Origin of the sequence: Sporosarcina sp. FSL K6-1508 (assembly GCF_038007465.1) — a bacterium.
Lineage (GTDB): Bacteria > Bacillota > Bacilli > Bacillales_A > Planococcaceae > Sporosarcina > Sporosarcina psychrophila_B.
The window spans coordinates 1497501-1555171 of sequence record NZ_JBBOXF010000001.1 but is presented as its reverse complement, the minus strand read 5'-3'; the positions used below and the strand labels follow the sequence as shown (position 1 = coordinate 1555171).

Sequence of the window (57671 nt, the reverse complement as noted above, 5' to 3'; positions counted from 1 at the left end):
AGTATTATTTAGAAGAAATCAACATGCTGTGTCTAAAGAGATTCAACTGGACCATTTAACGGTCAATACGAGAGAAAACCGTATTTTAAAGAAAACCGGTGAGGAGATCTTTTTGACAGCCAAACAGCATCAGATCTTTATGCATTTGTTGCGACATCCAAATCAAATTTTAACAAAAGAACAACTCTACGAGGCTGTATGGGGGGAATCTTATATTGAGGGAGATAAAACCTTAATGGTCCATATTCGCTACTTAAGAGAAAAGATTGAAGAAAATCCGAGTGTACCAAGAATCGTTGAAACAATACGCGGTATCGGCTACCGAGTGAAGCAATGAAAAAGTTACGCAATTCTTTACTGACTCAGTACTTGGTGATTATTATCGTGGCGACAATGATTCTGCCAATCGGCATACCTCTATTGTCAATCGTTTTTTATAATATTACTCACCAAGAAGACTTATCCAATCGTTATTATAATGGGACGGATTTAGAAGAAATGTGGCATGAAACAGCCAAAGAATTAACCGGTGCTTCTGAAGCACAGATTCATAGTAAGCTTACGGAACTAAAAAGTATTTATCACGAAGCCTCCATATACTGGGTAGATGAAACGGGACATACACGAGACAAGTTTCCGAAATCCCTATCCGTACCTGACATATGGTCAAGTTCTTTTACAATTGATTTTATGAAAAAAAATCGCGGGTATACGATTGATCCGTTTACCGTAGTTGCATTCATAGGTAACGGACAAAATAATGGATTTATGGTATTACAAATTCCCCGTTCAGATATGGTAAACCCAAGAAATCAACTACAAGAACGATATGATTATATTTTTCCAATCGCACTTTTAGCGATATTTATTCTTTTTATATTGATTTCCATGCTCTTTTTTTATCGGATTCGAAACAGGCTCCTTCATTTACAAAAGGCGATGGCAGTACCTGAAGCAAATGGTATTCCATCGACTATCGAAGTGACAAAGCAAGATGAAATCGGTCGATTAGGTCACTCCTTCAATCGAATGATCCAAGAATTAGAATCAAGTAGGAATCGTCAACTGGAAGAAGAAGAACTTCGAAAAGAGCTCATCGCGAATTTATCCCATGATTTGCGAACTCCTCTTACCACAATTCGCGGTCATGCCTATCGCCTAAAGAAAGAGCCGATAAGCGAACAAGGACAAGAATCATTGGATTTTATAGATGCAAAAGTGAATTATATGGGCGAACTCATCGAAAATTTACTTGCATATACGCTGTTAACAACCGGGAAATATCCGTTTCATCCGGAGAATGTGGATATCATTCGTCTCATTCGAACCTCATTTTCAGCATGGTATCCTTTGTTTGAGAATTTTCAGTTTGATATTCAATTAGAAATTCCTGAGAAACAGTTGAAGTGGGAAATTGACCCTCAAATGTTTTGTCGGGTATTGGACAACCTATTTCAAAATATTTATCGGCATGCGAAAAGCGGCCGATTTGTAGCAGTACGCATCGAAAATGAAACGATTGTGATTGAAGATCATGGACCTGGAATGAAAACGAAGTCCAGTCAGAAGGGTGTCGGTGTGGGGCTCTCTGTTATTTCTCTTATGTTAAAAGAAATGCAACTCGATTGGACTATTGAAACGAGTGAAAAAGGTACATTAATGCGAATCAAGAAATTATAGATAGGAGATAGGCATGAAATTGGCCTATCTTTTTTCAATGGAAAGTATAAGTTTTCCACCCGAAGCAGTGTCTAGCTCCAGGCGCCAGCCGCTTTTCTTTTTTTAAACAAAACTTAACCTTCTGCCCCCTGTCGTTTTAACCTTCGAGCGATAGGATAGAAAGTGAGGTGAGGATAATGAGCAATTTTATTATTGAAACGAATAAGTTAACGAAAAATTTCGGTTCAAGAAAAGTGGTTGACCATGTAGATTTACAAGTAAAAAAAGGTGAGATTTATGGCTTTCTCGGGCCAAATGGAGCAGGGAAAACAACGACCATCCGGATGCTCTTAGGGCTTGCACGACCAACGAAAGGTTCGATTCATATCTTTGGTAAAGATGTAAGAACAGAAAAGCTTGCTATCTTAAAAAAAGTTGGCTCACTTGTCGAATATCCTTCTTACTATGGGCATTTAACAGCTTATGAGAATTTGGAAGCGATGCGAATTTTATTGGATGTACCTAAGTCCAGAATTGATGAAGTACTTTCAATCGTCCACCTAACGAATGATGCGACACGTCCCGTAAAGGGATTTTCTTTAGGTATGAAACAGCGACTCGGAATTGCAACTGCCTTACTCGGCAATCCAGAATTACTCATTTTAGATGAGCCAACAAATGGACTTGATCCATCCGGGATTATCGAAATTCGGGAACTTATAAAAAGCATGCCAAAGGAACATGGAATCACGATTGTTGTATCGAGCCACTTACTATCTGAAATCGACCAAATGGCAACACAGGTGGGCATTATCTCAAAAGGTCAAATGATTTTTCAAGACTCCATTTTGAAATTGAGAGCACAGTCTACTAGTAAGATTAAGTTAACAGTTAATGATGCAGAGGCTGCTTGGAAGACGTTGTTAACACAAGGGTATACATCAGCTCCCGATCACAATAACCTTTTCATTGAAAATGCTGTAGATAACAACGTCGCTGAAATTGTGAAAATCCTCGTTCAAAACGATTACTCCGTTTTCAGAGTGGAAGAAGAGAGAAAATCGTTAGAAGAAATCTTTTTAGAGCTGACTGGCCAGGATGGCGGATTATGATGGGCCGAGTTATAGCCTCGGAATTCCTTAAAATCAGGCGGAAAATGATTCTATTTCTCGTCTTCCTTGGTCCGATCGGGGTTATTGGCTTAGAGGCCGTCAATTTTGGAATCCGCTATGATTGGTTAACAGGCGTCTACGAGGATGATTTATGGAGAGGTTTGATCGGCGAGGTTTCCATGTTGTCTATTATTACAATTCTCATTGGCTTGACGATACTTACTTCAATGATTGCCAGTATTGAGCATCAGACTAATGCCTGGAAGCAGCTACTTGCATTGCCAATTTCAAAAACGCAGGTATTTACGAGTAAAGTGCTAGTAGCTATTCTTTTGCTTTTCGTATCATGCCTGTTACTAGCAAGCGGCACCATTGTACTTGGTCTGCTATTAAAATTCGGAACCGACATTCCCTATCTTTTTTTATTCAAAATGTGTTTCTTTCCATGTCTCGCTTCCCTGCCTTTTATCACAGTACAAACCTGGTTGGCGATCACAATGAAAAATCAAGCGATTCCCTTAATGATTGGAATTATTGGCGCCATCGTATCGATGTACTCCATTAACTTCCCCGATTGGGTTCCCTGGAAATGGCCGCTGTTACTAAATGAATGGGATAAGCCAATCTATTCAGTTCTGGCCGGCCTCGCAATCGGAATTCTCTTGTATTTCATTAGCCTTATAGATTTTAATCGAAGGGATGTGAAATAAATGGGAAGATTATTTCGATCCGAATTTCTAAAGTTACGTAAATCCTCGATTTGGTTGCTCATTTTTGTGAGTCCAATTTTATCATTGTTACTTACTTTAAGTGATATCAGTGAAATAGAAACGATAGGACAACACCAATGGACCGCCACGCTTGGTATTATGACGATTAGTCATGCTATTCTTTTTCTACCGTTATTAACGGGTATCTTTTCGAGCTTTATTTGTCGATATGAGCATGTCGGTGGTGGCTGGAAACAACTGCTATCCTTACCCGTTTCCAGAAGAAATTTGTATTTCGTGAAGATCCTCATTGTAAGCCTGCTTATCGCTGTAACCCAAACCTTGTTCATTAGTGGACTTTTCATAATTGGATGGATGAAAGGCTACCCGGCTGACATTCCTTGGGATACTATTTTAGCAAGTGGAATCGGTGGGTGGTTAGCGTGTTTACCGTTAATCGCTTTGCAAATGTTTGTATCCGTTGCATGGTCAAGCTTCGCCGCTCCCCTTGCAGTTAATGTCATTTTCACAATCCCAAATATGTTGATTGTTAACTCAGAAAGTTTTGGACCATACTATCCGTGGGCACAACCATTTTTAATGATGATGCCAAGTTCAGCCGATAACTTTGGTGCGTTAAATGTTTCGATTGAAACGCTGTTCATCGTAATCTTAGGCAGTCTTACGTTATTCCTATGTTCTGGGCTTATTTATTTTATGAGGAAAGAAATATAATCGATCCTTTTTCTTATCACCTTTAAAAGACCTGACAATAAGAGAATAATCATAAAATAGATTGACAATTCGGTAATCAAGATGAATAATATAGTAAAAAGGAGGTTTCGTGGGATGAAATCTAAACAAGAAATGCTAAATGCTATTAAATATGTTGGTTACACTATACTTGCGATCGGAATCTCCATTTTCTTGTACGGTTTTTTCATTAGCGATTACAGCACACTAACAGGCATCGGTATCGGAACAGTTATGGGGGCTGTTTTCATCTTTTTAATGGGTATTTTCTTTGTAGCAACAGAAGAGATGCAGGAAAAAACGGATAAAGGGATTAGAATCGTCCGATAAAGTATAGCAACTAACAATGAAGAACTTACGGTGAGGATTGCAAAAGTAGCATGCTATCCTGTTACTCTTCAATAAAAACGAAAAAGGGAGTGCCATTATGGGCACTCCCTTTTGTTTCATCCTTTTACATATCCCAAACTAAAATTAACAATGTACCAAAGACGGTGACAAGTGCTATGGCAACTGCATAATAGATATTCACATAAATCGCCTTTTTATCTTCAGTTTCACCAGCGTGCATAAAGACTACGAGTTGAACTGCCGCCTGCACGAATGCAGTGACTAACAAGACTGTCATCCCTACAGCAAATGACAGATCGAAGAAATAAACAGTCAGTGCAGCCGCAGTAAGCACCAAAGAAGAAACAAAGCCCATTACTTGTTTACGCGGGAATAATTCGCTCATGTTTACATCATTCCTTTCAAGTAGATGAAGCTGAAAATAAAGATCCAGACGACATCCAGGAAATGCCAGTAAAGTGAGAAAATAAATGATTTATTGGCCGTTTCAGGTGTCAAGCCACGTTTTTTCACTTGCAAGATGATGAATAGTCCCCAGAAGAGACCAATTGTAACGTGAGCTCCATGTGTCCCAAGTGTAGTCAACAGGATTGCTGTAAAGGCACTTGTTTGAAGACCTGCTCCGACATGCACATAGTGTGTAAACTCGTAAATTTCAACGCCTAGGAACGCCAGACCAAGTACTAATGTGATCGCAAAGAATGACATCATAGCGGTCTTTCTCCCGATGCGCATTGCATGAATACCAAGTCCAATTGTGAAACTGCTTGTTAGCAGCAATATCGTTTCAAACAATACCGGAGTGAGTTCAAAAATCTCTGCTCCGGACGGTCCGTTCCCCGTGCGATTCGCTAAAGTGAAATAGGTTGCAAAAAGAGTCGCAAACAACATTACTTCGGCTCCAATGAAAATCCAGAAACCTAAAATATTCAATTTATTTTGTTCTGTACCATATTCAAGCGGAAGCGAGTTATCTGTTTTCATCAGTAAGCACCTCGCAATCTTTTTCTGTATCTTCAACTTCTTTAACGGAAATGTAATGACCATGGTCTTTTTCAAATGACCGGTATGCCAAGCACACAAAGATTCCAAGTGTCGCAAGGATTGCAGGAATCCACATATTGAACACGAGCGAGAAGCCCCATACGAAGAAAATACAACTCATAATAAACGGGGCACCGCTATTATTTGGCATATGAATCTTCTCAATTTCATCTTTGAATAAGGGTGTACCTTTTTTCTTATGATCCCAGAATGCTTCAATGGAATCCACTTGCGGTGTTCTTGCAAAGTTATAAGATGGTACCGGGCTGTGAGTAGCCCATTCAAGCGTACGTGCATCCCATGGATCCGAACTAATATTTCTTGAAGCATAACGAATACTGTAATAGACGTTATAGACAAGTAAAGCAAAGCCGATGGCAAGTACTAGTGCTCCGGCAAAGGAAAGCAGATTCAGCGGACCAAACCCGGTCGCTTCAGAGTATGTGTACATCCGGCGTGCTTGCCCATCTAAACCAGTGAAGAACATCGGGAAGAAAGTTACGTTAAAGCCGATTGCGATAAACCAAAATGCCCATTTCCCGATTTTCTCACTTAACATGAAGCCAAACATTTTCGGCCACCAGTACGTGAGACCTGCTAGCATCGCAAAGACAACACCGGGAATGATTGTATAGTGGAAATGCGCGACCAAGAACATCGTATTATGATATTGATAATCGGCACTGGCCATGCCAAGCATAACCCCCGTCACCCCACCGATTGTGAAAATCGGAATGAACCCGACTGTATAAAGCATCGGAACTGTAAATTCAATTTTTCCTTTCCTCATCGTCAACAGCCAGTTAAAGATTTTAATCCCGGTTGGAATCGCAATCGCCATCGTCGTGATCGAGAAAATACTATTCGTTAGTGGTCCTTGCCCCATTGTAAAGAAATGGTGGGTCCAAACCAAGAATGATAAAAATGAAATGATCACAATCGAAGCGACCATCGATTTATAGCCATAAAGGTTCCGACGTGAAAAGGTGGAAACAATTTCACTATAAATACCGAATGCCGGTAAAACCAAGATATATACTTCTGGATGTCCCCAAACCCAGAAAAGGTTCGCCCAGAGCATATCCATCCCGCCATTCGTCATCGTAAAGATGTTTGTGCCGAATAGCCGATCCATCGTTCCCAATAGAAGTGCAATTGTCAGTACAGGAAATGCGAAAACGACAATTGCATTCGTGATTAAAGCAGTCCATGTGAACATTGGCATTTTCATCAATTTCATTCCAGGTACTCTCATTTTGAGTATTGTAGTGGTGAAATTAATACCTGATATTAATGTACCAATACCCGCAATCTGAATCGCTAGCATATAATAATTGGTCCCTACGGATTGACTGAAGTCATTCCCGGCAAGCGGGAAATAAGAAGTCCAGCCTGCATCAGGAGAACCGCCTACTACGAAGGAGATATTGAATAACATCGCCCCCATAAAGAACAACCAGAAACTTAGTGCATTCAATCGAGGGAATGCTACATCGCGCGCCCCGATTTGTAAGGGAACAACGAAGTTCATTAAGGCATAAATAAATGGCATCGCCATAAATATAATCATAACAACCCCGTGGGTCGTAAAAACTTCATTGTAATGCTGAGCATCAAGCAGTTTGTTGTCAGGAACAGCAGTTTGCGCCCGCATCATAATTGCGTCTACCCCGCCGCGGAATAGCATTAGTAGGGCGGAGATAAGATACATAATACCGATTTTTTTATGGTCAACAGTTGTTAACCATTCGCGCCACAGATATCCCCATTTTTTTAAATATGTTAAGCCGAAGACGATAGCAACTATGGTAAGGCCAATAGCAACCATTGCTGCGTAAATCGCAGGACTTGGATGTGGTATAGCAAATCGATCAAAGTAATCCATACTTTTATAACTCCTTTCGCAAAATAGACGCTACATGTAAAGTGAGTTGTTATGAAACTTGGAAATTTTAATGTTGATGTTCTGAACGTTCCATTTCTGATCCGTCATGAACATCGCCAGATTCATGTTTTTTGGTTTTATCATCAGTTTTATCATCGGAATGATTTGACCCATGCTGATGCCCACCATGTTCTCCTTCTGGAGCTGGCGAAAATTCCAAATGGGTTTCACTAAACGTTAATTGCCCAAGATGTCCCGGTTCTAATAACTCCTCAAATTTCTTTTCAGTAAGTGGTTCTGCAGTCGCTTTCACGTCCTCGACCCATTTATCAAACTCAGCTTCAGGCATCGCTGTCACTTGAAATATGTTTTCAGCGAATCCTTTCCCGCTGAAGTTTGCATTTCTTCCCATATATTCACCAGGAACGCTAGCTGCCAGATGTAATGTGGTCACCATGTCTGACATCGCATATTTTTGTCCGCCTAGTTGTGGAATCCAAAAACTCGTGATAGGCCCATATGAGTAAAGCTTAAATTCCAACGGTCGATCAGTTGGGATATACAAGTAGTTAACCGTTTCGATATTTTCTTCCGGATAACTAAAATGCCATTTCCAGTCAGATGAAGACGCATAGACAACTAGTGGTTTTTGACCTTCATATCCTTTAGGTGTCGCCTCAACTTCATATGTCGATTTGACTGTGACAATTGAAAGGAAAATGATGATAAGAACCGGTATGCCCACAATAATCGATTCGACAATCGGGTTACCTTCAATATGCGGGGGTTCATAATCCGCGCTTTGTTTCGAAGCGCGATATTTTAATAGAATGACTGCCAACATAACGAAAACCACGATTACAACAACTGCCATGGTCGCAATCGATATCCAAATGACATTAGCAGTTGTTTCAGCTTGCGGCCCTTTCGGATTCAAAACCATTACTGGTTCACAACCAGCCAGTATTGCAATAATACCGGTAACTAAACTTAAAAAAGCCCATTTCTTTCTCATGGAGATACCCCTTTCTTTTGTGCTATAAGCTTTAGAAGCATAATGAAAAAGTATATTAATTGGTAACTCTCGCTTTCAGTATTCATCTTATTATAATGGAATCCTAAAAACAATTATCTAATATGAACTTCACAAAAACTTCACCGAAAAAGGCTCTAATAAGACACAAATCGTCCATTAAGTAGAATTTGCTTTATATAATAGTAATGAATAAATTAATTTTTTAAAACAGTTATGTAGGTTGATTCGCAAAAATATATATTATTTATCCCTTGTTAATTCAGGATTTTAAACTAACAATACTTTAAAATAAATAATATTATTTAAACCTATCCAGGTAACGATGCAAAAAAAAAAAAAAATGTCTCACACCAAAAAAATTATAAGTAGTTTTGGTGTCTGGTATATTTTCTATTTCATCTGACAAATCAACTGTGATACTCAATGATATCCGTTTATACCTTATCCCCTATTTTTGAATAGAATAGAGCAATAGCTAAGCGAAATTTAAGGGAGGTTTTTATTTTGTCGCGGAGAGGAAATGGAAAGTTTCGTTTGTGCATTTTACCAGGGTATAACTGGTGCGGACCTGGTTGCAACGGTCCCGGCGCTCCTATCAACGATGTAGATGCAGCCTGTAAAGCACATGACATCTGTTATCGCGAGGGCAGAAGTGCTTGTGAATGCGATCAGGAATTCCTCCGTCGTCTACACTCAAAAATAGATCTACGCACGCAAAAAGGGAGGCATGCTCGTATGCTCTATAATTACATGAGATTGCAAACGCGCTTCTCTTGCGGTTCTCATAGAAAGTAGGCAGGCCAGGATTCTATGGCTTACTTTTACGTGCTAGGGAACTGACTACCTAAAAAAAGGTACTAGGCTAAAACAATTTAGATTTGTTTTAGCCTAGTACCTTTTCTATTCTTCTCATCTCGAATTCCTGCCTTTTAGATAGTAAACTCAAATTCTTTTAAGAATGAATTACTAATTATTAATCCTTTTACCTTTTCTATTGTGTTAAGACCTTTTGGCACACCATTGCTTCTATTAAGCACGATCCATCTAAGGCAAGCCAACGCCTCAAAAATTTCAAGTTCTTCCTGCTGAATATCATTTCCCAATAGATAAGCGGAACGAAACACATAGGCATACCGCTCTGAGACATATATTTTCAGTAGAGTAAGTGACCATGCAAAGTCATATCTAGGGTCCCCTAATTGTCCATTCGTCCAATCAATTACGGTAAATCGGTCATTTCCCTCTAAAATGTTACTTACATGAAAATCACCATGAATAATATGTTCTTGCTTTATTTGGATTGTTTGTACGAGAGAAATCAATGCGCTATATACGTCAGAGTGTTCCCTGACACCAGGGAAAAAGTAGTCGGTGAAATCGTACTTTGGAAGTCGGATATTCCCAATCTCTTCAACTTGAATTTGATGGATTTTTGATAAGACGTTCGCCATCTCGGTTATTTTCTTTTCGTTCACTTCAAGAACTGGCATTCCGTCAAACGTTGTTAATAACACCTGATCTCCGTTTGGGTTTACCCCCCAACCCAATGGTTTAGAGACTGATAATCCACGTTCAAATAGGACATTTAATAAACGGTATTGAAAGCTTATATCGGGTCTGGAACTTTTATTCCATACTTTCAATACAAAGCTACCTTTATTTGAACATATCTTCATCACTTCAGCTTCGAATCCATTATCCATTGGGTGGGTCGTTAAGATATCTTCTTGAATTAATAAACTATTCAACACTTCACTTTTCTCTACCCAATCCATAATAGCTATAGAGTTTTCCAATAAACCCCTTCCCCCTTCTCCTAAGTGAAAGAAACCTGATACCGTTTACTCGTTTGCGAATAGAACAGTTGACATACCATCATCCAATTGTTTTACAGCTCTGCTAATCGTATCTATTATTAATTCTGGGTTCTCTAAATGTATTGAGTGATTAGTGGTAGTTTTGATTTGAAATGTATTATTTGTCAGATTACTAAGTAGTTTTTGTTGTTCAACCCACGTTGGGTCTGTATTATTCGAACTTATAATAGTTACTGCTAATTCAGAATTCAGTGGTGTGGCATTAATTAGTTGCTTAGCAGATTGTTCGCTGTATAGAAATTCCTTATAAACAGCTTCATAGGAGTTTGGATGGTATCCTATATACTTAATATACTTCTGATACGGTTCAGGAAGCTGCCTTCTTCCAACAGGTTGTTTTAATAACTTTGGAAGCCCCAAACCACTAGTCAAATAACCAAACTTGAATAACCTCAGACTTTTCCGTTGTATTTTTCTTCGAACGGTGCCCCATTCACCACTCAAATATCTATTTTCATGAACAGAATCAATTAAGATTAACGATGTTACTTCATCTGGATATTTACTAGCAAATAATCGCATATTTAGCCCTCCAAAGGAATGTCCTACTAAGATATAGGGTGGCTTTATTTGAAGTTTTTTCAGGATTTCCGATAAATCATTAACAACGTCTTCGCTTGTGTATGGTTTATCTGTTGCAGAACTCCAACCATAGCCTGCTCTATCAAATGAGATTACCTTACAGAGTTTTGATAATTGGGGTTGAATATAGTACCAATCAATTGAGCAGCAACCTAACCCTGCATCTAATATTACTGTACAGGTAGCTTCTTCACATTCGGAAACAATCGTATGCACTACCCTATCTTTTACTTTTACTAGATCACCTATTTCACTCAACTTATTTTTTTCATTAAAATATATGTTTGCAATAGTAAATGGAAAACCAACTACCTCTAATGTAGTCTTAATGAACTTTTCGGTTTTCATCTATTTTCCCCTTTCTACACAAAGGAATAATACCATAATTACCACATTACTTACAGAAAGTAAAGAATATTCATTGAAGGTAATTTCACCAATACTACGTTGAACAAATGAAGACGGCATATACACTTTACAAGGGCTTTTGGAAAGCCACTAAAAAAGCCTCAATACTCGGAATGAATTGGAATTCTCGCCAATACCGCTTCGACGCTTTGTGGAAGGATTATGTGAGAAAGCGCATTTCATTAGCGGGGATGAGACCTACAACCAGGCGTGCCATAAATCGATCGATCTTGATCAACGAATGTTCCAATACATGAGGAATGAATTAGAAATCCTGCTAATATCGCTCCGGCTACCACGAAGACGCGTCTGCGCTGGATGGTGGTTAATGTGAGAAAGCGCATTTCGGTATCGGGGATGAAACCTACAACCTGGCGTGCCATAAATCGAGCGGATGTGACAACGAATGTCCCAATACACGAGGATAGAATTAGAAATCCTGCTAATAACGCTTCGGCGCTTTGTGGATGCCTCCCGCGATAAGCCGGAAAGGAGAGCACTTTCAGTCTTATCGCTCCGGCTACCACGAAGTCGCGCCTTCGCTGGATAGTCTATTTGAGAAAGCTCGTTTCGTTATCGGGGAGGGGACCTACAACCTGGAGTGCCATAAATAGATTGAACGTGATCAATGCATGTCTCAATACATGATGAATGAATTAGAATTCCTGCTAATCCCGCTTCGACGCTTTGTGGATGCCTCCCGCGATAAGCCAGAAAGTCGAGCCTTCGCTGGATGGTCTATGTGAAAGCGCATTTCGTTTTCGGGGGTGGACCTACAATCTGGAGTAACATAAATCGATTGAATGTGATCAACGAATTTCCCAATACAGGAGTAATGAATTAAATATCCCGCTAATATCGCTTCGGTGCTTTGTGGATGCCTCCCGCGATAAGCCGGAAAGGAGAACACTTTCAGTCTTATCGCTCCGGCTACCACGAAGTCGCGCCTTTGCTGGATAGTCTATTTGAGAAAGCTCATTTCACTAGCTGTGATGAAATTTGCAACCTAGAGTACGTCTTTCTTGAATATAATTATATATGTTGAAACACTGAATCCGGTTTATAAACTGAGTGAAGGCGCCTTAACAGGGGTAGCCGAAGCCATAAGACTGGCGGCGAAGCTGCTTGGCTTATGGCGGGAGGCATCCCCTAGCGCCGTAGCGGTTCAGTGGAATTCTTTATTTCAATTTATATAGTATCAACCAGTAATCACCTTATAATCTCGGCATATACATCTCAAAATTAAATTTCCCTCACTAATGAACGCCCTAGCGCAGGCGCGGCAAAGGGGTCGCCGAAGCCGTAAGACTGGATGCGAAGCGCTAATCCAGGCTTATGGCGGGAGGCATCCCCAAAGCGCCAAGCGACCTTCAATCCACACCCCGAATTACAATTCTGTCATTATTGAGCGCCACAATCTATAACCAAGCCACAGACTCCGCCTGTGATAAGTAGATAGTGTGAACAGATTTATGTTATGTCCTAAACCATAATGTACAAAGCAAAAAAACACTGATTAGTATCTCAGTGTTTTCTAGTTTTCTAGTTTTTTTGTTTATTTGTTGGTATTTCCCTCTCCCTTTTTGAACTAAAGTAGCTTTTAGTTTAAGAATAGATAAAGAATTTACAGAATCACACCTGAAAAATCCCCTTTTAATACTTCTTTTTCATTCTGATTTCTACATAAGAATGTTGCAATAATAGCTGTTCTATTATTTTCTTGTCTTTCATATTTTTCGATTTCAACTTCACAAATTATTGTATCTCCCGTAAACACAGGTCTTAAAAACTCGAAATTCATATTACGAGCTAGTACGTTATAATCTCCACCAACTTTTGTTGGTAGAGTTGCCGTTAATAACCCTTGAACTACAAGTCTTCCCTGTTCGTCTGGGGTCATATGATGAATCCCTTCATCACCCGAAATCTCTATAAATAATTCAACATCCCTTACTGTAAAAGTCCGTTCAAACGTAATTATATCTCCCACTTTTAACGGCATATAAATCTTCCTCCTGATGATTTTATACTATACAGGTAACCATGGTTAGAATATTGAAACAATTTATAACAATATTCAACTATCCTTCTTCGTAAGAAAGTATTGAGATTTCCAATCTTTCGGCTTTATGTTTTTATTCATCCATTTCTCTTGAGGTACTTTGTATGAGGCACTAGCCATTAAATAATTATTGTGCCAGCTTGCTGCACCGGAACGAATCATTTCATCGAGTAGGATTTGAATAAATTCTTCTGGCCTAAGCTGAAAAGAGTAGCGGGCAAAATCTTGAAACCAACCGCACTTTAGTAGATAGTTATCGATTTCTTCTTTTGCCAATCCATTTTTAATAATTAATGTGAATGAAAAAATCCTCTTGCAGGCATGCCAAGAAACTTTTTCCGGCATACTGAGCCACTTTTCAAATCGCGCTCTCGCTGCATCAATGGCAGCCGAAGGATCCTCGATTTGAGGTCCATGTCCTGAATAGGCCTGTTGAATCCTAAGCTTGGACAACTGATCCAGACTTTCTAAAGATCGTTGGATGGATCCAACACCCTCTCGAAAGATATTTAACCATCCGACATCAGTTCTATGGAAGAGATCCCCGCAAATTAATATCTCTTCTTCAGGTTCATATAAAGAAATATGCCCTAACGTGTGCCCCGGTGTGTGTAAAACTTTCAAAGTTCTACTTCCTGTACTAATCTCATCATTATCTGAGAGCTTTATATCGACCCGATAAGGTCCTACAGGCTGATCAAGCCATTCTGCGCTACATACTTCAGGATCACATGAGTTTATTAAATCAGCTTCCCATTTATGAGCAGCAATCTTAACACCATAATTTTTTTGAAGATGAAAATTGCCTCCTACATGGTCACTATGATAGTGCGTGTTCACAATAAGGTGTAATTCTTCTGGTGAAACGCCAACCTCTTTAATTAATTGCTCTGTATCCTTCGCTTCACTCCCAAAACCAGTATCAATCAGGATTGGGAGCTGATCTTTAATAAGGATCATATTTGCACTAGGAAATTTTCTTTCAAAGAAAATAATATTGGATTTTTTCAGAAGCTATTCCTCCTAATACTCAATGTCTAAACAATTCATGCAAAAATCTTTTCTTCAATTCATATGTGACATATATTCAAATGCTGTTGTTCCATATACGCCTTTAAAGTGTCTATTTAAATGGGTTAAATCAAAAAAACCACATTCAGCTACTGCCGAATAAATATCTCCACTTTTTACTATTAGTTGCTTTGCACGTTCTACTTTGCAGTTAAGAAAGTACTGATATGGTGTAATTCCGGTATGAGCCTTAAACAATCTAATAAACTGGAATTTCGATAAATTAAGCTCTTTACATATCTCGTCCAGTTTCAGCACATTTTCTAAGTTGGTGTGGAGCATATCCTTTGCCTTTCGAATCAGAGCATTATCTTTTCTATAGTCTGTAGATAGAGTAGTTTGAATCAGGCTATCTGTGAGAGATAAAAGTAATTCACTGCACAAAGCCTCATCTTTTTCGCATAATATCGCATGAGAAAGACTTAATACTCTTTGTTCAATTTTATTATCATACACAATGGGTGTTGAAAAACGGACTATATCCTTTTTTTCGATAACTTCTAGAAGCAATTGGGGCTCAATATACAGCATTACATAATCAAGGCCTTCTTCATCATGTGCCATTCCGTCATGCGCCTGTTCTGGATTAAAAAGCATAACACCATTTTGATAGGATAATTGTAAACTGCCTTCCAAGTTATACTCTTGAATACCACGTAATGTTACACCTATTGCATACTCCTGATGGGAGTGCTTTTTATACATAAAGTCAGTAAGACTTGCTGACAACGCAGTAATACCCGCCGATTTTTTATAGAGAAATTTATCCATTAAATTCACCTCTAAATTAGCTTACCTATATCCATATCATGATTGCAGCATAAACTAAAAATAATGCCATTATTACATTAACAACTTTTTTATGATTTTGTAAAAAATTCTTGAAGATTGTCCCGAAAAGAACCCATATATTAAATGATATAAATCCAATAAGTGTTATAACTATAACACTTATTGTCACCACAAACGTTTCCGTATAGTAGGGCAAAATAAAGCTAGGGAATACAGTCATTGTAAATGTTACTACCTTTGGATTTAAAAACTGCATGAGGAAGCCTGACATAAAGGTACCAGTCTGGTTTACGGTTTGTTTTGATGTATTCATTTTGTAAATTTGGTAGGCCAGATAGAGCATATAAACGCTCCCGATTATTTGCATAACGATCAAAATTTTGGGGATTACCGTTATAAGCATTGTATTCAACATAGCTGATATAGCAAGTAATAAACCAAAAGCGATTGTTGCTCCATACGTATACTGCATTGCCCTTTTTGTCCCCTGATTATTAACTGTGGATAATATGTCAATATTAGTAGGCCCTGGTGTAACAGTAACAATAAAACAGTATATTAAAAAGGATGTAATGTTCATGAGGAAACTCCTTTCCTGGTCTTCTCATGCAACTATACATCTTAGATTTACCCGGCATATAGTATATTATTGCAGACTTATATAAGGCTTCTTCGGAGTTAACTCTACAAATTTAGATAGCTGATACGGTTTTCCATTATAACGTTCCTCTTTTAGGTAATTAAAAACGCCCGGTAATAAACCCGAATGGGATTATTACCAGGCATCTGGGTTATACAAATAAACTCCAACTGCGCCATACACTTAAACTTGTGAGTGTGTGGCGTGAACAATAAAAATGAAAGGTAGTGATGCACCTTTTAACAAATTGTGATTGGATTAATTTCCAAGCGTTTTTGGCTTATATATTTTTTAAACTTCCAGATTGCATTCTATAGTTCCTTAAAGTCATACCATTTGCCTTCGTCATTCCAAACACTTCATAATAAGGAACTAAGTCATCGTCACAACATAAATCAATCATATAGATGTCAGCAAGTTCTTTCAGCATCCGATTTACTAATTCTTTGCCTATACCTTTATTTTTGTATTCTGGTAAAACCTCAAGAAATGGAATGTAGGCAGATAGCACTCCATCACTTATCGCAGTAATAAATCCAACTACTTGATTAGTTAGATCATCCATCGCAATAATCGATTTACTACTTTTCTTTAACAGTAGTAAGTGAGTTTGTAGATTTGGCGGATTAGGCCAATCTACAAAAAAGCCCTTTAACATATCAGAAGAAATACCATCGAGTGAGTTTTTGTATATCATAATATATCAGCTCCTAATTTATAGTAACTTATTAGATAGATGATACATATCAAAAGTAAAGTAACAAAAATATGACCTCCAAGCATTCTAGTATTACTATACAGTAATTATTAAAAAAACTCAATATTTAGTACATTCCTCAATAAAGCTAATCCACCCATCTATATAAAGATCTCCGGTACTTACGTAATGCAGAACCAGCTACCTATATTAGAGAAATTAAGTTTTCGAACACACAAAAAACGGTTACATTTTGAGAAAAATGTAACCGTTTTTTTAAAGTGACATTGACTGACCATGCCTTGCCAAATACTCTTCCTTCTCTTTATAATCCGGCATAATACTTCCAACACGTCTCCAAAATGATCGATCATGATTCATATGATGTATATGACAAAGTTCATGAATTATCACATAATCGATAACCTCAATTGGGGCCATGGCTAGCCGATAATTAAAAGTTAACTTTTTATCTGAACTACAACTTCCCCACTTAGCTTTAGACTCTACTATTTCAATGATTTTAGGCTTTACTTTCAGTTGTTTTTGATATATTTTTATCCGTTCTCCCACAATCGTCCTACAGCTATTGATATAGAATTTTTTAAGATTTCTTTTAAGTATCTCTTCATTTAACTCACTGCTATCTATTAATTCATGAAGAAAACATTCTTTCCCAAGGTACAAGAACTTCCCTTGGGCGTGATACTCTCTTGCCTTAGGGATTTCTCGAGCTACTTCGATTTCATGTATTTTCTCTAGTATCCTTTTACTTTTACTCTCTATCGCACTGACAATCATTTCTTTACTTGTGTCTTTGGGAGCTTTGACAGTTATGAAACCAAACGAATCTATATGAATGGATAGCTTCTTCCTATTTCCATATTGAACATCAAACTTTATTATTTTATCTTCAATTTCAACTTTCATAACTAGCATCGTTTTTACACATTTATTTCCAACCTTTGTTTTTTAATAGAATCATTTCTTCTTTTTCAACTTACCTCTGTTTTCTTCCCATTCTTAGAAACTTTAACAGGGTGATACGGACAGCGTCGAACAGATTTATTTATTCTTTTATTCTAATTCTAACCAGGCTACGCATTCCACGTGCGAGGAGTGTGGGAACATATCAACAGGCTGTATTTCCTGCGTGCGATATCCGCCATCTTCAAGTATGCGTAAATCTCGTGCAAGCGTACCAGGATTACATGATACGTAAACAACACGTTTTGGCTTGTACTCCAAAATCGTTTTCAACAATTCTTCATCGCAGCCTTTACGCGGTGGATCAACTACCAATACGTCGAATCGTTTGCCATCTGCATACCATTTTGGAATAACAACTTCAGCAGGACCTGCTTCGAAGTAAGCGTTATCGATGTCATTTAATTCAGCATTGCGCTTTGCATCTTCGATTGCCTGTGGCACAATTTCAACGCCAAATACTTCTTTCGCTTTTTGAGCAATGAACAATGAGATTGTACCGATACCGCAATACGCATCAATGACGGATTCGTTTCCTGTCAACTGTGCGTATTCTAATGCCTGTCCGTAAAGAACTTCGGTTTGTTCCGGATTCACTTGATAGAAAGAACGTGCAGATATTTCAAAGTCGATATTGCCAATTGAATCGACAATGACCGGTTTACCGTAGAGTAAAACTGTTTCTTCGCCGAAGATAACGTTCGTTCTCTCGGTATTAAAGTTTTGCATAATGGAGGTTACATTTGGAATGACACGTTTGATAAGCTCTATGGCTGCATCTTTCTGCGTAAATTTCTTTTTACGCGTGACTAAAACAACCATAATTTCACCTGAGGTACGCCCTTTACGGACAATTAAGTGCCGAAGCAAGCCTAAGTGAGTTTTTTCATCATAGGCATCTATGCCAAGTGCATGCAATTCATATTTCAACATGGCCATCAGATCATCTGCCTCATGACTTTGGATGATACAGACGTCTGTGTCTACAATGTGATGTGTACGGGATTTGTAAAAGCCGGAAACGACTTTGCCGTCCCGCTCACTGAAAGGTATTTGCGATTTATTGCGGTAGCGCCAAGGGTCGTCCATTCCTTTTACTGGATGGACAGGCACGTGCGGTAATTTTCCAATGCGGTCTATAACGTCACGAACTGTTTTACGTTTTTGTACGAGTTGTCCTTCATATGACAAGTGTTGCATTTGGCATCCACCGCATTCTGAGAACACATGACAAGGCGGTTTTACACGGTCAGGTGATGCTTTTGTTATATTTAACAGCCGCGCGAAACCATAATTTTTCAGCGTTTTACCTACTTGGATGTCAACTTCTTCGCCTGGCAACGCACCTGGAATGAAGAGCGGATAGCCCTCCACTTTCGCTACACCTGAACCATCATGCGTTAAATCCTCTATAAAAACATTCAATTTATCATTTCTATTTACACTAAAAGACATTATTTTTTTCCTCCAAATTTCTGATGTCTCTAGTTTACCACGCTGAGGGTGAAATAACAGATGCTGAGATGGCATCTGTTAGTGAATAAGTGAACTTTTTGGTATGAGAGCGTATTTGGTTTAGTCACTTGTGGGAGTTATATGAGCGGTCGACGCGTGGATACGGGCGCTCCTCTAACTTATATGAGCGGTCGATTCGTGGATACGGGCGCTCTTCTAACCTATATGAGCGGTCGACTCGTGGATAGGGGCGCTCTTCTAACTTATATGAGCGGTCGGTGTAGATACGGGCGCTTTCCTAACTTATATAAGCGGTCGGCTCGTGGATACGAGCGCTCTTCTAACTTATATGAGCAGTCGGCACATGGATACGGGCGCTCCTCTAACTTATATGAGCGGTCGGCGCATGGATACGGGCGCGCTTCTAACTTATATGAGTGGTCGGCGTGGATAGGATCGCTTGGCTAACTTATATGAGCGGGCGACATGTAGATACGGGCGCTTTCCTAACTTATATGAGCGGTCAACTCGTGGATACGGGCGCTCTTCTAACTTATATGAGCGGTCGGTGTAGATACGGGCGCTTTCCTAACTTATATAAGCGGTCGGCTCGTGGATACGAGCGCTCCACTAGCTTATATGAGCGGGCGGCGCATGGATACGGGCGCGCTTCTAGCTTATATGAGCGGTCGACGCTTGGTACGAGCGCTCTTCCAACTTATACGAGCGGTCACAACAGGGTTACGATCACTCTCCTAACTCTTATGATCAGTCACCACATGGATATGGTCACTCCGCCAACTTACACAATCGGTCATCATTGTATTTCAAACAATATACCCTACAAAAAAACAGACGCCACAATCGACGTCTGCTCTTTTTTACTTTTCGTTTTCAATCTGCTTCTTGACTGCCCCGTCCATCGGTGCGATGACGAACGCAGCGACGAGTCCCCCGATGAGGACGATGAAGGGTGCGTAAAACATTAGAAAGTGAGTCATGTGCTGTTCCTCCCTTAAGCGTGGTAGTCGCCTTTTCCGCGGACATAATCTTTATCGAACAGGAATAGACGCATGAGTAAATACAATGACGGAATCAGCAGTCCAAGTCCCATGATGAACACAACAATGAGTGAGATGGCCATGGCCGGGTTCGTGAAGCTGTCGTAAATCGTCAAGTACGGGTAAAGCAAATACGGATAATGGGACGCGCCATAACCAAAGAAAGCGAAGGCGAATTGCCCTACTAACAGTAAGAATGCCAATCCATAATTACGACGTTTCCAAATTAGCCAAACCGTTCCGATGAACATGATGAATGAAATAAGGAACATCGGCCAGAAATTCTGGATGCTGCTGTAATGTTCTGGATTGTGATTCCTGAGTTCGAATATGATGCCCCCTGCCGTGATAATCGTCGGCAGCGCCCAGATAAGCGCATACTTCCGAAGTAGGTTCGTCGCCTCCATATCCCGGGCTTTATTCGCATACCAGGTCAGGAATACAGCTGATATATAAAGCGTTGCGGCGATACTCAGAACAACAATGGACCATGTCAACGGACTGGTGAACAGCTCCCAGTAATCGAGGACAGGATTACCGCCCACCATGTCGATAAAGCCGCCTTCTGAAATTGTGAGAACAATGGATAGCGAAGCGGGAATGAGTATTCCAGCAAGACCATACATGAAAGAATAACCTTTATGTCCACGCGCTCCATACGTCTCAAACGCATAATAGGAACCGCGGATTGCCAGCAAGATAATCCCTATGCTGACGGGCACTAATAGCGTTGTTCCATAATAAAATGCAGTTTTTGGAAAGAACCCAATGACTCCGACAAAGAAGAACACTAGGAAAACGTTCGTCACTTCCCAAACAGGTGATAAATAACGTTGGATAATGTTAGTCAAAATACGCTGACTACCAGTGAGTGTGCTGTATGCATTGAAGAAACCTGCACCGAAGTCAATGGCCCCGATAAGTATATAACCGAACAGGAAAGTCCATAAAACGGTTATGCCGATTATTTCGAGTGTCATAGGACGTCCCCGCCTTTCTCCGAATCACGGTCTTCAATTTCACGTTCAACTGGATTGTTGCGGAACATTTTTCTTAGTACAACGACACTGCCGACTCCAAGCACAAGGTACAGCAGGCAGAATAGGACAAGCATCGTGTCAACATGTCCGCTCGTTGTTGCTGCGTCCTGCGTTCTCATGAGACCTCTCAGTATCCACGGCTGCCTTCCGACTTCAGCAAGCCACCAGCCTGCCTCAATCGCTATTATCGAAAGGGGTCCGCCAAGTACGATTAGCCAGCGGAACCATTTGGTAGAAACCATCTTCCAGCCCCGCTTCATGCCGAACCAGAACACTGCAGCAAGAAGGGTCATCCACATTCCTATCGTTACCATGATGTCGAATAGGTAATGGATATACAAAGGTGGTACCTCATCCTCCGGAAATTGATCCAGACCGGTCACTTCCTGAGTAAAACTGCTGTGTGCAAGAAATGACAATGCATATGGTATTTTTATGGCGTACTTCACTTCTCCATCTGCAAGTATGCCGTACATAATCAAAGGTGCATTTTCACTTGTCTCTAGATGCCATTCTGCGGCAGCCAGTTTTTCAGGTTGGTACTCGGCCAAGTATTTTCCCGAGAAGTCCCCGATAATCGCCGCAGCAATTGCAAACACAAGACCGACTTTCATCGTAAGATAGAGTGCTTTTTTATGGTATTCGTGATTCGATCCTTTCAGTAGACGGAATGCTGCAATTGCTGCAAGTACAAACGCGGCCGTCATATATGCCGTGACGACAACGTGCGCCACTTTCGTCGGCATTGCAGGATTGAACATCGCAAGGAGCGGATTGACGTTAATAAGTTCACCGTTAGCGATATCGAAACCACGTGGGGCGTTCATGAACGCGTTAACCATTGTAATGAATACCGCCGAAAAGGATGCTCCGATTGCAACCGGAATGAGTAATAGGAAATGTTTCTTCTGATTTTCAAAACGATCCCATGTATATAAGTAAATACCTAGGAATATTGCTTCGAAAAAGAATGCGAACGTTTCCATGAATAACGGAAGTGCAATAACATTTCCGGCGAGCTCCATGAAATTAGGCCATAATAATGATAATTGCAAACCGATTGCTGTTCCTGTTACAACACCAACAGCAACTGTAATGATAAAACCTCTCGCCCAGCGTCGTGCAAGTAAAATATAGTGTTCGTCATTTTTCTTTATGCCTACCCATTGAGCGATCATAATCATAAGTGGAACGCCTACACCGATTGTTGCGTAAATAATGTGGAAAGATAAGGTTGTTTCTGTCAAAACTCGTGAAAAAAAGACTGCTTCTTCATTTCCCATCTGTATATCCCCCTTCAGCTTCCGAAAATTCTACCGATGATCGATAACAGCATAATTCCTGCAATAATGAATGCAAGCCATATTAGACGTTTTTCATGTACTTTATACACTGGTGCCACGCCCTTTCAAATACATCATGATTCTATTGTATACCCGATATACCACTCATTAGTTATGATTTTAAATGATTTACATGAACTATGTGTGAATATTAACGCGAGGTTCACTTGCGATCGTTCTGAATATTGTGTATCATAAGTGAACTAATGTGAGGTGAACACAATGGAACTGAAAAGAAAAGTATTGGCTTATATTACAAAAGGGGAAGATGCCGAACGTGAAATCCTTGTGTTCGAGCAAAAAGACTTTCCTGAAGCCGGTTTGCAAGTGCCCGGGGGATCAATTGAAGAGGACGAGCTTCTGATAGATGCATTATATCGGGAAATCGAAGAAGAAACAGGCATTAACAGAGATGAGTTGGTGTTAAAAGGGAAAGTCAATAAAACAAATTATTTTCCTGAACATAAGAATGTCATATACGAAAGAAATATTTTCCACCTTACGTTCATCGGCGAAGTACATGCAGGATGGGATTACCGCGTAAAGGGAGGTGGCAAGGACGACGGTATGACTTTCTGCCATCGTTGGATCCCTATCGACAAGCTGCCGGAACTTGCTGCCGATCAAGATCAGGCAATTGAATTCATTTAAGAAAAGCGCAAGCGCCTTGATAGACCCGAAAAGCGCTGAAAGGCCTTAAGTAAAAGGCGGTCTTTGCCTTTAACTTAAGGACTGAAGCGACTCGAGGTGCTAGGCGCTGGAGCTAGACATTTAAGAAAAGCGCAAGCGCCTTGGTAGACCCGAGGGGCTGGGCGCTGGAGCTAGACACTGCTCCAGGTTCAAAAACTTATAGTTTCCTTATAAAAAATAAGGTGCAGGGATGTCCACTTTTGACAACCCTGCACCTCATTTTATCCAATCTGTTAAATACTTAACCCTAACTACTGATTACTGTTCTTGCGGAGAATCCAGCAGATCTATCCGATCCTCTTTCCGCAACTCATCCGTAGGAACAAACATTTCAATATGCCTGTAAAGGTTTTCAAACACTGCCGGCAATACGCCGCCGTATTCCCCGTCTAGATTCAGAAGGACCTTTTCAGTTGATGTCACTGTAATTTTTTCTGCTTTAGTGGAAATGACAAGCGGATCATCAAGATGCTCTCCTCTAAGAGCAAGCGAAACAACACGTATGAATTCTGCGATATTACATTTTTTCAGGATAAGCAATGTGAATTTTCCATCGTTAATACTCGAATCAGGCGCCAGCTTTTCAAAACCACCGACTGAATTTGTCAAGCCGACAAGGAACATCATCGCTTCATCTTCAAATACTTCTCCGTCGTATTCAATCTTGACATGAGTGGAATGAATAGACGGCAACATCTCGATGCCTTTTAAATAATATGCAAGCTGGCCAAGCACTGTCTTCAACCTGCTTGGCACATCATATGTCAACTCGGTTAATCTGCCGCCGCCTGCAATATTTATGAAATGGCGGCCGTTCATTATGCCGACATCGACTGGTATTGTTTCTCCACGGATAATAATATCCACTGCCTCATTAATATCCCGGGGAATGCGCAGCGCACGTGCAAAGTCGTTCGTTGTTCCCGTGGGAATGAGCCCGACTTTAGGACGCTTCTCAAAGGGACTAACGCCCGCAATGACTTCATTCAATGTGCCATCCCCGCCTGCTGCAATTATTAAGTCAAAATCCGATTCTACAGCATATTTAGCCGCTTTTGTTGCATCTCCCTCACACGTTGTCGCATGACAAGATGTTTCGTAACCCGCTTGTTCAAGTTTTTCAAGAACTTCACCCAGGTGTTTGCGGAATGCTTCGCGTCCCGACGTCGGATTGTAAATAATTCGTGCACGTTTCATCCGGAATTCCCTCTCTATTCGTACATATGTTTTTTGTGTTGGTCATCCAAATTGTTCCAATGATAGGACGTACCCGTAGCTTCGTTGGTTGCATGTACTTCATAGAACAGCTCTAATTAATAATTACGCTTGTTTTTGCAATACCGGAAGGAAGGTTTTACGGATATCATCGTACACTGTCAGCCAATGTTCAGGCTTAGATGTATACTCTGCGGTAATCCGTTCAATGAATTCCTTTTGTTTTTCTTTGTAGTCTGGTGAATCTGCCGCCGGCAAGTCTTTGCGCAGCTCCAAAACGTATTCTTGGATAACGGCTGCACGCGGCCCCCATTTCGCTTCAACTTCCCCTTTTTCGTTAAGCAATAAATAAACTGGAATTGATCGGCCGCCGTTAGTCAGATGTTTATCGATCAAATCCGTATCCGCATCACGGTATGCAGTACGCACGTCAAGATTCGCAGCTTCGGCAATCCGTCGGAGAATCGGATTGTTCATCATTGCATCTCCGCACCAATCTTCCGTAATGACCAGGATATCCGGTTTCTTTTCTTTTAACAGTTCGATGAATTCATCGTCTGCCGGCACTTCAAATTGCTCATAAATACGGAAGCTTTCTTCCTTATGCTTTTCCATCTTGTCCATATACTGTTCGAGTGAAATGGCTTCATCAAAATAGTCTTTTTCTGTTTTCAAAATCATCCACACTCCTTTTATTTAATTGTACGTCGTCCTTACCCGCGAATCAAATTACGAGATTAGAAAAGCGCAAGCGCCTTGGTAGACCCGACAGGCATAAGTCGATAAAGGAAGGCAGTCTAAGTTCGCGACGTCCTGTCGCAACAAGGAGGGATGAAGTTCAATCCCTCCCCACTGCATAACTGCATCCTTGCAGGCACGACGTGGGCTCTTTGCCAGGGAAGGATGCAGTTCAATCCTTCCTAGTTGGATTGCTTATGACCTGAGGGGCTTGGCGCTGGAGCTAGACACTGCTCCAGGTTGAAAAAAACATATTTTCTTATCTTTATTAGAAAAAGACGCCCTGTCATGAGACTTGGTGCAGTCTTTGACAGAGCGTCTCCTTTTTTATCTCTTCGCGATTTCCTCGAGAAGGATTTTATTGACGAGTGGCGGATTTGCTTGCCCTTTCGTCGCTTTCATAATTTGACCGACGAGGAAGCCGACTGCACGTTCTTTCCCGTTTTTATAGTCTTCGATCGATTGTTCGTTTGCATCTAATGTTTCAGTGACGATTGTACGGAGCGTGCCTTCATCAGAAATTTGGACAAGTCCTTTTTCTTTGACGATATCTACAGCATTTCCTCCGTTTTCAATCAATTCTTTGAACACTTTTTTTGCGATTTTTGATGAAATCGTACCATCAGTAATGAGCTTGATCATACTTGCAAGTCCTTCAGGCGTTAGTGCTGTCGCATCAAGTTCTTTCGACTCTGCATTTAGATAAGCCGAAACTTCACCCATCAGCCAGTTCGATGCAAGCTTTGCATCCGCTTCAGCCGCAACAGTTGCTTCAAAGAAATCGGACATATCTTTTGTCAATGTCAAAACCATTGCATCATAAGCAGGAAGGTCAAGGTCATTTATATAACGTTCCTTACGAGCATCGGGAAGTTCAGGGATTTCAGCGCGAACCCGTTCCATCCATGCTTCGTCGATATGAATGTCTGTCAAGTCAGGTTCAGGAATAAAACGATAATCGTTCGCTGGACCTTTCACACGCATTAGAAGTGTTTTACCTGTTGCTTCATCATAACGACGTGTTTCCTGATCAATTTTTCCACCCGCTAACAACACTTCTTCTTGACGTCCCACTTCATACGCGATTCCTCTGCGGACAAAGTTGAATGAGTTCAAGTTTTTCAATTCCGTTTTCGTGCCGAACTCTTCCTGCCCGAATGGACGGATAGAAATATTCGCATCACATCGGAGTGACCCCTCTTCCATGCGGACATCGGAAACACCTGTGTATTGAATAATTGCTTTCAACTTTTCAAGAAACGCATACGCTTCTTCTGGAGAACGTACATCTGCTTCTGTCACAATTTCAATAAGTGGCGTCCCTTGTCTGTTCAAGTCGACAAGTGAGTGACCTTCATCGGAATGTGTCAATTTCCCGGCATCTTCCTCAAGGTGGACGCGTTCAATGCGAATTTTTTTCTTCTTGCCGTCAACTTCTATTTCGACCCAACCGTTTGCTCCGATTGGACGGTCATCTTGGGAAATTTGATACGCTTTCGGATTATCCGGATAGAAATAATGCTTGCGATCGAAGTTAGTGATCGGCGCGATTTCACAGTTAAGTGCCATTGCCGCTTTCATACCAAAATCAACCGCACGTTCGTTCATCACCGGTAACACACCTGGGTAAGCCAAGTCGATTACGTGGATATTCATATTCGGTTCCGCGCCGAAGTGAGCATGGGCCGGTGACATGATTTTTGAATCGGTTTTAAGTTCTACGTGGACTTCAAGTCCGACTACTGTTTCAAAGTTCATTATTATTTCCCCTCCCATGTGACCGGAGTTTGTGTATGGAAATCGGTCGCTTGTTCATAAGCATGCGCCACTTTATACAATGTCGCCTCATCATAATGTTTCCCAATGATTTGGAGTCCCAGCGGAAGTCCATCCGAATAACCGCATGGAACTGAAATTGCCGGTACACCTGCTAGGTTAATGGGAACTGTTAACACATCATTTGCATATAACGTCAACGGATCGTGAATTTTCTCGCCAATTTTATAAGCTGTCGTCGCGGAAGAAGGGCCGATGATTACATCATATTTTTCAAAAAGGGTTGCAAAGTCTTGTGCAATTAGCGTACGTACCTTTTGTGATTTTACATATAAATCCTCATGATGGGCTGCACCTAGTGCATACATACCGAACAAAATACGTTTTTTCACTTCGTCGCCAAAAGCTTCAGAACGTGATCTTGCGTAAAGTTCTTCAAGATTTTTGACACCCTCGGCACGGTAGCCATAACGAATACCGTCAAAGCGAGCCAGGTTCGATGATGCTTCAGATGACGAAATAACATAGTACACGGGAGATGCATATTTCGAATGTGGAAGTGAAACTTCTTCCCACTCAGCGCCAAGTGATTCAAGTACTTTTAGCGCTTCCATCACTGCGGTTTTCGCTTCTGCAGATACTCCTTCGCCTAGATACTCTGTCGGAACACCGATTTTCAAGCCTTTGATATCACCAGTTAGCGCAGCTCTGAAATCAGGAACTGCCTGCGGTGACGTGGATGAATCCTTTGCATCTAGGCCAGTAATTGCACTAAGCAATAATGCATTGTCTTCAACATTGCGCGTGATCGGGCCAATTTGGTCTAATGATGATGCGAATGCTACAAGTCCAGAGCGTGATACACGGCCGTATGTCGGCTTCATACCCACGACGCCACAAAATGCTGCAGGTTGACGAACGGAGCCGCCTGTGTCAGAACCAAGAGAGAATGCCACCTCTCCAGCTGCCACTGCTGCCGCAGAACCGCCTGATGAGCCACCTGGGACGTATTCAAGATTCCAAGGATTATGTGTTGTTTTGAATGCAGATCTCTCTGTCGTAGATCCCATGGCAAATTCGTCCATGTTCAATTTTCCGATTGTTACGAGCCCAGCTTCGTTGATTTTATCAACGACAGTTGCATCATAGACTGGAACGAAATCTTCGAGCATCTTACTTCCGGCTGTTGTAACAATCCCTTTTGTGACGATGTTATCTTTTAAGCCGATTGGTAAACCGAAAAGCGGACCGCGTCCGTCCATTGGCAGTTTGTCCAATTCTTCTGCTTTAGCAAGTGCCCAATCTTCATTCGTCGACAGAAAAGCTTGTACCTGTCCATCTATTTTTGCAATACGGGTTAGTGATTCTTCCGTCAATTCTTTGACAGATACTTCCCGATTATGTAATAGCGACTGAAGTTCTGTTGCCGTCTTTTTAAATAGTGTCATTGTTTTTCCTCCTTAAATCCATTCATCAAAGGATAGTCGGCACTTTGATTTGTCCCGCTTCATGTTCTTTCACACTATTCAACATCTCTTCCCTGTCAAGTGCGTCTGTTGGGATATCCTTGCGCAATACATTATAAAGCGGCAGTGGATGTGTCATGGGAGCAACCTGCTCAGTGTCCACTTCTTGCAGTTTATTGGCAAATTCGATCATGTCTCCGAGCTGCCCGGCATACATTTCCGCTTCAGCGTCAGACAGCGCAATCCTTGCAAGGCCCGCGTGACGTTTCACTTCATCTATCGTCAATTGTGTCATCGTTTCTCCTCCTCTTTGAATTGTACGGTTAATCATATCATCTTCCCATAATGTTGAAAAGTTATGATGATCAATAGCCATAAATATGAACGTATGGCTTGGCGTCCCCAGCTTCATTCACAATTAAGGCTTCTGGGCCGTTGACAGACGTTATACTCACTTCAGTATGGACATTTGGGAAATAGGTGATAACGAGGTCTGTCAAATATTGCGTAAAGCCAATCGTTTCACTTGTACCAAAAAATTGGATTGGAACTTCTATTTTTAGCGATTTTAAGTTGCCGTCTTTATAAAATCCTGTACCAATTACGTTAACAAAACTAGGGAAATATGCATCAATGTCCTGTTTGAAGCTAGCAAACTTATCATTCATATCCCTATATTCCCCATTACTTGAAGACGCCGGGAATACTACGTATTTCTCATTAACTTTTTTCCAACCTGTCGGTGCCGATTGGCCTTTTCCAGCAACAGCTGTCGCAAAGTATGTCCCTGGAACGATCGAGTTGCGGCTTTCTTGTTTAAACAGTCCGACAACAATCGGGATATCTGATAGCCCTTCCTGTGTACGCAAACGTCGAACGACTTCTTCTGCCATTTTCATGCCTTGCTGTTCGATTACCTTATCCGTTATCTCTGTCTCTTTTCCACTTCTTGAATAGCTGATTGAATTGAGTGCTAGACCGACCGAAATACCGGCAAGACGGAGTTTTTTTTCATCCGTCATAACAAGGAAGTTCTGTTCGACAATATGTGCCAGATAATTCGGCGCTTCTTCCGAGGCAGTTTCTTCACTCATACCTTCCTTGATAGGCGGATTCAAACCTGCTTCATCAGCCGAACTTCTTGACAACCATGAACTGGCAGTCTCTTTGTCAATATGTTGCCCTTCTTGGAAGAAATGATTTTTAGTATCAAAGTGCTGATTTGAGAGGCGCAATAGACCTTCTTCTGCTTCCTGTATATCGTATTTGGTATTCATCTTGCTGACGATAAGACCACGGCTGGCACTTTTCTTGAAGGGTATAAGCGTCTTGTAAAATTCATCTTTCAATTGAATATTCGGTATCATGACAGTTTCTTCAATGCTTTCTTCATTCTCTTGAATAACTTCCTCTTTTTCTGTTCCGAATGAAGGAAGACACCCTCCGAGTAGCAGAATGACTGCAAGTCCGGGTAGTATACCTAGTCTTTTCATAATAATTACTCCTTTTCGCTAAGTGCTTCAATTAACTCTGCTTCATTCCACACAGTAATTTCAAGCTCCTCAGCTTTTGCCAATTTCGAGCCAGCATCTTCACCCGCTATTACAAGATCAGTCTTTTTACTTACGCTGCCGCTCACTTTCCCGCCGAATGCTTCGATTTTTTCTTTTGCTTCCCCGCGGGTCAAAATAGACAGTTTTCCTGTCAGAACAACAGTCTTGCCTGAAAAAAGCCCATCTGCAGGGATATCTTGCCTCCTGCGTCCTTTATAGGTTGTATTCACTCCATAAGACTCCAACTTCTGGAGCACTTCAAGAACCTTTTCATTGCTGAAATAGGTCGTGATTGAATCGGCTACCTTGTCACCGATTTCATGGATGGTTATAAGACGCTCAGCATTAGCAGCCATTAAATCGGAGAGTGTTCCGAATTCCTCCGCAAGAATTGCCGCTGCTTTTTCACCAACATGACGGATGCCTAGTCCAAATAGCATTTTTTCCAGGGAATTTTCTTTTGACGTTTCAATCGCAGAAAGCAGATTTGAGACTGACTTCTCACCCATACGCTCGAGTTCCAGTAATTGCTCCTTTGTCAGGGTATACAAATCTGAAACATCATGGACAAGATCAGCCCTGTATAATTGGTCAACTACCCGTTCGCCGATTCCTTCGATATTCATCGCGCCCCGTGAAACAAAGTGAATGATCGCTTCTTTCATTTGTGCAGGACATTGCGGATTGACACACCGAATTGCCACTTCTTCTTCAATTCGGATCAGTTCTGAATCACATACCGGACAGTTTTCCGGCATTTCAAAAGGCATTTCATCCCCTGTACGTTTTTCCACAATCGGAGCGACTACTTCAGGAATAATGTCTCCTGCTTTTCGAATGATAACTGTGTCACCGATTCGGACATCCTTCTCTTTAATAAGGTCTTCATTATGCAAAGAAGCTCGTCCTACTGTTGATCCCGCAACAAGTACTGGTTCAAGTATGGCTGTCGGGGTGACTACGCCTGTTCTGCCAACACTTAGTTCGATATCCAGCAACGTTGTTATGACTTCCTCTGCCGGAAACTTATAGGCAGTCGCCCATTTCGGACTTTTCGCTGTGTAACCAAGCTGTTCCTGGTCCTCAAAGTTATCGACCTTCACAACAATCCCATCGATTTCATAGTCAAGATCAGAGCGGCTTTCCCCCCATTTCCCAACATAATCAATCACTTCATCGATTGTTTCACATTTCTTACGTTCCTTGTTCGTTTCAAATCCCAGCGCAGCGAGATGATTTAGGGAATCCGAATGACTGTCTTGTCCATAGGCGCTTCCATCGCCGCCGATTCCATAAACAAATATTGCCAAGTTCCGGCTTGCTGCTATTTTCGGGTCAAGCTGGCGAAGTGAACCCGCTGCCGCATTTCGCGGATTGGCGAATGGTTCTTCGCCTGCTTCGTCGCGCGCGGCATTCAATTGCACAAATGATTTCTTAGGCATATAGGCTTCGCCACGCACTTCAATCGATACAGGTTCTTTCAATCGAAGCGGAATCGACCGGATTGTTTTCAAACCTGCCGTGATATCTTCCCCGACCGTTCCATCTCCGCGCGTCGACCCTTGTACAAACTTTCCATCGATATATCTGAGCGAGATTGCAAGCCCATCAATTTTCAGTTCACAAATATATGAAACACCGTGTCCAGCCGCTGCCTTCACACGCTTGTCAAATTCTCTCAAATCCTCTTCGTTGAATGCATTTGAAAGGCTAAGCATCGGAAACTCATGGATGACTTTCCCGAATCCTTTCAAGATTTCGCCGCCGACTCGCTGCGAAGGAGAATCGGGATATATGAGATCAGGATTTTCCGCTTCAATCGCCAACAATTCCTGCATATATTTGTCATAGACAGCATCAGAAGTGAGCGGTTTATCGAGCACATAATAAGCATGTCCATACTCATGAAGCAGGCTATTCAATTCTTCTACTCGTTTTTCGAGTCCTACTCGATCCATCGATTTTTCTCTCCTTCAGCTATTACGCTTTTTCAATTGGTGCAAATTTCGCAAGTAATCGCTTGATGCCGACCGGTTCCGGGAAAGCGATATCCAGTTCAACTTCTTCGCCTGTCCCTTTCACGCTGACAACCATACCTGTTCCCCATTTTTTGTGGACCGCTTTGTCACCTGGGTTCCATCCCATCTTGTCTCCACCGCTTGCATTGTATACAGGCTTTTTAACAGCCGGCCGTACAGGGGCCTCATTTCGTGCTTTCGATCCTCCTCCGATGGAGAATCCAGAATTTCCTGAGATGATTTCCGTAATATCATCCGAAATCTCTGCAATGAACCTGGATGGACTATTATAGCTCGCACGTCCATAAAGAGTTCGGTATGATGCGGAAGTCAGATAGAGTTTTTGCTCGGCACGCGTGATTCCCACGTATGCAAGACGCCGCTCTTCCTCCATCTCCTCATCATCGCCCATTGAACGGGAGTGAGGAAAGACGTTTTCTTCCATACCAATAATGAAGACAACAGGAAATTCAAGGCCTTTTGCAGCGTGCATCGTCATCAAGACAATTTTCTCCGAAGATTTATTCTCTTCTTTATCAAGCGAATCGATATCTGCGATGAGCGCAAGATCGGTCAGGAAAGCAACTAATGATTTGTCTCCAGTATCTTCTTCTGCCCGTTTTTCAAAAGCTTCCGTTACAGATAGGAACTCTTCGATATTTTCCAGACGACTTTCAGATTCAATCGTTTTTTCACGATGAAGCATTTCACGGTAGCCTGATTTATCAAGTACTTGCTCAACAAGTTCAGTTACTGAAAGGTATTCCTGCATTCGTGTGAATCCTGTAATGAGATCACGGAACTTGGCAACTTCATTTGCAGCCCTTGATGTGATTCCCATAAAGTCCACTTCTTGTAACGCGTCAAATATGGAACGGTCATGCTCAATTGCAAAGCGTGCCATTTTATCGAATGATGTAGCTCCGATACTTCGCTTCGGTTCATTAATAATCCGGGCAAGTGCTAAATCGTCATCGTTATTGGAGATAAGCTTCAAGTAAGCAAGCAAGTCCTTAATCTCTTTTCGCTCATAGAACTTCGTGCCTCCGACAATTGTATAATCAAGATTCGATTTCACAAGGTACTCCTCGATAACACGTGACTGAGCGTTTGTACGATACAAAACTGCAAACTGATCAAGCTTTAATTTCTCTTGCTCTTGCAATTCAATGACTTTACCAACAACAAACTGCGATTCATCTTTTTCGTCGCTCGCTTTGTATACATAAATCGATTCGCCTTCGTCATTATCTGTTCTCAGCTTTTTATCATAGCGACTTTTGTTATTAGTTATGACGTCGTTTGCTGCTTGAAGGATTCGTTGCGTCGAGCGATAGTTTTGCTCAAGCATAATCATTTCAGCATTTTTATAGTCCTTTTCAAAGGATAGAATATTGCCAATGTCCGCACCGCGCCATCTGTAAATAGACTGGTCGGAATCTCCCACTACACATAAATTCTTGAACTTTTCCGCCAGCATATTAACAAGTCTATACTGTGCGTTGTTCGTATCTTGGTATTCATCGACATGAATATATTGGAATTTGTTTTGATAAAATTCTAGGACATCCGGTACGCGTTCAAACAAGACGAGCGTCATCATGATGAGATCGTCAAAATCGAGCGACTGGTTTTGACGCAACCGCTTTGCATAGCCATCGTAGACGTCTGCAATCGTTTTTTCATATGGATTGTGGGCGTTAATTTGTGCGCGATACATTTCCGCATCAATACATTCGTTTTTCGCTGAGCTGATCGCATTTAGCATTGTGCGTGGTTCATATTGCTTCGCATCCAGGTTCAACGTTTTTAACACGCTTTTAATAACCGATAATTGGTCGGCTGAATCGAGAATTGAAAACGATGTTGATATACCGATTCGGTCAATATTTCGCCGTAAAATCCGGACACACATTGAGTGGAATGTAGAAACCCACATACGTTCACCTGTACCAGCACCAAGCAATCCATCGATACGTTCACGCATTTCACGGGCCGCTTTGTTTGTGAATGTAATCGCCAGGATATTGGAGGGATAAATATTTTTCTCGACGACTAGATAGGCAATCCGGTGTGTCAGGACACGTGTTTTCCCGGAGCCTGCACCTGCCATTATAAGAAGTGCCCCTTCTGTCTTCTTCACTGCGCGAGCTTGTTCTGGATTCATCCCTGTAAGTAAGTCTTCTGCTATTTTATTCATTTATTATCGCCCTTCCGGAACATTTGTTCTTTATTATACACTGATTTGTCTTAACTGGAAACCGATTTCACTGCGTCGACGGTTGCTAATGCTGCTGTGAAATTTTCATAGATGACATTACCCACGATAATCGTATCCGCGACTTCGGCCATCTTTTTAGCATCGTTAACATTCTTGATGCCACCGCCGTAAAATAGACGCGTTTTTTCAAGTACGCGCGATGCTGCTTCTACTATTTTAGTATCTCCATACATACCGCTGTATTCCATATAAAAAACCGGCAATTTGAAAAGATGTTCGGCCATGCGGGCATAAGCGATGACATCCTCTTCGTCCGGAACTTCTGTCACTCCCGTTAATTTCGCTGCTTTGCAGTCGGGATTCATAATGCAATATCCTTCTGTAAGAATTTCATCCCAGTCCATCATATGTCCATATTCACGAAGTGCGGAATGATGGAGACCGTTAATCCATTCAACTTTTGTTGAGTTAAGTACTGTTGGGATGAAATAATAATCGAAACCCGGTGTCACTGAGTCCACAGTTGAAATCTCAAGTGCAACCGGAACGGAATACCTTCTGATGCGGACCAGCAAATCGAGCACGTTATCGAGTGTGACACCGTCCGTTCCTCCAACTATAATTCCATCTGTTCCCGACTCTGCAAGTAGCTCCAATTGTTCGTTTGTCACCGTTTTCTCAGGATCTAATTTAAAGGCATGACGCCATGTAGTGAAATCCATGTCAACCCACCCAATCTTATAATGTACGTTTCTTTAGTATACCAAAAAAACCGGACAGATTCTTTCTCTGTCCGGTTTTACCTGAAAGCGTCTTGCGCCTGGAGTCTATACATGTTGAACAAAAATATATAGCGTTGACGACTCAAAAGGGTGAGCCCGAACGCGATAAAAGACTAGCAGCGAAGTTGCTTGGCTTATGACAGGAGGCATCTCTTAGCGCCGTAGTGGATTCAATGGATTCTCTATTTCAACATATAATAGATAATAACTTATTTATTTTTCGGCTTCCTCTTCGTTCTCGGAGGCGTACAGACGTCCGAGCACCTTCCCGTATCCACCCGATCCATAATCAACGCAACGCCGGACTCTCGAAATTGTTGCAGTACTAGCCCCTGTCTCGCTTTGTATCTTATCGTATGTCATTTTTGTCATAAGCATCTGTGCCACTTCGAGACGTTGCGCGAGTGATTGCAATTCACTTATCGTGCCAAGATCATCAAAAAATTCATAACATTCATCGAGGTCTTTTAATTCGAGCATCGCTTTAAATAGCTGGTCCATCTGATGACCGCGGATTTTGTCGATTTGCATATGTCTCCCTCTCTCTGCATGAATTCCCTAAGGGGTATATGTGACAGACGTTTCCATTCCAGGATTAGTGGAAACGATATGAATCCATGTTTTACCCGGGACTAGTTTTGCCGGAACACCATTTTCCATCGGGGTTAAGATTCCGTCAATATTTTCCCACTCGATATCCTTTTCAACACCTGCATGGAATAGCTTTCCTTTGCCGCCCGACTCAATATCGACCGACTGTCTGCCAATACTATCAATTGTACGGTGTGCCGTTTCGAATATAAGTATATTGGACAGTTCCACAGGTTTTTCGCTGGATTTATCGACTGTTACGATTCCGTTTACTGTTCTATTGTAAGTTCCTTTTTCTCCATCATAGGAATACGTGCTTGTAAAATCAGGATCTGTCCCATACCGAACAACAAGCATGGATGCGATATCCCCTATTTTAGCACCTTCAATCGAATCAAGGAAAGAAAATGCCGGAATTGTCGACAATTCTACCGATGAATTTGTCTTCTCCATGGCAGCGATTACATTATCCTGCGATATATATGAATTATGAGGAGCTCTCCGTTCCTTAGATCGTTGAAATAATATCCCGTCGTACTGCATACCGTTTACATTATCTACGAAACGGTTTTCCAGCATCTGTTTTGCATCGGGGCTATAGCCATGTGCAATGTAAAACGCATCAAGCCCTTTTGCAATATGAACAAAATAATCTCTCGCACTGCGGATTGGACCGATTTCTTCAGGTAGCTCACTTTGGAATAATGCCAAAAGTCTTGTGATATTACCTTCCGCTGCAAGTTCATAGACAATATCAGCATCACTTATACCTGATTGCGGCCTTGCCAGCGGATGGTTATTAATCGTTGCAAGAACTGCGCGATGGGTACTTTCCTCTTCTGATAAAACGCCAGTAAATGGTGCTTTATATAACGTCGGTCCTTGTACGGGTTCGACTTCTACGATTGGTTCTTCCTCAACTTCTATCGGCTCGGGTACAGCGTCCTCCGCCTTCTCTTCTTTTGAACACGCTGTTAGCAACACCATTAAGATTGCCATAAACAATAGCAATCCTCTCATTTTCTTCTCCATCTTTTCCCCCTATCTTCCGATTGCCGGAATGATAACTTCTTTTTTCATGACATCGTATAGCCCCATCTGCGTAATACGTATGTACGGCAGATGTGTTGATTGTAGAAACAGCAATGTATAAACCGCATCACCTTTTGTATAACCGCGATCTGCAAGCGCTTTTTTCAATTCCAGCTCCTGTGCTATCAGTTTCTGAACCGGCTCCTCCGACAGTCCCCCGCCTATTGGAAGTGGAAGTGTCGTGACGATTTTGCCATGTTCCGCGAGCACCATCCCCCCGCCTATTCGTTTAATTTCTTTGAATGCATTATGCATTTCCTTTTTATCTTTACCGATTAAAATAATATCTCCTGTATTCGAATACGAGGAAGCAAAGCCTTGGATACCTGTTGAGAATCCTTTAATGACTGTGTTGACACGCCACTTTCCATTCCTGTCGAGAAGCATGAGGTAGTTTTCGTCGTGATTACCCGCAAGTTTATCGCCATTTATGTCAATCGTCACATTGTACGGTTTTGTAATGACGTCATTGAGCATTTCAATTCCAATCGAGTGTTCAAATCTGAAATCCGATTCATCAAGATCGAAGTCCGGTGCGAATTTATCAATAGGGGACCAGTCCATTGGTGGAAATGATTCGGTCGATTCTTTTTCCCGCTTCAGCCATCTCCCTTTGGATAAAACATCCGTCGGCACAGGGTTGTACTCATCCTCAAGGAAATTAAGCGTGGCATAGCGGCCGGTCGCAATGATACCATGTAAATCGGACATATCATAATAACGTGCTACGTTGTAAGACGCCATCTGATACGCATCAATCGGCGGAACGCCTGCTTCGATTGCGGCGCGGATACATTTATCCATGACGCCGTCAAGATGGAAGGAAGGTGTGGAACCGTCCGTAGTCATCATCAAGTGATCGAACACATTCAGCTCTTTGTCAACAATGTCTTTTAATAAATGTGGAAGATCGGGACGAATCGACGAATAGCGAAGGGTCACTCCATAACCATGCAGCAGCCTTGCCTCCACTTCTTCTACTGTCATCGATTCATGATCGCCATCTGCCCCAAGAAGTCGCATCCGAGCCAATGTACGCTCAGAAGCACCGGGAAAATGGCCCTCAATTTTCTTACCTCCTATTTTTGCAGCACTGACGGAAGCGAGCATGTCAGGCTCTCCATTCATAAGCCGTGGCCAGCCCGTTAATTCTCCCCCCACCAATACTTCCGGTCGTGCAATCCATTGTTTAATGGACTCCAGATTAAACAATTCTGATTCGTTTTGAAGAATCGTTTGTGAGTCAAATCGCGCCCACCAGTAAAACGAAAACGGCAACTTATTTAACTCATCAAGAAGCGCAAACGATGTTTCATTAGTAAGGGACATGAATAAAATGAGATTATCCGAAATGAATGTTGTTGTCCCGAGCCGCGCTGCATAATCCGCGAATGTCCTGGGGTTATACAATTGAAATGGATGGACATGAGGCTCGATATAACCGGGAACAATTTTCTTCCCCACCGCATCTACGATTTCAGCGCCTTCCGTCAGGCCCGGCATTTCCTTCCCAGCGTAAACAATCCGATCGCCTGCAATCCAAATGTTCCCTGTCACCCATTTTTTATAGATTGAATGTAAATATTCCGCATTGGTAATAATGAGGTCCGGCGCTTTCTTGCCGTCAATCATATGTAGTTGAGCATTTACTTCACTAGGTTCCCACATGAAAATCTCTCCTTTAATCTGACATATCCATGCTATTTATCGTAGCATAGCATTGATGAAATAAATAGAGAGTTTACTGGACATCTTTGAAATTTCAGACAACCGAAGAGTCGTTTTTGGGCAGATGTTGTTACGTTTGTATGATGTATTGTTTAGTTTACATCGAGTGTTATGCACTTTCGAAGATTCGTTGCCAAGTTTAGTCAATACGTTGTGAACTTGGATAAAGGTTTCTTCCTCCTTTTGGCGAACTAGTACAGTACCACAATTGAATGGATTTGATGAGATGACCGACAAGTTACAGTTTGATAAAAATACGGCTACTGAATATGACCGCGGCGTTCGGCGGACATTGCCTACCTACGATGCCATGTTCAGGCTTGTACAAGCTTATTTCCGGGCAAATAAAGCCCGTCAAGAAAAGATACTAATAATCGGAGCGGGAGGCGGCAATGAACTCGCCATACTAGGACCAGCAAACCCTGAATGGAGATTTACCGCAGTGGATCCTGCTCCGCCGATGCTCGAACTTGCAAAGCTGAAAGCTGAACAGTTAAATATGACAGACCGTGTGACGTTCATTGAAGGAACGATTGATGAAGTTGATGTGAACCTCTTGCATGATGCTGCAACGTTTATGCTTGTCCTTCATTTCATCGCAGATGTAGATGAAAAGCTTCAGCATTTAAAAGGAATACGGCGACGTTTAAAAGCAGGAGCCCCCTTCGTCATGGCTACGATGTACGGTGATCCTGATGATCCGGCGTTCAACGAATTATTCTCCCTATGGAAAGCATACTGGCTAGATACGACAAGTATGACTAAAGTAGAAGTAGATGAAATGGAAAAAACCGTACGTAACCTCTCCTTCATTTCCGAAGAGGAAATTATTCGTTTATTGCAAGAAGCAGGGTTTGGTAATATCGCCAAATTCTTTACGACTAACATGTTTGGCGGATGGATTTGTAAAGCTGAATGACAATAAGAATAAACTAATCCCCCATTCCATCATAACGATGGAACGGGGGATTTTTCAGATGAAAACAATGCATAATTCACTCCTTCATAACCAAGATTAGATATTCATCCACCACCATCGCCTTATAACTTTTCCATCGTTATATTATTTTACCTATAAATAATTAACCGTTAAAGATTCTACAGTCATTTTCCTCGCAAAAAAAGTTTGAATCTCCCTGCTTCCGGATACCCTATAGATGCTGAACAAAGTCCAGGCTGAAGATGTTTTTAGTGATAGGAGATCTGACTATGTGGAAAAAATATCAAGGAAAACCGACACCACCCGAACTGATGAAGCGGCTAATGGAACAGTTGAAACCTTCTTTCGATGTCCTTCTGGTTCCGTTGGAAATTGGAGACAAATCGGCATTCCTTCTTTATCTAAAGACAGTGATCGACGAGGCACAATTACAACAATTGATCATTAAACCTTTTTTCGAAATGTCTTCTGATAATCAATTTGAAACATACGTCAACTCATCGCCGAGCAAAGTGGGCATGCCGGCGAATGAAAAAGACCTACTTTTCAATCTTACAATTGGTCACGCAGTCCTTGCGATAGGTGATCAGATTATTCTGTTGGATTTGAGAAAAGTGCAGTCAGACCTTGTTCTACCGACATCCTTGGAAGCAACGGTTCACGGACCCCAATTGGCGTTAAGCGAGAATCTGAATACGAACGTAAATATAATACGTCAACGGTATCATAAGCCATCCTTAAAGGTAGAAACAATTGAATTGAACGACGTCACCCGTAAGCCCATCGCAATTCTGTACGATGAAACCATTGTAAAAAAAAACGTTTTAAAGATGATAAAAGATAAGCTGGACCAGATGGATGCGCCCCTTATACAATCCGCTGGGGATCTCCAGCTCCATTTGAATGATAAAAAATTCTCTCTTTTCCCGACGATGATTCTGACTGAACGACCCGACCGCATCTCATACAATCTCGCGGCAGGCAAGGTTGTGTTAATGATAGATGGCAGTCCTCTTGCCCTACTAGCACCTGTTATCTTCTTTGACTTCATGGTGTCGACAGAGGATAATTATCATTCATTTTGGATAGCCAAATTCACACTTACATTACGTTATTTCGGGTTGTTCACTTGTATCGTGTTGCCCGGATTATATGTGGGCATCACTTCATACAACCCCGATATTTTCCGTACGGAGCTCGCAATGACCGTCGCGGGTAGCAGGATTGGCGTACCCTATCCTTCCTACATCGAAGTCCTATTCATGCTTATATTCATGGAACTTCTCACCGAGGCAAGCATCCGCCCGCCCAAAGTGGTCAGTGCGGCTGCCACAACCGTCGGAGGATTGATATTAGGAACAGCGGCAACGGAGGCGTCTTTAGTATCGAATATTATGATCGTGCTTATCGCCGCTGTTGCAATTTCCACTTTTGTCATCCCCATTAATGAGATGAGTTTCGCGGTCAGGGTCATCAGGGTTCTTATACTGCTTTTCTCAACATTATTCGGGATGGCCGGACTGACAATATCGTTTATAGGTTTAATTATATATTTAACCAATATAGAGAGCTTCGGCGAACCTTATTTACGGTTCTATTGGAAAAATGGGAAGTCGGAAATAAAGGGGTCGGATAGATGAACCGATTTTATTATTATTTAATCGCAGCTACAATGATTTCAAATATCGTCGCCTCTGTCCCGGGGATCCTTTTAGCTGAAAGTAGGAACGGGGCTATCCTATCGATGGTCCTTGCGGTGATTGCAGGGATGGTCATCATCTACACAACCACTTATTTTTTCAATCAATTTCCAGGCAAGGATCTGCCGGAATTAATGAAAGAATACACGTCTAAGTGGTTGACCTACCCCATCCTTCTATATTTCGCCCTAAGTTGGTTTGTCGCGGGACTGATTACGTTCATAGCCTATGTATTTCTCTTAATCACTTTTTTGACACCTGAAATGTCAATTTACGTAATTGCATTTTCGCTTGCGATAATTGTTTCCATTGGCATCTTGATTAAGACCGAAAGTGTACTGTATTCGGCTGAAATTGTGTTAATGCTCTCTAGTCCTTTATTTATTTTTTTAATGTTTAAATCGTATAGCAACGATAAATTGGACTGGGATTTTGTTAAGGTTTCCATTATGCATGTGAATGAGTTTCCCAGTTATGATGCCTTTACAGCATCTTTGTATTTTTTTATGGGCGTAGTAAATTTAATCATTTTTAACAGTGTCTTCACAAAAAAACAAAAGATCGGCGCGAAACACCTGATAACTATCGGATTTTCGGGTGCCTTCATCCTATTTACAACGTATTTCATACCTATCGGGATCAGTGGTTTTGATGGGATTGAAAATCTTCTTTATCCCTGGATTTCAACAAGCGACTCCCTACGCATGAAATATGGAATTATTGAACGTGTCGTCTTTATTTTTCTATTATTTTTCCTAGCTGTGTCAATTATCAGTATTTTAATTCATTGGCATGTATCCCTAAAACTATTTTGCAGTATTTTTCATTTTAAACGATTGAAATGGAAAGATAAGAATTTAACGCCTTACTTTTTTGTCATTATGTTTGGGGTGTGCGGCATTGTATTATCACGAGTCTTAACAGCCTATCAGTTATTGGAGTACTCAAGGTTCTTCTTTAACCTACTGCCTACTGTCTTTGCTATTATTTTGATTTCACTATTCGCTGTGAAACGGGGGATGAAGTCACAATGACCAGGTTGCGGAAAGGACGACTTGTTTTTATCGCAGTTATTTTTGTACTTTCGATTATCCTTCAGACAGGTTGCGCTTTCAAAGATATTGATAAACGACTATTCGTTATAGGAATCGGAATCGATCCGTCAGAAAAAGAAGAGGGGCATTATAAAATCACGCTCAAGATTTCAATTCCCATTGGTTCTATCAATGAAACAACAGGGCCAACCTACACCTACCTATCGCATGAGGGCGAAACATTGGCTGAGTCGATAAGAATACTGGAAACACATGTGGACAAAGTACTTGAATTCGGACATGCCAAAATAATCGTCATCAATGAGAAACTATTAGGCGAAGAAATAGGACATTTCATGGATTATTTTGTAAGAAGAGCAGATATTCAATTGATTGCTTGGGTAGCTGCCGCTAGACCTTCTGCGGAAGAAATCTTGAAAGTGGAACCATCAACAGAGTATGCGGCATCTTCTGCCCTTTTTGACTTTTTTGACAGTACAGGCACTGAAAATCCATATATAAGGTCCTTATTTCTTTTCGAATTCAGGCGAAATTATTTGGCTAAAGGCATCAATGTCGTGGTGCCACTGATTGAGACAAATAAGGATCAACAGGAACTGATCATAAATAAATCTTTGGTTTTAAAGGAAAATAAGAAGCCATTGGAATTGACCTCAGTCCAAACGAAACAATTTAACTCCAATTACTTTAACATGAGCGGATTTAGTTACAAGGTCGAAAGTGAAGGTTATTTGATGTTGTTGAATATCCAATCAATCTCCATGAAATACAAAATAATTACGGAAAAAGGTCATCCACGAATAGATATGAAGGTGAAATTGTCGGGAGTTGTCGGGGAGTCCAATAAAAATTTATCTTTAGCCAAGTTAGATGACTACAATAAAATCGCTTCTGAAGAAATGAAAAGGAAATTAATGGACCTGCTTATGACGCTCCAGAAAAATGAAGTGGATCCATTCGGTTTTGGTTTACGGTACCGAGCAACGCGTTTACATGAAAAAAATATGATGGATAAATGGGAAAGCCTCTACCCCGAAATAGATTTCAATATTTCCATGTCCGTTGAACTGAAAAGCACAGGAGCAATTGAGTAACGCCGAAAAGACCATTCTCCGTATGGAGAATGGTCTTTTCATTTATTCAAACGTACGCCAGCCAATGTCCTGCCTATAGAAGAATTCGTTCCATTCCAATTGAGACAAGCCTTTATAAACCTCAACCTGCGCTTCTTTCAATGAATCCGCTTTTGCTGTAATAAGGAGTACGCGTCCTCCATTGCCAATAAAACCTGTACCATGCGATTTTGTTCCTGCATGGAATACTTCCAATCCACGTTCTGACAAAACATCAAGATCTGGCAATGCCGCCCCTTTTACAACTTCTCCTGGATATCTATCCGCCGCAATGACAACGCCTAACATCGCTTTGTCATCCCACTTCAACTCATACGGTTTGCTAGCCATAAGTGCGGCCATGAATTCCCCAAAGTCCGATGCCATCCGAGGAAGAACGACCTGTGTTTCAGGATCGCCGAAGCGGGCGTTGAACTCAATCACTTTCGGACCATCTTTGGTGAGGATGAGTCCCGCGTACAAGATACCTGTAAATGGAGTTCCTTCCGCTGCCATTGCTTCAACAGTCGGAACGACAACTTTGTCGTAGGCCTCTTTCACGATTGCGTCAGAAATTTGTGGTACTGGTGAGTATGCTCCCATACCGCCCGTGTTCGGTCCTCTATCACCGTCGTATGCACGCTTATGATCTTGCGCGATAACCATAGGATAAATCTGCCCCTCATGGACAAACGACATATAGGAGAACTCTTCACCATCCAAAAATTCTTCGATAACGACACGCGAAGATGATTCACCGAACTTCTGGTTGCCGATCATATCATCGACCGCCTTCAGTGCATCGTCCAGCGTCATCGCGACGATAACACCTTTTCCTGCTGCAAGCCCATCCGCTTTAACGACAATCGGTGCTCCATTTTTATAAATAAACGCTTTCGCCTCGTCCGCATCGGTAAATGTTCCATATGATGCAGTCGGAATGTCGTACTTCGCCATTAATTCTTTCGCGAATGACTTACTACCTTCTATTAGCGCCGCCGCTTTTGTCGGACCGAATGCTTTCAGTCCCTGTTCAACGAAGTAATCCACAATTCCTTCCGCAAGCGGTTGTTCTGGACCGATAAATGTCAAATCCACATTGTTTGCTTTTGCAAATGTTGCAAGTGCTTCAAAATCCATCGCATCAATCTGGACACATTCGGCATCATATTTCATGCCATCATTGCCGGGTGCGACAAATACTTTCTGTACTGAAGGAGAGACATTGAACTGTCTGGCAATCGCATGCTCGCGGCCGCCGCTCCCGATAACGAGTATATTCAATGCAATCTACTCCTTAATGTTTGAAATGACGTACGCCAGTAAACACCATCGTAATACCGTATTCATTAGCTTTCTTAATCGAATCTTCATCTTTCACTGATCCGCCTGGTTGAATAATTGCCGTAATGCCCGCTTTCGCTGCAGCTTCGACTGTATCATCCATTGGGAAGAATGCATCAGATGCAAGCGCTGCACCCTTAGCGCGTTCGCCTGCTTGCGTTAGCGCAATATTAGCTGCTCCAACACGGTTCATCTGCCCCGCACCAACGCCGAGTGTCATATTGTCATCAGTCACGACAATTGCATTGGACTTCACGTGTTTTACAACAGCCCAACCAAGTTTCATCGCTTCCCATTCAGCTTCAGTTGGCTGGCGGTCTGTCGCGACACGAATGTCTGCATCCGCGAATCCGTATGCATCCGGCTCTTGCATAAGCAATCCACCTTCAACAGAAACTGTATTCCATTTGTCTTTTTTGTGTTGATTAAACGAAATTGTCATCAAACGAATGTTTTTCTTCTTCGTCAAGATTTCAACCGCTTCTTCCGTGAAAGCTGGTGCAATGATGATTTCTAGGAAGATACCTGATAGCTTTTCAGCAGTTGCCGCATCTACTTCACGATTCAATGCGATTATACCGCCGAAGATTGACGTCGAATCTGCTTCGTATGCTTTATTGAACGCTTCGAAAATTGTTTCGCCTGTTCCAACGCCACATGGATTCATATGTTTTACCGCTACTGCAGCTGCTTTATCAAATTCTTTAATGATTTGGATAGCCGCATTCGCGTCTTGGATATTGTTATACGAAAGTTCTTTGCCGTGTAATTGTTTCGCGTACGCAATTGAGAAATCCGACCCAAGTGGCCGGCTATAGAAAGCTGCTTTTTGGTGTGGATTTTCTCCATAACGAAGCGGTTGTTTTAGTTCATATGTATACGTAACCTGCTCTGGAAATTCTTCTCCTGTAAGGTCAGTCAAGAAACCGGCAATAAGTGCATCGTATGCCGCTGTATGACGGAATACTTTTGCTGCCAAACGTCTGCGCGTTTCAAGTGTCGTTTTGCCGTCCGCTTTGATCTCGGTAAGTACTTGATCGTAATCTGTTGCATCTACAATAACAGTGACGTATGCATGGTTTTTCGCAGAAGCACGAAGCATCGCTGGTCCACCAATATCGATATTTTCAATCGCGTCATCATTGGTTACATCCGGTTTTGAAATCGTTTCTTTAAACGGATACAAATTCACACAAACGACGTCAATCGGCTGGATGCCATGCTCTTCCATTTGTAAGATATGAGAGGGATTGTCTTGTTTCGCAAGAAGTCCTCCGTGAATCATTGGGTTGAGCGTTTTAACGCGGCCTTCCATAATTTCAGGGAATCCGGTTACTGCATCGACTGCTGTTACTGCGACGCCATTGTCTGCAAGATGTTTCATCGTACCGCCTGTTGATAACAGTTCATAGCCGAGACTTTCCAATTCCTTTGCAAATTCCAAAATACCGTTTTTGTCTGACACGCTAAGCAATGCACGTTTTTTCACGAATAAAACCCTCCAATTAGTCTGAATAAGCCCTTGATCATTACTGGCTAAAAATTTTGTTTAACGTATCTTTATATAAACCGTGTTCAACAGCGTGAATCGCTTCAGCCGTTTTATCTGGATTCCCATCGACAACTCGAACAGCATGTTGCGCTAAAATTTGCCCTGTATCCATTCCTTCATCCACAAGATGAACTGTGACACCCGTCACTTTCACGCCATGTGCAACCGCTTGTCCGATTGCGTCTTTCCCAGGAAACGAAGGCAGTAAGGAGGGGTGAATATTGACGATGCGAGATGGAAAGGCTGACAATAGGATAGGCCCGACGAGACGCATATAACCTGCAAGAACTAGCCATTCCGCCCCAGACTCTCGAAGTGCGTGAAGAATCGCTTCTTCGTAAGCATCTTTCGTTTCAAAATCTTTCGGTCGAAATGCCGCAACTGGAATGCTACTTTTTTCAGCACGTTCTACAACAAAGGCTTCCGGCTTGTTCGTCACCATGAGGACGATTTCAGCGTTCAACTCACCTGTGCTGCATGCTTCTTCAATTGCTGCAAAATTACTGCCGCTTCCGGATGCGAAAACGGCAATCTTTACTTTTCGATTCATTCGACAAGACTTCCGTCATGTGTACCTGTAAATGTGACGCCTTCGCCTTCAATCACACGTCCGATAATGAATGCTTCTTCCCCGTGCTCAGCTGCAATTTTAAGGGCAGCATTCGCTTGTTCTTCAGGAAGTGCGACAACAAAACCGATCCCCATATTGAATACGCTGTATAGATCTTTATCCAACAGTTCGCCTTTTTCTTTCAGCATTTTGAATACTGGAAGTACTGGCCATGAACCAAGGTCAATTTCTGCTCCGAATCCATCTACCAACATACGTGGTAAGTTTTCGTAGAAGCCGCCGCCCGTAATATGGCCCATTGAATGGACATCGAGTTCGTTATGCATTTGAAGAACAGGTTTCGCGTAAATTTTCGTTGGTGTAAGAAGTGCGTCTCCAACCGTTCCAAGCTCTTCGTATCCGGCAATTAAACCGTCAATTTCACAGCCTTGATCTTCAATTACAATTTTACGGACTAGTGAATAACCGTTCGAATGAATACCGCTTGAAGCGATACCGACAAGAACGTCTCCAGCAACAACTTTTTCACCCGTAACAATTTTACTCTTTTCACATGCTCCAACTGCAAATCCTGCAAGGTCATACTCATCGACTTCGTAAAGTCCTGGCATTTCAGCCGTTTCTCCACCAATTAATGCTGCACCGGATTGAACACAACCATCCGCAATTCCTTTTACAATCGCTTCTACTTTTTCAGGTACTGCTTTTCCAAGCGCGATGTAATCAAGGAAGTAAAGAGGTTCTGCGCCCTGCGCGACAATATCGTTAACACACATAGCGACACAGTCAACACCAATCGTGTCATGCTTATCTGCCATGAACGCCAGTTTCAACTTTGTACCAACACCGTCTGTACCGGAAATCAGAACCGGTTCTTTGTAGTTAAGTGCGGATAGATCGAACATGCCACCAAAACCGCCGAACGTTCCTGTAACACCTTTACGCGCAGTTCGCGCAACATGTGACTTCATCCGTTCAACTGACTCGTAACCAGCTTCGATATTTACACCTGCGTTTTCATAAGCCTTCGACATGTAAAAGTCCCCCTATCAAACAATTTCTTTCTTATGTGGCAACACTGTATCTGAATAGATTTCTGTAGGATATTCTCCTGTAAAGCATGCAAGGCATTGTCCACAATTCTTCGTTTTATCGGGACGTCCAATGGCTTCGACCATTCCCTCAGCAGACAGGAATGTCAGTGAATCTGCACCGATAAGCTCTCGGATTTCATCAACCGTCCTATTTGTTGCTATCAATTCTGAATCCGTACTGATATCTACACCATAAAAACACGGACTGACAAGCGGTGGAGACGCAATCACAACGTGAACTTCTGTCGCACCGGCTTCTTTCAACAGATTGACAATCCTTTTAGACGTGGTGCCGCGAACAATCGAATCATCCACCATGACGACTCTTTTACCGTTCACAACTTGACGCACTGGAGAAAGTTTCATCTTCACGCCTCTTTCACGCATCTCCTGTGTTGGTTGAATGAACGTTCGCCCGACATAACGACTTTTGATCAGCCCTAACTCATATGGAATTCCACTTTCCTCAGAAAACCCAATAGCCGCTGAAATACTTGAATCCGGTACACCTGTGACGACGTCTGCTTCGATATGTACTTCACGTGCAAGTCGTTTGCCGCAACGCTTCCGTGCTGAATGAATATTAATACCATCAATATCCGAATCAGGGCGTGCGAAATAGACATATTCCATCGAGCACATAGCCGAGTCCGCAGCTTTCGCAAAACGGTCCGACTGAAGACCTTTATCATTAATAATGATGAGTTCTCCCGGATCTACCGAACGAACCCATTCTGCGCCAATAAGATCGAACGCACATGTCTCAGATGCTACGACCCAAGCATCTCCCAGTTTCCCAAGGGATAATGGACGCAAACCATTCGGATCCTGCGCAACCATTAATCCATCATCCGTCAAGATGACAAACGCAAAAGCACCTTTTAACATCGACAATGCTTTTTTTACACGATCACGCTGTGTTAAAGAACCGCTACTTTTCTTAATTAAATGCGCTAGCACTTCTGTATCAGAATTCGTTTGAAAAATACTACCTTGACGTTCAAGATGCTCGCGTAGTTCGACCGCATTCACAATGTTGCCATTGTGAGCGACCGAAAGACTTCCAGTTGTTGAACGGAAAACGAGCGGCTGAACATTTTCGATTCCGCGACCGTTCTCTGTAGAATAACGCACTTGCCCAATTGCTGAATTTCCTTTTAAATCATTGATCTCATTACCAGAAAACACTTCATTGACAAGACCTTCGCCTTTAATCACATGAAACTTTTTGCCTTCCTTCGTAACGATACCGGCTCCTTCTTGTCCCCGGTGTTGTAACGCGTGCAGACCATAATAACTGATCTGCGCCGCGTCTTCATGACCCCAAATGCCAAACACACCGCACTCTTCGTTTAAGCCTCTGAGTTCAGCAAGCATTGGATAGCCCCTTTCCAAGCAGAACGGAGTTCATCCACCGTCCCGTCGATTAACGTGCCATTTTCACCGTTAATAACGATACGGTTACTATCCGTAACTACACCAATTTTAATCGCATCTGCCACAGCTTTTTCGAAATCTGCCGCTTTTTCTTCTTTTACAGTCACAAGGAAACGTGATTGCGTTTCACTGAATAATGCTGTTACTGCAGAGCCTGAAACTGTAACGCCTGCTCCAAGACCTTCCGTACCAAATGCTTTTTCACAAAGTGCTACTGCAAATCCGCCTTCTGATAAATCAGTTGCAGATTGAACAAGTCCTGCTTGGATTGCTGTCAAAAGTTCATTCTGGCGTGCTGCTTCAACTTCAAGGTCAATTGCCGGAGCTTGGCCGAAAATTTTCCCTTCTGTCATTTGTTGCAATTCACTGCCGCCGAAATCAAGTGATGCTTCGCCGATGACATAAATGACATCGCCTGCATTTTTGAATTCAGTAGTCGTTACTTGTGATAAATCATGAACAAGGCCGACCATACCAATCGTTGGCGTTGGATAGATTGGAACACCATTCACTTCATTAGATAAGGAAACGTTCCCGCTTATTACAGGAGCATTCAACTTGCGGCATGCATCAGAAATTCCATCAGCTGATTTCTCAAGCTGCCAAAATACTTCCGGCTTGTCCGCACTACCAAAGTTTAAGCAGTCTGTAATTGCAATTGGCTCCGCGCCTGAACAAATGAGATTACGCGCTGCTTCAGCAACTGCAATTTTCCCACCTGTTTCTGGGTCAAGATAGACAAAACGCGAGTTACAATCGGATGTCATCGCAAGTCCTTTATTCGTTCCACTGACACGAATGACACCTGCAGATGAACCTGGTGCAACGACAGTATTTGACCTAGCTTGTGTATCGAACTGGTTATAGACCCATTCTTTCGATGCAATCGTTGGACGTTGTAGTAATTCTTTAAGTGTTTCATTCAAATCAGTCACGACAGGTTCTGTCATTTCCATCGCTTGGAATTCTCTGAAATAAGCAGGTTCCTCGGATTTTTTATGGTAAACCGGTGCGTCTTCAGCAAGTGCATCAGCTGATACTTCCGCGACAACTTCACCTTTATGAAGAAGGCGCAGCATTTTATCGTCCGTTACTTTACCAATCGTTACCGCTTCGATATTATATTTCGCAAATAAATCCGTTACTTCCTGTTCACGGCCTTTTTTCACGACGATTAGCATACGTTCTTGAGATTCTGACAACATCATTTCATATGCTGTCATTCCTTCTTCACGCTGTGGTACTAGGTCAAGATTTAGCTCAACGCCATAACCTGCTTTTGACGCCATTTCAGCCGCAGAAGAAGTGAGTCCTGCTGCACCCATATCTTGAATCCCTATTAACGCGTCTGATTTTACAAGCTCAAGGCATGCTTCCATCACAAGCTTTTCTAGGAACGGGTCACCAGCTTGCATAACCGGAAGTTCCCCTTCTTTATCAACCGATACTTCGGATGAAGACATCGTCGCGCCATGAATCCCGTCACGTCCTGTTGTAGCACCGGCATACATCACACTATTTCCGATACCTGAAGCGATCCCTTTTTGAATGTCTTCATGATTTAACAAACCAACAGCCATCGCATTTACGAGTGGACGTTTAGAATAACAATTATCGAACTGGACTTCGCCAGCAATAGTAGGAATACCAATCGCATTTCCGTAACTCGCAATCCCTGCAACCGCTTCTTCGAATAAATACCGGTCACGCGCATCTGAAAGATCGCCGAAACGAAGAGAGTTAACGAGTGCTACTGGGCGGGCACCCATTGAAAATACGTCACGTAGAACCCCACCCGCACCTGTTGCTGCACCGATGAACGGTTCAATCGCAGAAGGTGAGTTATGAGATTCCATTTTGAAAACAGCAGCTTGATTGTCGCCAATGTCGACAATCCCAGCTCCTTCTCCTGGTCCTTGAAGAACGCGTGGCCCATCAGTTGGGAATTTGCGCAGTACCGGTTTCGAGCTCTTATATGAACAATGTTCAGACCACAATGCAGAGAATAAACCTGTTTCCGTATAATTTGGAAGGCGTCCTAACATCTCTGTTGCACGTTCGAATTCCTCGTCTGTCATTCCCATTTGGCGGTATAATTGTTCATCTTTAATTTGTTGTGCGTTCGGTTCATGCTTGGCTGACATTATTTTCACTCCACCTTTTCAAGATTGAATTGAATAGAGGCAATCCATCTGTTCCTCCGATGATTTCCTCAACTGCACGTTCAGGAAGGGGCATCATGCCGAGCACATTGCCTGTTTCGTTTAAAACGCCCGCGATGTCCGCTGTGCTGCCATCTGCATTACCGTCCGCATATGTAAATACGATACGGTTAGTACTTTTCAATTCTGCCACTGTCTCTTCATCAACATAATAGTTGCCGAATTCATGAGCAAACGGAATTGTGATTTCTTGCCCATTATCGTAATCTGCTGTAAATGTAGAATCTGTATTCAAGACAGTCAATTTCGTTTTGCCAGACCTGAACTTCAGTCCTTTATTGCGCAAGAAAGCGCCTGGTAAAAGGCCTGCTTCAGCAAGAATTTGGAACCCGTTACCCACACCAAGAACAGGTTTCCCTGTTGCAGCAAATGCTTTCAAACTCTCGATTGCTTGCGAGCTTAGCGCTAGTGCACCAGGACGCAGATAATCGCCGTATGATGCTCCACTTGGAATGAGTACTGCGTCATACCCGTCAAGATTCGCTTCTGTATGCCAGATGTATTCCGCTTTATTGCCCAGAACGGTATTTACCGCATGATGCATGTCGATGTCGCAACCCGATCCCGGGAAAACAAGAATAGCGAACTTCATTTGCCCGCAACCTCCCCGATTTCATATCGGTAGTTCTCAATAACTTTATTGACCAAAAGCTTTTCACACATTTCTTTGACACGTGCATCGATATCTGTAACTGATCCGTCCAATTCTAGCTCAATCAATTTCCCAATGCGTACGTTTTCGACTTCTTTATAACCCATCGTTTGAAGTGCTTCTTTCGCTGCTACCCCTTGTGGATCAACAACACTTTCACGGAGTGTTACGTATACGTTTACTTTCGTCATGTCTTTTTCCTCCCAAATGAAATTAGATTAGGTTATTGGTACAAATGTTGAAAAGCTGCCGGTAATTCATATTCTCGAATTAAGACCAAATGCCTGTTGCTTCAATTTCTTTCAATGTTTTTTCACTATTGTCAGTCATAATCGTTATATGTCCCATTTTACGCTTTTCTTTTGCTTCTGCTTTGCCATATAGGTGGATAGACCAATCAGGATGATCCTTTACAGCTTTCGAAAGTGGCGCAATATGTTCACCAAGCACGTTTACCATAATTGACGGTACCCATAGGATCGGCTTTCGCAGTGGCCAACCACAAATAGCACGGACGTGTTGATGAAACTGTGAGATATTACATGCCTCAATTGAGTAATGTCCAGAGTTATGTGGTCTAGGTGCTAATTCGTTAATGATGATTTCATTACTTTCCAAAACAAACATTTCTACTGCCAATGTCCCCACAAGATCGAGATGATCTGCAATTTTCATCGCTGCTTCCTCAGCTTGTCTCAATACACTTTCGTGAACCCTTGCAGGTACAATCGATTCATGCAGTATGTGATTTTTATGAATATTTTCCGCAATTGGCAGACAGTAAGACTGTCCTTCAGCGTTTCGTTGAATGATGACCGAAACCTCTTTCGTGAACGGAACAAATGCTTCTGCAATACATGCTGAATGAGCAAAGAGTGATTCAGCTTCATGAAGATCCTTTTCATCATCAATTTTCACTTGCCCTTTACCGTCATAACCGCCGAATGCAGTCTTGACGATACAAGGGAAACCGACTTCTGCAATTTTTGATGTAAGTTCTTCAAATGTCTGTGCCGCCACGTAGTTCGCAACAGGTGCACCCGATGCAGTAATTTCCGCTTTTTCATTGATACGGTTTTGGGTGATTCGAACAAGTTCAGCGCCCTGTGGTACATGTGCGATATGAGTCAGACGTTTCAGTCCTTCATAATCAATGTTTTCAAATTCATATGTGATGACATCACTCACTTCACCAAGTTCCTCAAGCGCGGCTTCGTCGTTGTATTGTGCAACAATCCGGATATCAGCAATTTGACCACATGGTGAATCCATAACTGGATCTAGCACAGCAATTTTGAATCCTGCTTCTTTCGCTGCAAGCCCCATCATACGACCAAGCTGTCCACCACCAATGATTCCTATCGTCTGTCCAGGTAAAATTGTTTTCATAGTAAATCACCGCTACTTTCCAGTGCCGCATCACGTGTATTATCGCGGCGCTCTTCAATACGCTTCATTAAAGATTTATCATGGACGCCAAGCATCTGTGCTGCAAGTAGACCTGCATTCATAGCACCTGCTTTTCCAATCGCCATGGTCGCAACCGGAACACCACCTGGCATCTGGACGATCGATAATAATGAATCCATCCCATTCAACGCTTTCGATTGCACAGGTATGCCGATAACCGGTAGCAATGTTTTTGCTGCAACCATCCCCGGTAGATGCGCCGCTCCTCCAGCTCCCGCAATGATAACTTCTAGACCTTTTTCTTGTGCTCGTTCCGCATATTCAAACATGAAGTCAGGCGTGCGATGCGCCGAGACAACTTTCTTCTCATAAGGGACTGCTAGCTCGTCTAAAATGTCACAAGTATACTTCATTGTTTCCCAATCACTTTTACTCCCCATAATAACGCCGATTTTAGGTTCCAAATTTAATCCGCTCCTTCTAAGAAAAACGTAAGACGCCTTTACAAATGAACGCGCATAAGTCGAACCAATGAAGCAGCGTTCGTTGCCTGGAAAGGATACATTTCGATCCTTCCTGGCCAGGCTGACTTTTGACCCGAATGTCTGGCGCCTGAAGCCTAGCCAACATTTTCTAAACTAAAAAATCCTCGAATAAACCACTTTTCAAATGCATGAAAAGCAGATCATTCGAGGACATTGAAATATGCGTGAAGATGATTGCACCCATTGGTACTCACACACCTTTCGCTACCATTCCTGAAAGTCGCTTTCCCGCATAGTCCGGACATTAAGGTGTCCTGGTAGAAACACTGCGGCCAATTCCACAGCATATATGGGGATTCCTATTTACTCTCTATATTTTAACAAGACCAAGAGCATCCGTCAACCCAAAAGACGAACAATAAAATACATCTATCATATATCGTTCGGATTAATGGCGGTTTAGTCTTCTTTGAGTATGCCTTTAAACTTGATAACTTGCCGTACCGGAATATACTCGCCATCCACTTCAGAAAACAAAGGTTCTTCCTTTCGTCCCGCAACCGTATAACCTGCTGCAGTCAACCTCTTCAAACAATCTTCAATAGTTTCTTCCGTCTCTACATCAAACCACACAGTCTTCTTTTTACTCACTTGAACAACTTTCCTTTCTTGATGCTCTTAACCCAGAAACCGCCATGGATCGTTTTCGCCTCATATGCAATGATAAATGCTTTGGGATCTATTTCTTTAATAGTAACGTAAAGTTTCAGTTCATATTTACGAGGTGTCAGAATCTGCATAGCAGACCGATCGCCATCAAGTCCATTTGCCGACCAATCCGTCACACCGTACCCTTTTTCTCTGAGTATGCCCGGTAGCTTCAAATTCTTTTCTGCTGTAATCACATTTACAGTGATATAACCAAGTGCCATTTTTTCTTCGATCTTCGAACCGATAATTACTCCGCAACCGTAACCGACCGCATAGGCTATCAAGTTCTGTATTTCATTCAGGTTATCCAGCACTAAACCAAGGCCGATAACATAGATAACAATTTCCACTATACTAAGTCCTGCAGCGATGTATCTATAGCCTTTTAACGTTAGAATCATGCGCACTGTGAAAAACGTAACATACACGATATTAATCGCGAATATAATGAGCACCATTTGCAAAATAACCATTCCCTTCTCATGCATAACCTCATCGTATCGTTGATAGGAGATGATTTCAAGCTATTAAGAATAGATGAATAAATAGTGAATATGAAGCGGAATTGTGGAACCTTAATCACGGCTTCCATATTCAAATACCATCTTTATAATCCTCCTTTATAATCCTCCTACATATGTTGAACAAATGAATACGGCATAGGCGCTGCCTTACAATAGATAGAATCAGAATTCCTGCTAATACCACTTCGACGCTTTGTGGATGCCTCCCGCGATAAGCCGGAAAGGAGAGCACTTGGGAGGGATTGAACTGCATCCCTCCTTAGTCTTATCGCTCCGGCTACCACGAAGTCGCGCCTTTGCTGGATAGCGTATTTGAGAAAGCTCATTTCGTTATCAGTGATGAGACCTGCAACCTGGCGTGCCATAAATCGATCGACTGTGATCAACGAATGTCCCAAGACATATGGAATGAATTAGTCATCCTGCTAATACCGCTTCGACGCTTTGTGGATGCCTCCCGCGATAAGCCGGAAAGGAGGGCGCTTTCAGTCTTATCGCTCCGGCTACCACGAAGTCGCGTCTGCGCTGGATGGTCTATTTGAGAAAGATCATTTCATTAGCTGTGATGAAATTTGCAACCTGGAGTATGTCTTTCTTGCCTCTAATTCTATATGTTGAACACTTGAATCCAGTGTATAAGCTGAGCGAAGGCGCCTTAGCAGGGGTAGCCGAAGCCATAAACTAAGCAGCTTCGGCTACCACTATATATTAAAAATAAACACAAAAAAAGCCATTACCTATTGGCAATGACCTTGCGCCTGGCGACGTCCTACTCTCACAGGGGGAAACCCCCAACTACCATCGGCGCTGAAGAGCTTAACTTCCGTGTTCGGTATGGGAACGGGTGTGACCTCTTCGCCTTCGTCACCAGACTCTTTGAGCTTGTTCGCTCAAAACTGAATGAAACAGACATTGTGCTACACGAATCAGGGTAATCAAGCCCTTTTCAAAATTGGTTAAGTCCTCGATCGATTAGTATCCGTCAGCTCCACACGTCGCCGTGCTTCCACCCCAGACCTATCAACCTCATCTTCTTTGAGGGATCTTACTTACTTGCGTAATGGGAAATCTCATCTCGAGGGGGGCTTCATGCTTAGATGCTTTCAGCATTTATCCCGTCCATACATAGCTACCCAGCGATGCCTTTGGCAAGACAACTGGTACACCAGAGGTATGTCCATCCCGGTCCTCTCGTACTAAGGACAGCTCCTCTCAAATTTCCTGCGCCCGCGACGGATAGGGACCGAACTGTCTCACGACGTTCTGAACCCAGCTCGCGTACCGCTTTAATGGGCGAACAGCCCAACCCTTGGGACCGACTACAGCCCCAGGATGCGATGAGCCGACATCGAGGTGCCAAACCTCCCCGTCGATGTGGACTCTTGGGGGAGATAAGCCTGTTATCCCCGGGGTAGCTTTTATCCGTTGAGCGATGGCCCTTCCATGCGGAACCACCGGATCACTAAGCCCGTCTTTCGACCCTGCTCGACTTGTAGGTCTCGCAGTCAAGCTCCCTTATGCCTTTGCACTCTGCGAATGATGTCCAACCATTCTGAGGGAACCTTTGGGCGCCTCCGTTACTCTTTAGGAGGCGACCGCCCCAGTCAAACTGCCCGCCTGACACTGTCTCCTGCCCCGATAAGGGGCATGGGTTAGAAGTCCAATACAGCCAGGGTAGTATCCCACCAACGCCTCATCCGAAGCTAGCGCTCCGGAATCCAAGGCTCCTACCTATCCTGTACAGGCTGCACCGGAATTCAATATCAGGTTACAGTAAAGCTCCACGGGGTCTTTCCGTCCTGTCGCGGGTAACCTGCATCTTCACAGGTATTATAATTTCACCGAGTCTCTCGTTGAGACAGTGCCCAGATCGTTACGCCTTTCGTGCGGGTCGGAACTTACCCGACAAGGAATTTCGCTACCTTAGGACCGTTATAGTTACGGCCGCCGTTTACTGGGGCTTCAATTCGAAGCTTCGCTTGCGCTGACCTCTCCTCTTAACCTTCCAGCACCGGGCAGGCGTCAGCCCCTATACTTCACCTTGCGGTTTTGCAGAGACCTGTGTTTTTGCTAAACAGTCGCCTGGGCCTATTCACTGCGGCTCTCTCGGGCTTTAACACCCTACCAGAGCACCCCTTCTCCCGAAGTTACGGGGTCATTTTGCCGAGTTCCTTAACGAGAGTTCTCTCGATCACCTTAGGATTCTCTCCTCGCCTACCTGTGTCGGTTTGCGGTACAGGCACCTCCCGCCTCGCTAGAGGCTTTTCTTGGCAGCGTGAAATCAGGGACTCCGGGGAATACTCCCCTTGCCATCACAGCTCAATGTTATAGGAACGGGATTTGCCTCATTCCACACCTCACTGCTTAGACGCGCATAACCAACAGCGCGCTCACCCTATCCTACTGCGTCCCCCCATTACTCAAACG

At 42.3% G+C, this 57671-nt stretch carries 53 protein-coding genes, 2 rRNA genes and 1 riboswitch (2 of these 56 cut by a window edge); of the genes, 13 read left to right on the top strand and 42 right to left on the bottom strand.

Translation table 11 applies throughout. From position 1 onward, the window contains the following. From MKZ11_RS07600 to MKZ11_RS07575, 6 genes are all read left to right on the top strand, one after another. Positions 1 to 337: the 3' portion of a response regulator transcription factor gene (locus MKZ11_RS07600; protein ID WP_340793515.1), read on the top strand. 332 nt of this gene lie to the left of the window's left edge; the window shows 337 of its 669 coding nt (coding positions 333-669); its start codon lies off the left edge, out of view; it ends in the stop codon at positions 335 to 337. Then, the gene (locus tag MKZ11_RS07595) at positions 334 to 1680 is read left to right on the top strand and encodes a HAMP domain-containing sensor histidine kinase (protein WP_340793513.1); all 1347 of its coding nucleotides are present in this window, start codon (positions 334 to 336) and stop codon (positions 1678 to 1680) included. Before MKZ11_RS07600 ends, MKZ11_RS07595 begins: the two co-directional genes overlap by 4 nt. A 176-nt stretch (positions 1681 to 1856) precedes the next feature. Then, positions 1857 to 2771, top strand: coding sequence for an ABC transporter ATP-binding protein (locus MKZ11_RS07590; protein WP_340793511.1), 915 nt, complete (start codon positions 1857 to 1859; stop codon positions 2769 to 2771). Further along, the gene (locus MKZ11_RS07585; protein WP_340793509.1) at positions 2768 to 3481 is read left to right on the top strand and encodes an ABC transporter permease; all 714 of its coding nucleotides are present in this window, start codon (positions 2768 to 2770) and stop codon (positions 3479 to 3481) included. Before MKZ11_RS07590 ends, MKZ11_RS07585 begins: the two co-directional genes overlap by 4 nt. After that, a complete protein-coding gene (locus MKZ11_RS07580) occupies positions 3482 to 4216 on the top strand; it encodes an ABC transporter permease (protein WP_340793507.1) in 735 nt (244 codons plus the stop codon). It abuts the gene before it with no gap. Positions 4217 to 4330: 114 nt separating this feature from the next. After that, entirely contained in the window at positions 4331 to 4564 is a 234-nt protein-coding gene (locus MKZ11_RS07575) for a hypothetical protein (protein ID WP_340793505.1), read from the top strand. 124 nt (positions 4565 to 4688) lie between these two features. Here the strand turns inward: MKZ11_RS07575 and qoxD are convergent, their stop codons facing one another. The 4 genes from qoxD to qoxA all read right to left on the bottom strand — a co-directional run bounded on the left by qoxD (position 4689) and on the right by qoxA (position 8529). Beyond that, on the bottom strand, positions 4689 to 4970 hold the full coding sequence (gene qoxD / locus MKZ11_RS07570) for a cytochrome aa3 quinol oxidase subunit IV (protein ID WP_340793503.1): 282 nt from the start codon (positions 4968 to 4970) through the stop codon (positions 4689 to 4691). Between the two features lie 2 nt (positions 4971 to 4972). Continuing rightward, positions 4973 to 5569 carry a cytochrome aa3 quinol oxidase subunit III gene (qoxC, locus tag MKZ11_RS07565; RefSeq protein ID WP_340793501.1) on the bottom strand — a complete coding sequence of 199 codons (597 nt, stop codon included), beginning with the start codon at positions 5567 to 5569 and terminating at the stop codon, positions 4973 to 4975. After that, positions 5556 to 7514: a cytochrome aa3 quinol oxidase subunit I gene (gene qoxB, locus MKZ11_RS07560; protein ID WP_340793499.1), complete on the bottom strand. Its 1959-nt coding sequence runs from the start codon at positions 7512 to 7514 to the stop codon at positions 5556 to 5558. The genes qoxC and qoxB overlap by 14 nt, the downstream gene beginning before the upstream one ends. 67 nt (positions 7515 to 7581) lie before the next feature. Next, entirely contained in the window at positions 7582 to 8529 is a 948-nt protein-coding gene (gene qoxA, locus MKZ11_RS07555) for a cytochrome aa3 quinol oxidase subunit II (RefSeq protein WP_340793497.1), read from the bottom strand. A 525-nt stretch (positions 8530 to 9054) separates the two neighbouring features. Between qoxA and MKZ11_RS07550 the strand changes: the two genes are divergently transcribed. Further along, positions 9055 to 9345: a phospholipase gene (locus MKZ11_RS07550; RefSeq protein WP_340793495.1), complete on the top strand. Its 291-nt coding sequence runs from the start codon at positions 9055 to 9057 to the stop codon at positions 9343 to 9345. 134 nt (positions 9346 to 9479) lie between these two features. Here the strand turns inward: MKZ11_RS07550 and MKZ11_RS07545 are convergent, their stop codons facing one another. The 9 genes from MKZ11_RS07545 to rlmD all read right to left on the bottom strand — a co-directional run bounded on the left by MKZ11_RS07545 (position 9480) and on the right by rlmD (position 19121). After that, entirely contained in the window at positions 9480 to 10346 is an 867-nt protein-coding gene (locus MKZ11_RS07545; RefSeq protein ID WP_340793493.1) for an aminoglycoside phosphotransferase family protein, read from the bottom strand. 45 nt (positions 10347 to 10391) lie between these two features. Then, positions 10392 to 11357 carry an alpha/beta hydrolase gene (locus MKZ11_RS07540; protein WP_340793491.1) on the bottom strand — a complete coding sequence of 322 codons (966 nt, stop codon included), beginning with the start codon at positions 11355 to 11357 and terminating at the stop codon, positions 10392 to 10394. A 1684-nt stretch (positions 11358 to 13041) separates the two neighbouring features. Beyond that, on the bottom strand, positions 13042 to 13419 hold the full coding sequence (locus MKZ11_RS07535) for a hotdog domain-containing protein (protein ID WP_340793489.1): 378 nt from the start codon (positions 13417 to 13419) through the stop codon (positions 13042 to 13044). 75 nt (positions 13420 to 13494) lie between these two features. Then, the gene (locus tag MKZ11_RS07530) at positions 13495 to 14439 is read right to left on the bottom strand and encodes an MBL fold metallo-hydrolase (RefSeq protein ID WP_340793487.1); all 945 of its coding nucleotides are present in this window, start codon (positions 14437 to 14439) and stop codon (positions 13495 to 13497) included. Between the two features lie 105 nt (positions 14440 to 14544). Beyond that, complete coding sequence (locus tag MKZ11_RS07525; protein ID WP_340793485.1) at positions 14545 to 15321, bottom strand: AraC family transcriptional regulator; 777 nt, start codon at positions 15319 to 15321, stop codon at positions 14545 to 14547. A 25-nt stretch (positions 15322 to 15346) separates the two neighbouring features. Then, entirely contained in the window at positions 15347 to 15922 is a 576-nt protein-coding gene (locus MKZ11_RS07520) for a LysE family translocator (protein ID WP_340793483.1), read from the bottom strand. A 340-nt stretch (positions 15923 to 16262) separates the two neighbouring features. Continuing rightward, a complete protein-coding gene (locus tag MKZ11_RS07515; RefSeq protein ID WP_340793481.1) occupies positions 16263 to 16679 on the bottom strand; it encodes a GNAT family N-acetyltransferase in 417 nt (138 codons plus the stop codon). 276 nt (positions 16680 to 16955) lie between these two features. Beyond that, on the bottom strand, positions 16956 to 17609 hold the full coding sequence (locus MKZ11_RS07510) for a M48 family metallopeptidase (RefSeq protein ID WP_340793479.1): 654 nt from the start codon (positions 17607 to 17609) through the stop codon (positions 16956 to 16958). Between the two features lie 147 nt (positions 17610 to 17756). Next, positions 17757 to 19121, bottom strand: coding sequence for a 23S rRNA (uracil(1939)-C(5))-methyltransferase RlmD (gene rlmD, locus MKZ11_RS07505; RefSeq protein ID WP_340793477.1), 1365 nt, complete (start codon positions 19119 to 19121; stop codon positions 17757 to 17759). Between the two features lie 141 nt (positions 19122 to 19262). Here rlmD and MKZ11_RS07500 point away from each other — a divergent pair, with 141 nt between their 5' ends. Next, on the top strand, positions 19263 to 19589 hold the full coding sequence (locus tag MKZ11_RS07500) for a hypothetical protein (RefSeq protein ID WP_340793475.1): 327 nt from the start codon (positions 19263 to 19265) through the stop codon (positions 19587 to 19589). A 413-nt stretch (positions 19590 to 20002) separates the two neighbouring features. On the opposite strand, the gene cydS is transcribed toward MKZ11_RS07500, so the two are convergent. The 3 genes from cydS to MKZ11_RS07490 are packed head-to-tail and all read right to left on the bottom strand — an operon-like array spanning position 20003 to position 22505. Beyond that, the gene (gene cydS / locus MKZ11_RS25035; protein ID WP_445326981.1) at positions 20003 to 20122 is read right to left on the bottom strand and encodes a cytochrome bd oxidase small subunit CydS; all 120 of its coding nucleotides are present in this window, start codon (positions 20120 to 20122) and stop codon (positions 20003 to 20005) included. Positions 20123 to 20136: 14 nt separating this feature from the next. Beyond that, positions 20137 to 21162, bottom strand: coding sequence for a cytochrome d ubiquinol oxidase subunit II (locus tag MKZ11_RS07495; RefSeq protein ID WP_340793473.1), 1026 nt, complete (start codon positions 21160 to 21162; stop codon positions 20137 to 20139). Beyond that, positions 21159 to 22505: a cytochrome ubiquinol oxidase subunit I gene (locus tag MKZ11_RS07490; protein ID WP_340793472.1), complete on the bottom strand. Its 1347-nt coding sequence runs from the start codon at positions 22503 to 22505 to the stop codon at positions 21159 to 21161. Before MKZ11_RS07490 ends, MKZ11_RS07495 begins: the two co-directional genes overlap by 4 nt. 282 nt (positions 22506 to 22787) lie before the next feature. Between MKZ11_RS07490 and MKZ11_RS07485 the strand changes: the two genes are divergently transcribed. Next, entirely contained in the window at positions 22788 to 23216 is a 429-nt protein-coding gene (locus MKZ11_RS07485) for an NUDIX hydrolase (protein ID WP_340793471.1), read from the top strand. A gap of 297 nt (positions 23217 to 23513) precedes the next feature. On the opposite strand, the gene MKZ11_RS07480 is transcribed toward MKZ11_RS07485, so the two are convergent. From MKZ11_RS07480 to MKZ11_RS07425, 12 genes are all read right to left on the bottom strand, one after another. Continuing rightward, entirely contained in the window at positions 23514 to 24452 is a 939-nt protein-coding gene (locus tag MKZ11_RS07480; protein ID WP_340793470.1) for a diacylglycerol kinase, read from the bottom strand. A gap of 123 nt (positions 24453 to 24575) precedes the next feature. After that, complete coding sequence (locus tag MKZ11_RS07475) at positions 24576 to 25145, bottom strand: thioredoxin family protein (protein ID WP_340793468.1); 570 nt, start codon at positions 25143 to 25145, stop codon at positions 24576 to 24578. A gap of 390 nt (positions 25146 to 25535) precedes the next feature. Continuing rightward, positions 25536 to 26966 (bottom strand): Asp-tRNA(Asn)/Glu-tRNA(Gln) amidotransferase subunit GatB, encoded by a 1431-nt coding sequence (gene gatB, locus MKZ11_RS07470; RefSeq protein WP_340793467.1) that lies wholly within the window; start codon positions 26964 to 26966, stop codon positions 25536 to 25538. Positions 26967 to 26968: 2 nt separating this feature from the next. After that, entirely contained in the window at positions 26969 to 28432 is a 1464-nt protein-coding gene (gene gatA, locus MKZ11_RS07465; protein WP_340793465.1) for an Asp-tRNA(Asn)/Glu-tRNA(Gln) amidotransferase subunit GatA, read from the bottom strand. A 25-nt stretch (positions 28433 to 28457) separates the two neighbouring features. Further along, positions 28458 to 28826 (bottom strand): Asp-tRNA(Asn)/Glu-tRNA(Gln) amidotransferase subunit GatC, encoded by a 369-nt coding sequence (gene gatC, locus MKZ11_RS07460; RefSeq protein WP_340793462.1) that lies wholly within the window; start codon positions 28824 to 28826, stop codon positions 28458 to 28460. Next, positions 28816 to 29943, bottom strand: coding sequence for a CamS family sex pheromone protein (locus tag MKZ11_RS07455; RefSeq protein ID WP_340793459.1), 1128 nt, complete (start codon positions 29941 to 29943; stop codon positions 28816 to 28818). Before MKZ11_RS07455 ends, gatC begins: the two co-directional genes overlap by 11 nt. A 5-nt stretch (positions 29944 to 29948) precedes the next feature. Continuing rightward, a complete protein-coding gene (ligA, locus tag MKZ11_RS07450) occupies positions 29949 to 31961 on the bottom strand; it encodes an NAD-dependent DNA ligase LigA (protein ID WP_340793456.1) in 2013 nt (670 codons plus the stop codon). 22 nt (positions 31962 to 31983) lie between these two features. Beyond that, the gene (gene pcrA, locus MKZ11_RS07445; protein WP_340793454.1) at positions 31984 to 34221 is read right to left on the bottom strand and encodes a DNA helicase PcrA; all 2238 of its coding nucleotides are present in this window, start codon (positions 34219 to 34221) and stop codon (positions 31984 to 31986) included. Positions 34222 to 34271: 50 nt separating this feature from the next. Further along, on the bottom strand, positions 34272 to 34964 hold the full coding sequence (locus tag MKZ11_RS07440) for a heptaprenylglyceryl phosphate synthase (RefSeq protein WP_340793452.1): 693 nt from the start codon (positions 34962 to 34964) through the stop codon (positions 34272 to 34274). Positions 34965 to 35237: 273 nt separating this feature from the next. Next, the gene (locus MKZ11_RS07435) at positions 35238 to 35555 is read right to left on the bottom strand and encodes a YerC/YecD family TrpR-related protein (protein WP_340793451.1); all 318 of its coding nucleotides are present in this window, start codon (positions 35553 to 35555) and stop codon (positions 35238 to 35240) included. Between the two features lie 27 nt (positions 35556 to 35582). Then, positions 35583 to 36647 (bottom strand): DUF3048 domain-containing protein, encoded by a 1065-nt coding sequence (locus MKZ11_RS07430; RefSeq protein ID WP_340793449.1) that lies wholly within the window; start codon positions 36645 to 36647, stop codon positions 35583 to 35585. Positions 36648 to 36656: 9 nt separating this feature from the next. Further along, a complete protein-coding gene (locus MKZ11_RS07425; protein WP_340793447.1) occupies positions 36657 to 38375 on the bottom strand; it encodes an adenine deaminase C-terminal domain-containing protein in 1719 nt (572 codons plus the stop codon). A 268-nt stretch (positions 38376 to 38643) separates the two neighbouring features. Between MKZ11_RS07425 and MKZ11_RS07420 the strand changes: the two genes are divergently transcribed. The 4 genes from MKZ11_RS07420 to MKZ11_RS07405 all read left to right on the top strand — a co-directional run bounded on the left by MKZ11_RS07420 (position 38644) and on the right by MKZ11_RS07405 (position 43224). Beyond that, complete coding sequence (locus MKZ11_RS07420) at positions 38644 to 39354, top strand: class I SAM-dependent methyltransferase (RefSeq protein ID WP_340793445.1); 711 nt, start codon at positions 38644 to 38646, stop codon at positions 39352 to 39354. Positions 39355 to 39644: 290 nt separating this feature from the next. Next, positions 39645 to 41015, top strand: coding sequence for a spore germination protein (locus tag MKZ11_RS07415; RefSeq protein ID WP_340793443.1), 1371 nt, complete (start codon positions 39645 to 39647; stop codon positions 41013 to 41015). Beyond that, positions 41012 to 42109: a GerAB/ArcD/ProY family transporter gene (locus MKZ11_RS07410; protein WP_340793441.1), complete on the top strand. Its 1098-nt coding sequence runs from the start codon at positions 41012 to 41014 to the stop codon at positions 42107 to 42109. The genes MKZ11_RS07415 and MKZ11_RS07410 overlap by 4 nt, the downstream gene beginning before the upstream one ends. After that, on the top strand, positions 42106 to 43224 hold the full coding sequence (locus MKZ11_RS07405; protein ID WP_340793439.1) for a Ger(x)C family spore germination protein: 1119 nt from the start codon (positions 42106 to 42108) through the stop codon (positions 43222 to 43224). Before MKZ11_RS07410 ends, MKZ11_RS07405 begins: the two co-directional genes overlap by 4 nt. A gap of 42 nt (positions 43225 to 43266) precedes the next feature. Here the strand turns inward: MKZ11_RS07405 and purD are convergent, their stop codons facing one another. The 14 genes from purD to MKZ11_RS07335 form a co-directional block, all read right to left on the bottom strand. Then, positions 43267 to 44526, bottom strand: a complete 1260-nt coding sequence (purD, locus tag MKZ11_RS07400; protein ID WP_340793437.1) for a phosphoribosylamine--glycine ligase — start codon at positions 44524 to 44526, stop codon at positions 43267 to 43269. A 13-nt stretch (positions 44527 to 44539) separates the two neighbouring features. Further along, positions 44540 to 46075, bottom strand: coding sequence for a bifunctional phosphoribosylaminoimidazolecarboxamide formyltransferase/IMP cyclohydrolase (purH, locus tag MKZ11_RS07395; protein WP_340793435.1), 1536 nt, complete (start codon positions 46073 to 46075; stop codon positions 44540 to 44542). A gap of 40 nt (positions 46076 to 46115) precedes the next feature. Continuing rightward, on the bottom strand, positions 46116 to 46688 hold the full coding sequence (gene purN / locus MKZ11_RS07390; RefSeq protein ID WP_340793433.1) for a phosphoribosylglycinamide formyltransferase: 573 nt from the start codon (positions 46686 to 46688) through the stop codon (positions 46116 to 46118). After that, positions 46685 to 47743: a phosphoribosylformylglycinamidine cyclo-ligase gene (purM, locus tag MKZ11_RS07385; RefSeq protein ID WP_340793431.1), complete on the bottom strand. Its 1059-nt coding sequence runs from the start codon at positions 47741 to 47743 to the stop codon at positions 46685 to 46687. The genes purN and purM overlap by 4 nt, the downstream gene beginning before the upstream one ends. Positions 47744 to 47758: 15 nt before the next feature. Next, positions 47759 to 49180 carry an amidophosphoribosyltransferase gene (purF, locus tag MKZ11_RS07380; protein ID WP_340793430.1) on the bottom strand — a complete coding sequence of 474 codons (1422 nt, stop codon included), beginning with the start codon at positions 49178 to 49180 and terminating at the stop codon, positions 47759 to 47761. After that, positions 49156 to 51384 carry a phosphoribosylformylglycinamidine synthase subunit PurL gene (purL, locus tag MKZ11_RS07375; protein ID WP_340793428.1) on the bottom strand — a complete coding sequence of 743 codons (2229 nt, stop codon included), beginning with the start codon at positions 51382 to 51384 and terminating at the stop codon, positions 49156 to 49158. Before purL ends, purF begins: the two co-directional genes overlap by 25 nt. After that, a complete protein-coding gene (gene purQ / locus MKZ11_RS07370) occupies positions 51368 to 52054 on the bottom strand; it encodes a phosphoribosylformylglycinamidine synthase subunit PurQ (protein ID WP_340793426.1) in 687 nt (228 codons plus the stop codon). The genes purL and purQ overlap by 17 nt, the downstream gene beginning before the upstream one ends. Then, positions 52051 to 52305 carry a phosphoribosylformylglycinamidine synthase subunit PurS gene (gene purS, locus MKZ11_RS07365; RefSeq protein ID WP_340793424.1) on the bottom strand — a complete coding sequence of 85 codons (255 nt, stop codon included), beginning with the start codon at positions 52303 to 52305 and terminating at the stop codon, positions 52051 to 52053. Before purS ends, purQ begins: the two co-directional genes overlap by 4 nt. 79 nt (positions 52306 to 52384) lie before the next feature. Further along, complete coding sequence (gene purK / locus MKZ11_RS07360; protein WP_340793422.1) at positions 52385 to 53503, bottom strand: 5-(carboxyamino)imidazole ribonucleotide synthase; 1119 nt, start codon at positions 53501 to 53503, stop codon at positions 52385 to 52387. After that, positions 53500 to 53988, bottom strand: coding sequence for a 5-(carboxyamino)imidazole ribonucleotide mutase (purE, locus tag MKZ11_RS07355; protein WP_340793420.1), 489 nt, complete (start codon positions 53986 to 53988; stop codon positions 53500 to 53502). Before purE ends, purK begins: the two co-directional genes overlap by 4 nt. A 294-nt stretch (positions 53989 to 54282) precedes the next feature. Next, positions 54283 to 54382: riboswitch (purine riboswitch) on the bottom strand. 86 nt (positions 54383 to 54468) lie between these two features. Next, the gene (locus MKZ11_RS07350; protein WP_340793419.1) at positions 54469 to 54660 is read right to left on the bottom strand and encodes an NETI motif-containing protein; all 192 of its coding nucleotides are present in this window, start codon (positions 54658 to 54660) and stop codon (positions 54469 to 54471) included. Next, positions 54657 to 55208 (bottom strand): DUF2179 domain-containing protein, encoded by a 552-nt coding sequence (locus tag MKZ11_RS07345; RefSeq protein WP_340793416.1) that lies wholly within the window; start codon positions 55206 to 55208, stop codon positions 54657 to 54659. The genes MKZ11_RS07350 and MKZ11_RS07345 overlap by 4 nt, the downstream gene beginning before the upstream one ends. Positions 55209 to 56000: 792 nt before the next feature. Continuing rightward, positions 56001 to 56116 (bottom strand): 5S ribosomal RNA (rrf, locus tag MKZ11_RS07340). A gap of 80 nt (positions 56117 to 56196) precedes the next feature. Beyond that, positions 56197 to 57671 (bottom strand): 23S ribosomal RNA (locus tag MKZ11_RS07335); it runs 1458 nt beyond the window's last position.

Excerpts from the sequence above, each read along its gene's own strand:
- MKZ11_RS07595 (WP_340793513.1), top strand. The coding sequence starts at position 334 with ATGAAAAAGTTACGCAATTCTTTACTGACTCAGTACTTGGTGATTATT.
- MKZ11_RS07590 (WP_340793511.1), top strand. The coding sequence starts at position 1,857 with ATGAGCAATTTTATTATTGAAACGAATAAGTTAACGAAAAATTTCGGT.
- MKZ11_RS07585 (WP_340793509.1), top strand. The coding sequence starts at position 2,768 with ATGATGGGCCGAGTTATAGCCTCGGAATTCCTTAAAATCAGGCGGAAA.
- MKZ11_RS07580 (WP_340793507.1), top strand. The coding sequence starts at position 3,482 with ATGGGAAGATTATTTCGATCCGAATTTCTAAAGTTACGTAAATCCTCG.
- MKZ11_RS07575 (WP_340793505.1), top strand. The coding sequence starts at position 4,331 with ATGAAATCTAAACAAGAAATGCTAAATGCTATTAAATATGTTGGTTAC.
- qoxD (WP_340793503.1), bottom strand. The coding sequence starts at position 4,970 with ATGAGCGAATTATTCCCGCGTAAACAAGTAATGGGCTTTGTTTCTTCT.
- qoxC (WP_340793501.1), bottom strand. The coding sequence starts at position 5,569 with ATGAAAACAGATAACTCGCTTCCGCTTGAATATGGTACAGAACAAAAT.
- qoxB (WP_340793499.1), bottom strand. The coding sequence starts at position 7,514 with ATGGATTACTTTGATCGATTTGCTATACCACATCCAAGTCCTGCGATT.
- qoxA (WP_340793497.1), bottom strand. The coding sequence starts at position 8,529 with ATGAGAAAGAAATGGGCTTTTTTAAGTTTAGTTACCGGTATTATTGCA.
- MKZ11_RS07540 (WP_340793491.1), bottom strand. The coding sequence starts at position 11,357 with ATGAAAACCGAAAAGTTCATTAAGACTACATTAGAGGTAGTTGGTTTT.
- MKZ11_RS07535 (WP_340793489.1), bottom strand. The coding sequence starts at position 13,419 with ATGCCGTTAAAAGTGGGAGATATAATTACGTTTGAACGGACTTTTACA.
- MKZ11_RS07530 (WP_340793487.1), bottom strand. The coding sequence starts at position 14,439 with ATGATCCTTATTAAAGATCAGCTCCCAATCCTGATTGATACTGGTTTT.
- MKZ11_RS07525 (WP_340793485.1), bottom strand. The coding sequence starts at position 15,321 with ATGGATAAATTTCTCTATAAAAAATCGGCGGGTATTACTGCGTTGTCA.
- MKZ11_RS07520 (WP_340793483.1), bottom strand. The coding sequence starts at position 15,922 with ATGAACATTACATCCTTTTTAATATACTGTTTTATTGTTACTGTTACA.
- MKZ11_RS07515 (WP_340793481.1), bottom strand. The coding sequence starts at position 16,679 with ATGATATACAAAAACTCACTCGATGGTATTTCTTCTGATATGTTAAAG.
- MKZ11_RS07510 (WP_340793479.1), bottom strand. The coding sequence starts at position 17,609 with ATGAAAGTTGAAATTGAAGATAAAATAATAAAGTTTGATGTTCAATAT.
- rlmD (WP_340793477.1), bottom strand. The coding sequence starts at position 19,121 with ATGTCTTTTAGTGTAAATAGAAATGATAAATTGAATGTTTTTATAGAG.
- MKZ11_RS07500 (WP_340793475.1), top strand. The coding sequence starts at position 19,263 with ATGAGCGGTCGACGCGTGGATACGGGCGCTCCTCTAACTTATATGAGC.
- cydS (WP_445326981.1), bottom strand. The coding sequence starts at position 20,122 with ATGACTCACTTTCTAATGTTTTACGCACCCTTCATCGTCCTCATCGGG.
- MKZ11_RS07495 (WP_340793473.1), bottom strand. The coding sequence starts at position 21,162 with ATGACACTCGAAATAATCGGCATAACCGTTTTATGGACTTTCCTGTTC.
- MKZ11_RS07490 (WP_340793472.1), bottom strand. The coding sequence starts at position 22,505 with ATGGGAAATGAAGAAGCAGTCTTTTTTTCACGAGTTTTGACAGAAACA.
- MKZ11_RS07485 (WP_340793471.1), top strand. The coding sequence starts at position 22,788 with ATGGAACTGAAAAGAAAAGTATTGGCTTATATTACAAAAGGGGAAGAT.
- MKZ11_RS07480 (WP_340793470.1), bottom strand. The coding sequence starts at position 24,452 with ATGAAACGTGCACGAATTATTTACAATCCGACGTCGGGACGCGAAGCA.
- gatB (WP_340793467.1), bottom strand. The coding sequence starts at position 26,966 with ATGAACTTTGAAACAGTAGTCGGACTTGAAGTCCACGTAGAACTTAAA.
- gatA (WP_340793465.1), bottom strand. The coding sequence starts at position 28,432 with ATGACACTATTTAAAAAGACGGCAACAGAACTTCAGTCGCTATTACAT.
- gatC (WP_340793462.1), bottom strand. The coding sequence starts at position 28,826 with ATGGCTATTGATCATCATAACTTTTCAACATTATGGGAAGATGATATG.
- MKZ11_RS07455 (WP_340793459.1), bottom strand. The coding sequence starts at position 29,943 with ATGAAAAGACTAGGTATACTACCCGGACTTGCAGTCATTCTGCTACTC.
- ligA (WP_340793456.1), bottom strand. The coding sequence starts at position 31,961 with ATGGATCGAGTAGGACTCGAAAAACGAGTAGAAGAATTGAATAGCCTG.
- pcrA (WP_340793454.1), bottom strand. The coding sequence starts at position 34,221 with ATGAATAAAATAGCAGAAGACTTACTTACAGGGATGAATCCAGAACAA.
- MKZ11_RS07440 (WP_340793452.1), bottom strand. The coding sequence starts at position 34,964 with ATGGATTTCACTACATGGCGTCATGCCTTTAAATTAGATCCTGAGAAA.
- MKZ11_RS07435 (WP_340793451.1), bottom strand. The coding sequence starts at position 35,555 with ATGCAAATCGACAAAATCCGCGGTCATCAGATGGACCAGCTATTTAAA.
- MKZ11_RS07430 (WP_340793449.1), bottom strand. The coding sequence starts at position 36,647 with ATGGAGAAGAAAATGAGAGGATTGCTATTGTTTATGGCAATCTTAATG.
- MKZ11_RS07425 (WP_340793447.1), bottom strand. The coding sequence starts at position 38,375 with ATGTGGGAACCTAGTGAAGTAAATGCTCAACTACATATGATTGACGGC.
- MKZ11_RS07415 (WP_340793443.1), top strand. The coding sequence starts at position 39,645 with ATGTGGAAAAAATATCAAGGAAAACCGACACCACCCGAACTGATGAAG.
- MKZ11_RS07410 (WP_340793441.1), top strand. The coding sequence starts at position 41,012 with ATGAACCGATTTTATTATTATTTAATCGCAGCTACAATGATTTCAAAT.
- MKZ11_RS07405 (WP_340793439.1), top strand. The coding sequence starts at position 42,106 with ATGACCAGGTTGCGGAAAGGACGACTTGTTTTTATCGCAGTTATTTTT.
- purN (WP_340793433.1), bottom strand. The coding sequence starts at position 46,688 with ATGAATCGAAAAGTAAAGATTGCCGTTTTCGCATCCGGAAGCGGCAGT.
- purM (WP_340793431.1), bottom strand. The coding sequence starts at position 47,743 with ATGTCGAAGGCTTATGAAAACGCAGGTGTAAATATCGAAGCTGGTTAC.
- purF (WP_340793430.1), bottom strand. The coding sequence starts at position 49,180 with ATGCTTGCTGAACTCAGAGGCTTAAACGAAGAGTGCGGTGTGTTTGGC.
- purL (WP_340793428.1), bottom strand. The coding sequence starts at position 51,384 with ATGTCAGCCAAGCATGAACCGAACGCACAACAAATTAAAGATGAACAA.
- purQ (WP_340793426.1), bottom strand. The coding sequence starts at position 52,054 with ATGAAGTTCGCTATTCTTGTTTTCCCGGGATCGGGTTGCGACATCGAC.
- purS (WP_340793424.1), bottom strand. The coding sequence starts at position 52,305 with ATGACGAAAGTAAACGTATACGTAACACTCCGTGAAAGTGTTGTTGAT.
- purK (WP_340793422.1), bottom strand. The coding sequence starts at position 53,503 with ATGAAAACAATTTTACCTGGACAGACGATAGGAATCATTGGTGGTGGA.
- MKZ11_RS07345 (WP_340793416.1), bottom strand. The coding sequence starts at position 55,208 with ATGCATGAGAAGGGAATGGTTATTTTGCAAATGGTGCTCATTATATTC.